31 protein-coding genes (1 of these 31 cut by a window edge) are annotated in these 57671 nt (G+C 74.1%); 17 read left to right on the top strand and 14 right to left on the bottom strand.

What is annotated here, in order from left to right:
• Positions 1-286, top strand: partial view of an alcohol dehydrogenase AdhP gene (gene adhP, locus IEZ12_RS03530; protein ID WP_189270763.1) — the 3' portion only. 731 nt of this gene lie to the left of the window's left edge; only the last 286 of its 1017 coding nucleotides appear in the window; its start codon lies off the left edge, out of view; the stop codon is at positions 284-286.
• Positions 287-327: 41 nt separating this feature from the next.
• Positions 328-750: a universal stress protein gene (locus IEZ12_RS03525; RefSeq protein WP_100586204.1), complete on the top strand. Its 423-nt coding sequence runs from the start codon at positions 328-330 to the stop codon at positions 748-750.
• Between the two features lie 61 nt (positions 751-811).
• Here IEZ12_RS03525 and IEZ12_RS03520 read toward each other — a convergent pair whose 3' ends face one another.
• The 7 genes from IEZ12_RS03520 to IEZ12_RS03490 all read right to left on the bottom strand — a co-directional run bounded on the left by IEZ12_RS03520 (position 812) and on the right by IEZ12_RS03490 (position 17087).
• Positions 812-1321, bottom strand: a complete 510-nt coding sequence (locus tag IEZ12_RS03520) for a peroxiredoxin (RefSeq protein WP_100586205.1) — start codon at positions 1319-1321, stop codon at positions 812-814.
• A complete protein-coding gene (locus tag IEZ12_RS03515; RefSeq protein ID WP_189270762.1) occupies positions 1284-2423 on the bottom strand; it encodes a Rieske 2Fe-2S domain-containing protein in 1140 nt (379 codons plus the stop codon). Before IEZ12_RS03515 ends, IEZ12_RS03520 begins: the two co-directional genes overlap by 38 nt.
• 41 nt (positions 2424-2464) lie before the next feature.
• A complete protein-coding gene (locus IEZ12_RS03510; RefSeq protein WP_189270761.1) occupies positions 2465-3520 on the bottom strand; it encodes an MDR family NADP-dependent oxidoreductase in 1056 nt (351 codons plus the stop codon).
• An 11-nt stretch (positions 3521-3531) separates the two neighbouring features.
• Complete coding sequence (locus tag IEZ12_RS03505; RefSeq protein WP_189270880.1) at positions 3532-5205, bottom strand: phytoene desaturase family protein; 1674 nt, start codon at positions 5203-5205, stop codon at positions 3532-3534.
• A gap of 20 nt (positions 5206-5225) precedes the next feature.
• Entirely contained in the window at positions 5226-6860 is a 1635-nt protein-coding gene (locus tag IEZ12_RS03500; RefSeq protein WP_189270760.1) for a phytoene desaturase family protein, read from the bottom strand.
• Positions 6847-16128, bottom strand: coding sequence for a hybrid non-ribosomal peptide synthetase/type I polyketide synthase (locus tag IEZ12_RS03495; protein WP_189270759.1), 9282 nt, complete (start codon positions 16126-16128; stop codon positions 6847-6849). The genes IEZ12_RS03500 and IEZ12_RS03495 overlap by 14 nt, the downstream gene beginning before the upstream one ends.
• A 62-nt stretch (positions 16129-16190) precedes the next feature.
• Positions 16191-17087, bottom strand: a complete 897-nt coding sequence (locus IEZ12_RS03490; RefSeq protein ID WP_189270758.1) for a sterol desaturase family protein — start codon at positions 17085-17087, stop codon at positions 16191-16193.
• A gap of 184 nt (positions 17088-17271) precedes the next feature.
• Here IEZ12_RS03490 and IEZ12_RS03485 point away from each other — a divergent pair, with 184 nt between their 5' ends.
• The 8 genes from IEZ12_RS03485 to IEZ12_RS03450 all read left to right on the top strand — a co-directional run bounded on the left by IEZ12_RS03485 (position 17272) and on the right by IEZ12_RS03450 (position 40934).
• The gene (locus tag IEZ12_RS03485; RefSeq protein WP_189270757.1) at positions 17272-18429 is read left to right on the top strand and encodes a cytochrome P450; all 1158 of its coding nucleotides are present in this window, start codon (positions 17272-17274) and stop codon (positions 18427-18429) included.
• Between the two features lie 139 nt (positions 18430-18568).
• Positions 18569-21121, top strand: coding sequence for a M64 family metallopeptidase (locus IEZ12_RS03480; RefSeq protein ID WP_189270756.1), 2553 nt, complete (start codon positions 18569-18571; stop codon positions 21119-21121).
• On the top strand, positions 21114-25811 hold the full coding sequence (locus tag IEZ12_RS03475) for a DUF6603 domain-containing protein (RefSeq protein WP_189270755.1): 4698 nt from the start codon (positions 21114-21116) through the stop codon (positions 25809-25811). The genes IEZ12_RS03480 and IEZ12_RS03475 overlap by 8 nt, the downstream gene beginning before the upstream one ends.
• Positions 25812-26653: 842 nt before the next feature.
• Positions 26654-27814, top strand: coding sequence for a Kelch repeat-containing protein (locus IEZ12_RS03470; RefSeq protein WP_189270754.1), 1161 nt, complete (start codon positions 26654-26656; stop codon positions 27812-27814).
• Positions 27811-31041 carry a hypothetical protein gene (locus IEZ12_RS03465; RefSeq protein WP_189270753.1) on the top strand — a complete coding sequence of 1077 codons (3231 nt, stop codon included), beginning with the start codon at positions 27811-27813 and terminating at the stop codon, positions 31039-31041. Before IEZ12_RS03470 ends, IEZ12_RS03465 begins: the two co-directional genes overlap by 4 nt.
• On the top strand, positions 31023-36308 hold the full coding sequence (locus tag IEZ12_RS03460; RefSeq protein WP_189270752.1) for a hypothetical protein: 5286 nt from the start codon (positions 31023-31025) through the stop codon (positions 36306-36308). The genes IEZ12_RS03465 and IEZ12_RS03460 overlap by 19 nt, the downstream gene beginning before the upstream one ends.
• The gene (locus IEZ12_RS03455) at positions 36301-38142 is read left to right on the top strand and encodes a hypothetical protein (RefSeq protein ID WP_189270751.1); all 1842 of its coding nucleotides are present in this window, start codon (positions 36301-36303) and stop codon (positions 38140-38142) included. Before IEZ12_RS03460 ends, IEZ12_RS03455 begins: the two co-directional genes overlap by 8 nt.
• A 77-nt stretch (positions 38143-38219) precedes the next feature.
• Positions 38220-40934 (top strand): AAA family ATPase, encoded by a 2715-nt coding sequence (locus tag IEZ12_RS03450; protein WP_189270750.1) that lies wholly within the window; start codon positions 38220-38222, stop codon positions 40932-40934.
• A gap of 7 nt (positions 40935-40941) precedes the next feature.
• On the opposite strand, the gene IEZ12_RS03445 is transcribed toward IEZ12_RS03450, so the two are convergent.
• Complete coding sequence (locus IEZ12_RS03445; protein ID WP_189270748.1) at positions 40942-41760, bottom strand: alpha/beta fold hydrolase; 819 nt, start codon at positions 41758-41760, stop codon at positions 40942-40944.
• Positions 41761-41941: 181 nt separating this feature from the next.
• Here IEZ12_RS03445 and IEZ12_RS03440 point away from each other — a divergent pair, with 181 nt between their 5' ends.
• The 3 genes from IEZ12_RS03440 to IEZ12_RS03430 all read left to right on the top strand — a co-directional run bounded on the left by IEZ12_RS03440 (position 41942) and on the right by IEZ12_RS03430 (position 46040).
• On the top strand, positions 41942-43567 hold the full coding sequence (locus IEZ12_RS03440; RefSeq protein ID WP_189270746.1) for a tannase/feruloyl esterase family alpha/beta hydrolase: 1626 nt from the start codon (positions 41942-41944) through the stop codon (positions 43565-43567).
• A 70-nt stretch (positions 43568-43637) separates the two neighbouring features.
• Positions 43638-44795: a hypothetical protein gene (locus IEZ12_RS03435; protein ID WP_189270745.1), complete on the top strand. Its 1158-nt coding sequence runs from the start codon at positions 43638-43640 to the stop codon at positions 44793-44795.
• Between the two features lie 9 nt (positions 44796-44804).
• Positions 44805-46040, top strand: coding sequence for an ATP-grasp domain-containing protein (locus IEZ12_RS03430; protein ID WP_189270743.1), 1236 nt, complete (start codon positions 44805-44807; stop codon positions 46038-46040).
• Between the two features lie 14 nt (positions 46041-46054).
• Here the strand turns inward: IEZ12_RS03430 and IEZ12_RS03425 are convergent, their stop codons facing one another.
• Genes IEZ12_RS03425 through IEZ12_RS03410 form a run of 4 tightly spaced genes read right to left on the bottom strand, consistent with a single transcriptional unit; the run spans position 46055 to position 48778 of the window.
• Positions 46055-46234: a hypothetical protein gene (locus IEZ12_RS03425; protein WP_189270741.1), complete on the bottom strand. Its 180-nt coding sequence runs from the start codon at positions 46232-46234 to the stop codon at positions 46055-46057.
• Entirely contained in the window at positions 46231-47271 is a 1041-nt protein-coding gene (locus IEZ12_RS03420) for an alpha/beta fold hydrolase (protein ID WP_189270739.1), read from the bottom strand. The genes IEZ12_RS03425 and IEZ12_RS03420 overlap by 4 nt, the downstream gene beginning before the upstream one ends.
• Before the next feature lie 35 nt (positions 47272-47306).
• The gene (locus IEZ12_RS03415) at positions 47307-48146 is read right to left on the bottom strand and encodes a LuxR family transcriptional regulator (protein ID WP_189270737.1); all 840 of its coding nucleotides are present in this window, start codon (positions 48144-48146) and stop codon (positions 47307-47309) included.
• Between the two features lie 26 nt (positions 48147-48172).
• The gene (locus IEZ12_RS03410; RefSeq protein ID WP_189270735.1) at positions 48173-48778 is read right to left on the bottom strand and encodes a VOC family protein; all 606 of its coding nucleotides are present in this window, start codon (positions 48776-48778) and stop codon (positions 48173-48175) included.
• A gap of 207 nt (positions 48779-48985) precedes the next feature.
• Between IEZ12_RS03410 and IEZ12_RS03405 the strand changes: the two genes are divergently transcribed.
• From IEZ12_RS03405 to IEZ12_RS03390, 4 genes are all read left to right on the top strand, one after another.
• On the top strand, positions 48986-50329 hold the full coding sequence (locus IEZ12_RS03405) for an AfsR/SARP family transcriptional regulator (RefSeq protein ID WP_189270733.1): 1344 nt from the start codon (positions 48986-48988) through the stop codon (positions 50327-50329).
• A gap of 128 nt (positions 50330-50457) precedes the next feature.
• Positions 50458-51027 carry a hypothetical protein gene (locus IEZ12_RS03400; protein ID WP_189270731.1) on the top strand — a complete coding sequence of 190 codons (570 nt, stop codon included), beginning with the start codon at positions 50458-50460 and terminating at the stop codon, positions 51025-51027.
• A gap of 141 nt (positions 51028-51168) precedes the next feature.
• A complete protein-coding gene (locus IEZ12_RS03395) occupies positions 51169-54063 on the top strand; it encodes an AfsR/SARP family transcriptional regulator (RefSeq protein WP_189270730.1) in 2895 nt (964 codons plus the stop codon).
• Positions 54064-54173: 110 nt separating this feature from the next.
• The gene (locus IEZ12_RS03390; RefSeq protein ID WP_189270728.1) at positions 54174-54578 is read left to right on the top strand and encodes a hypothetical protein; all 405 of its coding nucleotides are present in this window, start codon (positions 54174-54176) and stop codon (positions 54576-54578) included.
• A gap of 58 nt (positions 54579-54636) precedes the next feature.
• On the opposite strand, the gene IEZ12_RS03385 is transcribed toward IEZ12_RS03390, so the two are convergent.
• Both IEZ12_RS03385 and IEZ12_RS03380 read right to left on the bottom strand, forming a co-directional pair.
• Entirely contained in the window at positions 54637-55938 is a 1302-nt protein-coding gene (locus IEZ12_RS03385) for an acyltransferase family protein (RefSeq protein WP_189270726.1), read from the bottom strand.
• A gap of 421 nt (positions 55939-56359) precedes the next feature.
• Complete coding sequence (locus tag IEZ12_RS03380; RefSeq protein WP_189270724.1) at positions 56360-56830, bottom strand: NUDIX domain-containing protein; 471 nt, start codon at positions 56828-56830, stop codon at positions 56360-56362.
• Between the last annotated feature and the right edge of the window lie 841 nt (positions 56831-57671).

The following is a 57671-nucleotide window of genomic DNA, read 5'->3' as shown; positions in this document are numbered from 1 at the left end:
TGCCGCGTACGGCGCGCTGCGCCGCGGCGGCACCCTCGTCCTGGTGGCGCTCCCGGCCGACGGGACGCTCGAACTGCCGGTGTTCGACACGGTGTTGAACGGCACCTCGGTGATCGGCTCGATCGTCGGCACCCGCGAGGATCTGGCCGAGGTGTTCCGGCTGCACTCCCTCGGCCGCACCCGGGTGATCCGCGAGACCCGCCGGCTGGACGAGGTGAACGGCTGCTTCGACGAGGTGCTGAGCGGCAAGGTCGCCGCCCGCCTGGTCTTCGACCTGCGCGCCTGAACGCGCCCCGATTCCTTCCCACAGACCCGAAAGGAAACACCATGGACAGGACGGCACAGCGACGGATCGTGGTGGGCGTCGACGGATCGGCGTCCTCCCGGGCGGCCCTGCGGTGGGCGGCCCGCCAGGCGGCCGTGGTCGGCGCCACCGTCGAGGCGATCACCACCTGGGAGTACCCGGCCGCGTTCGGCTGGAGCGTCCCCGTCGTCGACGCGGACATCGCCGCGTCCGCCGCGAAGACCCTCGCCGAGACCGTCGCCCAGGAGGCCGCGGAGCACGGCGTCGAGATCCGCGAACGGGTCGAGTCCGGCAACGCCGCCCAGATCCTCCTGGAGGCCGCCGAAGGCGCCGAACTCCTGGTGCTCGGCAACCGCGGCCACCACGGCTTCGCCAAGGCCCTGCTCGGCTCCGTCAGCCAGCACTGCGTCCAGCACGCGAGCTGCCCGGTGGTCGTCGTCCGGTAGTCCGTAACCACGAGTGCGCCTCCGCCGACCGGCGGAGGCGCACTCGTGTTCCGACGCCGCGTCAGCCCGCGGGCGTCGCCTCGGCGTCGCCGGAGGACAGCGCGGCCAGCTGCTCGATCAGGGTGTCGGTGCTGCGGTAGGTCAGGCCGGCCAGCGCGATGTGGCGCCAGCGGACGATGCCGGCGGCGTCGAGGACGAAGACCGAGCGGCGCAGGCCGATGCCCGGGGCGGTGATGCCCCAGGACCTGGCCAGGGCCTCGCCGGTGTCGGTCAGCAGGGGGAGGTGCAACTCGCGCTTGCGGGCGAAGCGTTCGTGGCTGTCGAGGTCCTGGCCGCTGATGCACCAGACGGCCGCGCCGAGGTCGGTGAAGCGGGCGAGGTCGGAGTTGTAGGAGCAGAGCTGGCGGGTGCAGACCAGGGTGTCGTCGCCCGGGTAGAAGGCCAGCACGAGCGGGCTGCCCTTGGCGTCGGCGAGGCGGTACTCGCGGCGGTGGGCGGTGTCTCCGTCGAACTGGACTCCGGGCAGGGTGAACTCAGGGGCGGGTGTGCCCGGTTCGGGCGGTCTGGCCATGGTCGGGGCCTTCCTCGGGAGGGACGGGGACGTGCGGGACGGTCGGCTGCGGGAGTCGGCCGTTGGTGCGGTCGGGCGGGTAGAACTGCCGGGACCAGCGCCGGAACGGGCCGATCGGGCCGTCGCCGGCGGCGAGCCGCGGGCGGGAAAGATACTGCTTGGTGGACCAGATCGGGAAGTCCGCAGCGGTGAACTCGCAGCTGAACCGGAACATCGGGCCGGCCAGCAGCCGGGTCAGCGAGCGGCTGACGGTGCGGGCCAACGCCGGTGGCAGGACGGACGGTTCGGTCACCAGGAAGCGGCTGGCCTGCCGGAACTGCATCCGGCCGGGCGCGGTCTGGGTGGCCATCACCAGGGAGCACATCTCCAGGCCGAGCGCCGGCGTGTGGATGTCGGTGTGCAGGCAGCTCAGGCCGTAGCCGTCGACCTCGACGTCGACCTGGCGGCGGCCGATCAGGGGGAACTCCTCCTGCACCCGCATCGAGACGTGGAAGGTCACGTCGCCGAACGCGACGGGGGCGGCGAGTTCGCCGCGGGACCAGCCGTGCAGGGTCTGGAAGTGCCCGACGTCCACGGAGTTCTCCATGACGTCCTGGGCGTAGCCGGCCATCTCCCAAGTGGCGTGCCGGGCGGGCAGGTTGCCGAGGACGTGCCAGGCGGGGATCTCCCAGTCGGGTTCCCGGCCGTCGTGGTGGTGCCAGACGAAGACGGCGTCGTTGACCTCGCGCACCGGAAGGTGGGTCAGGGCGGCCTTGGGCGGCGGCGGGGTGCCGTAGCCGGTGCGCACACAGCCGCCGTCCGGGCCGAACGCGAAGCGGTGGAAGGGGCAGACCAGGTCGTTGCCGGCCACCTTCGCCAAACCGAGGTGGGCGCCCAGGTGCGGGCAGTAGGGGCGGACCGCCCGGACGCGGCCGTCGCGCTGCCGGTACAGCACGACGTCCTGGCCGGCGAGTCGCCGGGTCAGCACGGTGCCGCGGGCCAGTTCGGCGGTGAAGGCGAGCGCCGCCCAACCGTCCGGGTAGGGCAGGGCCGGCGGCAGCGCGGCGTCGCTCGGGGTCGGGCCCTGGGTGGTGACCTGTCCGAACTTCCGGGACGGTCGCACGGTTCCTCCTGTGGGTCGCGGTGGCGCTGCGGTCGCCCGGTTCAGAGTTCGACGACGACCTTGCCGCGGTTGGCGGCGCGGCCGTCGCCGTACAGGCTCCGGTAGGCGGTGGGGATGGCGTCGAAGCCGTGGTGGACGGTCTGCCGGTAGCGGATCCCGCCGCTGCGGACCAGGGCGCCGACCTCGGCGCGGAGCGCGGCCCAGTTGGGTTCGGTGAACCACTCGGGCGCGAAGATGCCGCGGATGGTGGTCCGCGGGAACAGGATGTACGGCAGCAGGCGGGGCCCGCTGTGGTCGTTGCCGACCTGGGTGGCCCACTGCCAGCAGACCGCGACCCGGCTGTGGACGTTCAGCAGGGTGAACGCCGCGTCGGTGACGGCGCCGCCCAGGTTGTCGAGGTACCGGTCGATGCCGCCCGGCGCGGCCTTGCGCAGCAGGTCGCCGATCCGTTCGGGGTCGTCGCCGTGCCGGTAGACGACGGGTTCGATGCCCAGGTCGGCGAGGTAGTCGGCCTTCTGCTCGGAGCCGGTGGTGCCGATCACCCGGGCGCCGGCCCGGGCGGCGAGCTGTCCGAACAGCGAGCCGACGGAGCCGGTCGCGCCGCTGACCAGGACGGTGTGGTCCGGTTCGACGGCCATGAACTTGGTCATCGTGCCCCAGGCGGTCATGCCGGAGCCGCCCAGGATGCCCAGGGCGGTGCTGACCGGCAGGACGTCGTCGTAGTGCGCGGGGTCGAGGCGGCGGAACTCCGGGAAGACCATCGGGAAGGTCCCGGTCTGCCACGGCCGTTCCGCGCCGGTGCCGACCAGGTGGGTGCACCAGCCGCCGTAGCCCTGGACCAGGTCGCCGACCGCGAACCGGGCGCGCGGCCCGGCCACCAGCACCTCCATCACGGCGTCGCCGCCCATCAGGTCGCCGAGCGGGGTGTCCAGGGTGATGCCGTGCAGGTAGGGGTCGAGCGAGAGGTAGCGGGTGCGGAACAGCATCTCGTCGTCCGCGAGGTCGACGTCGACGTCCTCGACCACCTTCCGGTACATCCGCTCGACGTCGGGCACCCCTTCGAGGTGCTCCTGGACGACCCACTTGGCGATCTGCACGGGCGCTCTCCTCAACGGATCGACGGATCAACGGATCGACGGTCTTCGGATCGACGGTCCACGGGGACGACGAGATGGGTGGGCAGGGGCGCGCTGCGGTCGATCTCGGCCCGGAACGGCAGGCCGTCGTCACGGCAGACGAACTGCATGACGTGCCGGCCGGCGGCGGCGGCCCGGATCAGCCCGCCGGTGGTCGCCCAGACCCCGGAGAGGTAGAAGTTCCGCAGGCCGGGCAGGACCGGGCCGTTGCGCTTCATCTCCTGCTCCAGCGTCTCGCCGCTGGTCACGAACGGCTGCCAGCCGAGCACGGTGCCGTCGTAGTTGCCGGTGTAGCGGACCTGGGTGAGCGGCGTGGAGACGTCCTTGACGGCGACGGCGGCCTTCAGGCCGGGGTAGCGCTGGTCGAGGAAGTCCACGACGGTGTCCCGGACTTGGCGCTTGGCGGTCTGGTAGGCCTTGCCGCGTCCGGTCGGCAGGGTGTGCAGCTCCTCGCCGCGGCGCATCCGGCTCTGCTGCTCCGGGCCGGTGCTGAGGGCCCGCCAGGGCGCGATGTCGCAGAAGTAGCTGGCGTAGACGACGGTGGTGTCCGGCGGCGAGAGCTCGGGGTAGTGCCGGCTGCGGAACTGGACGTTGATGCTGGGGTGGCGGATGCCGGTCAGGGCGGCGGCCCGGTCCTGGTCGAGCAGGTAGGTGGTGCACGGCTCGCCGTCGGGGAAGGGCCGGCGCAGGCCGAGGAAGACGGTGACGTACCCGGGGAAGACCATGCCCGGCTCCGTGATGGTGCTGGTGTACAACTCCCGGTAGGTGTCGCCGAGGTAGCGCCCCTTGAGGAGGTCCATCACGGTGGTCCGGCCGTCGGCGGCGGAGACCACGACGTCCGCGTACAGCTCGCGTCCGTCGCTGAGCCGGACGCCGATCGCCCGGTCGTCCTCGACCAGCACCTCCGTCACCTTGGCGTTGTAGTGGATCTCGCCGCCGAGCCGCCGGTAGCGCTGTTCGATCGAGTGGGCGAGGCCCAGCGAGCCGCCCTCGGGGACGCCGGCGGAGAGGTCGGCGTGGCAGGCCAGTTGGAAGTAGAACGGCAGCACCGGGAAGGCCGGGTGGCGCTCGTACAGGATGTAGTTGAACGCCTCGCGCAGCAGCGGGTGCCTGAACCGCGCCGAGAAGTCGGTCATCAGGGTGCCGATGGAGCGCCGGACGACGTTGAAGTACGGCAGGAAGCCGGCCAGCATCCGCCAGCGCTCCACCGTGCCCATCAGCCCGACCGGCTTGAGGAAGGGGTAACTCGCCAGGCAGGCGCGGAACTTGCGCAGGCCCGCGCAGAACTCCCGGACGGTGCGGGCGTCCTCGGGGGAGATCTCCAGCAGGTGGGCCTCCAACCGGTCCGGGTCGGAGTAGAAGTACACCTCGCCGTGCTCGGTGCGCACGATGTTGAACACGTCGAAGTGGCGCATCTGCTTGCCCTGCAGCGCGCCGAGTTCGAGCCAGATCTGGTGCATCTCGTTGCCCGGTCCGCAGCCGAGCAGCCAGCTGATGCAGCAGTCGAAGGTGAAGTTGCCGCGGTCCCAGCCGGTGCAGCAGCCGCCGGGGATCTCGTGCATCTCCACGACGGTGCTGCGGTAGCCGTTCATCTGGGCGTAGCAGGCGGTGGACAGGCCGCCCAGCCCGCCGCCGATGACGATCATGGTTTCTCTGCGTGGTCCGGTCATGCCGACGCGCTCCAGCGGGCGAGTTGGGGCAGGTGTCCGAGCTTGCCGGGATGCCAGGGGTCCTGGTCCTCGCTCTCCCAGGCCCGGAATTCCACGCCCAGTTCCTCACAGAGGTACTGGACGGCGAACCGGCCGCTGGACGCCGCGCGGATCAGGCCGCCCAGGCTGGCCCAGTGGCCGGCCATCGAGAAGCCGCTCAGTCCGGGCAGCCGCATCCGGTCCCGGTTGATCAGCCCGGTGATCAGGTCGTCGGCGCCCGAGAACGCCTTCCAGGCGAGGATGCTGCCGTAGCTGTTGCCGGTGTAACGCTCCATGGTGGCCGGCGAGGCGACCTCGATCAGGTCGATGCGCGCGCCCAGGCCCGGGTGGCGCCGTTCCAGGAAGGCCCGGACCACGTCGGCGGCGCGCTGCTTGTGCGCCCGGTACTCCTTGCGGTCCCGGGCGCGCAGGCTCTTCCAGTAGTCGTAGTCGCTGAAGTAGGTGCAGTGGATCACCGACTTGCCGGGCGGGGCGAAGCCGTCCGAGTAGCGCGAGCGCTGCTGCACCACCAGGCTGCGCTGGAGCCCGCCGGGCAGTTCGGCGGCCTGCTCGGCGGGGAGCAGGTAGGTGGTGCAGTGCGGGTCCTCGGGGTCGAGTTCGCCGTCGATGCCGAGGAAGACCGAGACCACGGCGGGGAACAGGGTGCCGGGGCGGTGCAGCTCCTCCTGGTAGAGCCGGTCGATCCGCGGCCCGGTGTACCGGCCCTCCAGCAGGCGGTAGATGGTGGTCCGCCCGTCGCAGGCGGAGACCACGTGGTCGGCGTAGTGCCGCTCGCCGGACTTGAGCTCCACGCCGATCGCCCGGCCGTCCTCGACCAGGATGCGCTCGACCCGGGAGCGGTAGTCGATCCGGCCGCCGAGCGAGGTGTAGCGGTGCTCGACCGACCGCGCCAGGCCCAGCGAACCGCCTTGCGGGAAGCCCGCGTTGAGGTTGCGGGCGGCGGCCATGCTGTACAGGTAGGGCAGCAGTGGGAAGCCGTCCGGGTCCTGGAACAGGATGTTGCGGAACGCCTGGCGCAGCAGCGGGTCCTGGAAGCGGTCGGCGAAGGCGTTGAGCGGGGTCGCCGCCGTCCGCCACAGCAGCCGGAACGCGGGCAGCACCGTCCGCAGGGTGTGGAGCCGCTCGCGGGTGGTCTTCAGGGCGGACGGCTTGAGGAAGGGGTGCAGGTCGAGCGTGGCGAACCGCCTGAGGTCCCGGCAGAAGCCGCGGATCAGCCGGGCGTCGGCGGGGGAGAGGTCGAGGAGGTGGCGCTCCAGCCGGTCGGGGTCGTTGTAGAAGGTGACGGCGCGGCCGTGCTCGTCGACCACCCGGTTGAACAGGTCGAAGTTGGTCACGGTCTTGCCGTCGAGCGCGCCGAGCTCCCGCCAGACGCGGTGGGCGTCGTTGCCCGGCGCGGTGCCGATCAGCCAGTCGATGCAGTAGTCGAACAGGTAGCCCTTGCGGGACCAGGCGGTGCAGCAGCCGCCCGGCAGCACGTGCTTCTCGAAGATCCGGCTGCGCATCCCGCTCATCTGCGCGTAGCAGCCGGTGGCGAGGCCGCCGACACCCGCGCCGATGACGATGACCCGGGGCCCGCCGTCAGACCGCGGCACCGGACGCTCCTCCCGTGAGGATGCCGCGGGTCAGTTCCGCGTTGCGGGCGGCGAAGTCCTGGTCGAGCATCTCGGCGTGGCTGCCGAAGCCGCGGAACACGGTCGTCCGGGTGCTCGAACTGCCGTGCCAGGTGCCCTGGTTGCCGGCCGCGTAGAACGGGACCTTCTCCTGGTCGGAGATGACGCTGATCAGGCCGCGGACCGAGCCGAGGTTCGGGGTGCGGCTGCAGAAGTCGAGGTACTCCCGGGCCTGGCTGAGGGTCTCCTCGGCGACCAGGTCCGAGCCGGTGTGCCGGAGCAGGTGTTCGCGCAGTTCCCGCTCGAACGCGTCGAGGTGTTCGGGTTGGAGGGCGAAGGCCTCGGTGATCCGGTAGGAGTCGACGATGAGCACGTGCGGCACCTGGTGGGAGCGGCGTTCCAGCTCCTTGGCCACCTCGAAGGCGAGGTTGCCGCCGAGCGAGTAGCCGAGCAGGGTGTACGGGCCCTGCTCCGGGAAGGACTCGATCAGGTCGGCGTAGCGCGCCACCTTGTCGTCCCCGGTCAGGTAGTTGAACGCGACGAACCGGTACTCCGGCAGGTGCGCGGCGATCTGCCGGTACACCAGGCCGTGCCCGCCGGCCGGCGGGAAGCAGAACACCGTCCCGCCGGCGGCCTCCTGCGGGTTGAAGGACAGGTACGGCTGGGCGCCGGCGACCTTGCCGGTGATGACGTGCCCCAGGGCGCGGGCCATGCCGCGCAGCGTGGTGGACTCGAACAGCAGGCTGACGGGGATGGAGACGTTGAACTCGGCCCGCAGGTGGTGGATCAGCTCGATCAGCTTGATCGAGCTGCCGCCGGCCTCGAAGAAGTCGTGCTGCAGGCCGACCCGCTCCACGCCGAGCAGGGACTTCCAGTGCTCGGCCATCCGCACCTCGAACAGCGTGGTCGGCGGCTCGGGTTCGCCGTCCCCGGGGTCGAAGGCCGGGGCCGGCAGGGCGGCCGTGTCGACCTTGCCGTTCGGGGTGAGCGGCAGCGCGGACAGCTCGGTGAGGTACGAGGGCGTCATGTACGCGGGCAGCCGGTCGGCGAGCTGCCGGCGCAGCTCGCGCGGGTCCGGGCCCGCCCACGGCTCGGGGACGTAGTAGGCGCACAGCACCCCGCCGCCGTCGTCGACCTGGCGGACCGTCACGGCGCACTGGGCGACGCCGGGCAGCGCGGCCAGCTGGGTCTCGATCTCGCCGGGCTCGATGCGGTGGCCGCGCACCTTGACCTGGTTGTCGGCGCGGCCGAGCAGCCGCACGGTGCCGTCGGCCGCCCAGTGCGCCAGGTCCCCGGTCCGGTACAGCCGCACCCGTCGGCCGCCCAGGGGGCGGACGGTGAAGCGCTCGGCGGTCTGCTCCGGGTCGCCGACGTAGCAGTCGGCGACGCCGGCCCCGCCGACCCACAGCTCGCCCGCCACCCCCGGCGGCACGGGCTCGCCGTGCTCGTCGAGGACGTAGAGCGCGCTGTTCGGGAACGGCCGCCCGATCGGCACCATCCGGCCGGGCTCGATCCCGTCCGCCGGGCCCTCGTACCAGGCGCTGTCGATGGTCGCCTCGGTCAGCCCGTAGGAGTTGACCACCCGGGTGTCCGGGCCGCACAGCGCGTGCAGGCGGCGGTGCTCCTCGACCTTCCAGGCGTCCGAGCCGACGATCAGCAGGCGCATGAAGTCCAGCCGGTGGCCCTCGCGTTCGCAGTGCGCCAACAGGCCGCGGGCCACCGCCGGGACGAACTCGGCGCAGTCGACCCGCTCCTGCACCATCGTCCGGTACAGCCGGGCGGTGTCGAACAGCAGGTCGCGGTCGACCAGCACCAGGTTGCCGCCCGAGCACAGCGCCCGGACCAGGTCGCCGGTGAACACGTCGAAGGACTGGGCGGCCATCTGCAGGTGCACCCGGACCTCGCTGTCCAGGCGGTACGCGGAGCGCCAACCGGCGTACACCGAGGCCAGGTTGCGGTGGCTGACCCGGACCGCCTTGGGACGGCCGGTGCTGCCGGAGGTGTGGATGACGTACGCGGGCGCGTCCAGGTCGACGACGGGTTCGGGGCCGGCGCCGCCGGCGGTCCGGTCGAGTTCGTCGACGGTCAGCGCCTGCGGGGCGAGCCCGGCCAGCTCGGGCCGGTCGCGGTCGGTGAGCAGCAGCACGGCGTCGGCGTTGCCGGTCAGGTAGGCGAGCCGGTCCACCGGGTGCTCGGGGTCGAGCGGCAGGTAGGCGCCGCCGGCCCGGAGCACCGCCAGCAGGGCGACGACCAGCTCGGGCGACTTGTCCAGGCAGAGCGCCACCGCCGCGCCGTCCTTGACGCCGAGTTCGCGCAGCCGCCCGGCGGCCCGGCGGCTGAGGAGGTCGAGCTCGCCGTAGGACAGCCGCCGGACGCCGCCGTCGGCCGCGGGGAGGGTCACGGCGACGGCCTCGGGCCGCTCGGCGGCGACCTGGGCGATCAGCCGGTGCACCGGCGCCTCGACGGGCTCGGTGCGCGCCGCGCCGCTCCATTCGTCGAGCAGGCGCTGCTGCTCGCCGGCGTCGAGCAGCGGCAGCCGGTCGGCGGCCTGCTCGGCGGGGGCCCTGGTCAGCGCGTCCAGCAGGTTGCGGTAGTGCCCGGCCATCCGGGCCATCGTCGCGGGCTCGAACAGGTCGGTGTTGTACTTGAACACGCAGTGGTAGGTGCCGTCCGCCCGGTCCTGGTAGGCGGACAGCGTGATGTCGAACTGCCCTTCCTCCTCCGGGAGTTCGATGTAGTCCAGGTGGTAGCCGTACTTGTCGGTGGCGACCTTGTGGGTGAGCAGGATGAACATCGCCTGGAAGACCGCCGAGCGGCTCGGGTCGCGCTGCAGCCCGAGCTGCTCGACCAGCAGCACGAACGGGTACTCCTGGTTGTCCAGGCCGCCCAGCACCGTCTCCCGGACCCGGCCCAGCAGTTCGGCGACCGACGGCCGGTCGGCCAGGTCGAGGTGCAGCGGCAGCGGGTTGACGAAGTAGCCGTAGACCGAGCCGAACTCCTCGCGGGTGCGGCCGGTGACCGGGCTGCCCACGATGATGTCGTCCTGCCCGGAGTAGCGGTGCAGCAGCAGGTAGTACGCGCTGAGCAGCACCATGAACACCGTGACGTCGTGCTCGCGGGCCAACTCCTGGACGCGGGCGCTGAGTTCGTCGTCCAGCCGGAAGAACTCGGACGCCCCGTTGTGGGTCTGCACGGACGGGCGGGGCTTGTCGGTCGGCAGGCCCAGCACGGGCGTCTCGGCCGGCAGGTGGGTGCGCCAGTACTCCAGCATGCGCTTCGCGTCCGGCCCCGCCAGCAGGCCGTTCTGCCAGTTCAGGAAGTCCAGGTAGCGCGAGGGCACCGGCGGCAGCTCGACCGGGCGGCCGTGCCGCCGCCCCTCGTAGAGCGTGAACAGCTCGTCGATGAAGGTGAAGGTGGAGATCGCGTCGGAGACGATGTGGTGCACCGCCTTCATCAGCACCCAGCGGTCCGGCCCGCGCTTGAACAGCCGCAGCCGCACCAGCGGGTCCCGTTCCAGGTCGTACGGCTTGCGGTACTCCTGGACGATCATGTCGTGGATGTCGTCCCACTCCCGGTCCTGGACGTCGAACAGGCCGGTGTCCGGGCGCGCCTCGGGGTGGATGACCTGGACGGCCCGGCCGTCCTCCAGCAGGAAGTTGGCCCGCAGGGCGGGGTGGCGCTCCAGCAGCACCCGGAAGGCGTCGAACATCAGCTCCGGGTCGAGCTCGGTGCGGATCTCGACGGCGCCGCCGATGTTGTAGGCGAAGGCGTCCGGGTTGAGGTGCTTGAGGAACCACAGCGCCTTCTGGTTGTGCGTCAGCGGGTACCGCGACTCGTCGGTGTGCAGCTCCACCTCCGCCCGCTCCTGATCGCCGCCGTCGTCGGCCGCCGACTCCAGCAGGGCGGTGTACAGCCGCTCGATCAGCTGCTCCAGCGGATCACCGCTGAGCAGCGTCACCACCGGGAGCGCGACGCCCAGTTCGGCGTGGACCCGGGCGCGCAGCTCCATCGCCAGCAGCGAGTCCAGGCCGAGGCTGTTCAGGCCCGCCGCCGGGTCGATCCGCTCCGGCTTCGCCCGCAGCACGGCCGCGACCAGCTCGGTGAAGCGCCCGGCCAGCAGCGTCCGGCGGGCCTCGGGGGCGGCGGCCCGGAACGCGGCCGGGAAGCCGCCCGCCGGGGCGGCCTGCGGGACGTCGGCGGCGGCCGCCAACTCGGCCACCAGCGGCGGCGGCGAGGCGTACCAGGCCTGGAACACCGGCCAGTCGACGACCGTGGCGACCAGCAGCTGCGCCCGGTCCTGGCCGATGATCCGCTCCAGCACGGCCATGCCCGCGGCCGGCGGCAGCGAGCTCATCCCGCGCGCCTCGCGGTAGTGGCCGACCAGGCCCAGCTCCTCGATCATGCCGGTCGCCCACGGGCCCCAGTCGATGCTCAGCGCGGGTAGGCCGCGGGCCCGCCGGTGGTGCGCCAGTGCGTCCAGGAAGGCGTTGCCCGCCGCGTAGTTGGTCTGCCCGGCGGTGGTCAGCAGCGAGGCGATCGAGGCGAACAGCACGAAGTGGTCCAGCGGCTCCTCGCGCAGCTGCCGGTGCAGCACGTGCGCGCCGACCACCTTCGGCTCCCACGCGGCGTCGAACACCTCCCGGTCCAGCTCCGGCACCAGCGCGTCCCTGACCTGCCCGGCGAGGTGGAACACGCCACGTACGGGCGGGAGTTGACGGCTGCGGTAATCCGCCAGCCAGTCCGCCAGGGCGGCCTCGTCGGTGATGTCCAGCGGCACCGGCACGGGGTGGGCGCCGAGCTCCTCCAGCTCCCGCAGGAACGCCACCCGCCGGCCGGCCGGGGTGTCCGGGTCCACCTCGGCCCACTGCTCGCGCGCGGGCAACGCGGTGCGGCCGACCAGGATCAGGCGGCGCGCGCCGCGCTTGACCAGCGTCCGGCACAGCAGCCGGCCGAGCGCGCCGAACGCGCCCGTCACCAGGTAGCTGCCGTCGGCGCGCAGCCGCAGCGGCAGCGGCCGGGTGAGGTCGGCGGGCCGGCGCAGCCGGCAGGTGCGGCGCCGCTCGCCGCGCAGCGCGATCTCCTCGGCGTCGGCGACGGCCAGCTCGCGCAGCACCGCGGCGGCCTCGGCGGGGTGGTCGGCCAACGGCCCCAGATCGATCAACTTGCCGCGCTGCGCGACCAGTTCCTGCTGCCAGAGGACCCGCCCGATGCCCCAGGCGGGCGCGCCCAGCGGCTCCACCGGGTCGTCCTCGACGACGGCCTGCGCGCCCCGGGTGACGATGTGCAGCCGCCCGTTCGGCCGGGCCTCGGGCAGCACCTGGGCGAGGGCGATCAGCGACCAGCCGCCCAGCGTGCCGCAGTCGGCCAACTGCTCGCGGCGCACCGCGTCGAGCGACGGCAGGTCCAGGTTCCACAGGTGCAGCACGGTGTCGAAGCCGTCGTCGAGGTCGGCGAACAGTCGGCGCAGGTCGGCCGCGTCCTCGGGCCGGACCGTCGAGGCGTCCACGCCGTGCCAGTACTCCTCGCCCGGGCGGACCAGGTGGCAGTGGCCGCCGCGCCCGCGCACCTGCGCGGCCAGCTCCTCGGCCAGGCCGTGCGCGTCGGCGAGCACCACCAGCCGGTCCGGGGGAGTGCCGCTTTCGGTCGACTCCTGGTCGATCCAGGTGGGTTCGGCCAGCCAGCCGTCGATGGCGGTCAGGCCCACGGAGGCCGCGGCGCCCTCGACGCCGGCCGCCCGGAACCCGGTGACCCGGCCGAGCAGGACGCCGTCCTCGGCGTGCAGGGCGAGGTCGCCGATCAGCTCGTCGCCGTCCTCCCGGGTGACGGTCGCGTGCACCCAGAACGGCCGGTCGCCGACCCGGTCGAGGCTCACCTCGCCGATCGACAGCGGCAGCCGGATGCCGTTCGCCGGGCGCTGCTCGGCGAGCAGCTGCGGCGTCAGCAGGGCCTGGAAGCAGGCGTCGAGCAGCGTCGGGTGGACGTGCGCGGCGTCGGCGTCCACCGGGCGTGGCTCGGCCGGGTGGATCCGCGCCAGCGCCTCCCCGGGGCCGATCCAGACCTCCTCGATGCGCCGGAACGCCGGGCCGTACCCGTAGCCCAGCTCGGCGAGCTCCCGGTAGCAGTCGCCCCCGGCGAGCCGCCGCCGCGCCCGCGCCCGGACCGCTTCGAAGTCCGGCGCGGGCCCGGCGCCGCGGCGCTGGTCGGTGCGGACCACGCCGGACGCGTGGACGGTGCGCTCGGCGCCGACCGAGGCGACCGAGAAGGTCACGCCGTCGGAGTCGAAGCCCAGTTGGACGGTCGACGGCTGGGACTCGGAGAGGAACAGCGCCTTGGACAGCTCGATGTCGGCCAGCACCGTCCGGTCCGCGCCGGTCTGCAGCCGCACCGCCTGCGCGGCCATCTCCAGGTAGCCGGCGGCCGGGAACACCGCGGAGTCCTGGATCCGGTGGTCGGCCAGGTACGGCAGCCGCTCCAGGTCGAGCTGGACCTCCCAGGTGGGCCGGACGTTCGCGGTGCGCCGCCCCAGCAGCGGGTGGTCGAGCCGCCCGAGCCGGACCTGCTCGACCGGCGCGGGCTCCACCCAGTACCGGTCCCGCTTCCACGGGTAGCCCGGCAGCGGCACCGGGGCGCCGCCCGGGTGCAGCGCCGCCCAGTCCAACTCGACGCCCAGGTTGTGCAGTTCGGCCAGCGACCGGGCGAATCGTTCCGGCTCGTCCTCCTCGCGGCGGATCGAGGGCACCGTCCAGCCCGTCGCCTCCCGGCCGTCCAGGCACTCACGGATCGCGTGGCCGAGCACGGGGTGCGGGCCGATCTCCAGGAACACCTGGTGGCCGTCGTCGACCAGCAGGTCCACGGCGGCGCGGAACCGCACCGCCTCGCGGACGTTCCGCCACCAGTAGCCGGCGTCCAGCTCGGTGCCGTGCGCGCGCCCCTCACGGGCCGTCAGGTACAGCGGCACCTCGGCCGGACGGGGCTTCAAGTCCGCCAGCGCGGCCAGCAGTTCGTCCCGGATCGGGTCCATCCGCACGCTGTGGTACGGCACCTGCACCGGCAGGAACCGGGCGAAGACCTGCTCCCGCTCCAGTTCGGCGGCGAGCTGCGCGAGGACGTCCCCGTCGCCGGAGAGCGTGACGGAGGAGGGGCTGTTCACGGCGGCCACCGACACCCGGTCCTGGCAGGACCGGATCCGCCGGGCGGCCTCCACCTCGGTCAGGCCGACCGCCAACATCGTTCCGCTGCCGGCCAGCCGGTGCTGCAGGCGGCTGCGGTGCAGCATCACGCCGACCGCCTCGGCGAGGTCGTGCACCCCGGCCTCGTGGAAGGCGGCGGCCTCGCCGGTGGAGTGCCCGACCACGGCGTCCGGGCGCAGGCCGTAGCTGCGCCAGAGCGCGGCCAGGCCGACCTGCACGGCGAAGTTGGCAGGCTGGGCGAGCCAGGTCTCGGCCATCCGCGAGTCGGCCTCGTCGCGGTGCATCTCCGCCAGCAGCGACCAGCCGGCCTGTCGGCGGATCTCGGCGTCGCAGCGCTCGACCGCCTCGCGGTACACCGGCTCCGACTCGAACAGGCCCCGGCCCATGCCCCACCACTGCGGGCCCATGCCGGTGAACACCCACACCAGCCGGCGCTGCGCGCGCTCCAGCCGGCGGCCGGTCAGCACCCGGGGGTGCGGCTCGCCGCGCCGATGGGCGGCCAGCGCCTCGTCCAGCGACTCCCGGGAGTCGGGCGAGTACACCACCGAGAGCCGGTGCTCGTGGTGCTCGCGGCGCCGGGCCAGGGTGTGGCCGAGGTCGGCCAGCGCCACCGGAGCGCCGTCCGCGCCCGCCAGTTCCTGCCGGATGCCGTCGACCAGCTCGGGCAGCCCGGCCGGGTCGCGGGTGCTCAACGGCAGGACGGTGCGGGCCGGTTCGCGCGCGGGCGGGGCGGCGGCCGGGCACACCGGCGCCTCCTCCAGCAGCACGTGCGCGTTGGTGCCGCCGAAGCCGAAGGAGTTCACGCCGGCCCGGGCCGGGCCCTCGTGCGCGGGCCACTCCACCGCCCGGGTCGGGACCTCGAACGGCAGCGCGGCCCAGTCGATCGCGTCGGTGGGCCGCTCCAGGTTGATGTGCGGCGGGATCCGGCGGTGCTTCAGCGCGAGCACCGTCTTGACCAGCCCGGCGATGCCCGCGGCCGCCTCGGTGTGCCCGATGTTGGTCTTGACCGAGCCGACGTAGCAGCGGTCGCCGGGTTTGCGGCCCTCGGCGAGGACCCGCCCCAGCGCCTGCGCCTCGATCGGGTCGCCGACCGGGGTGGAGGTGCCGTGCGCCTCGACGTACTGCAGGCTGCCCGGCTCGATGCCGGCCTCGGCGCAGACCCGGCGGACCAGGGTGACCTGGGCGTCCGGGTTGGGCACCGTGATGCCGTCGGTGCGGCCGTCCTGGTTGACGCCGCTGCCGAGCACCACCGCGTGGATCGGGTCGCCGTCGCGCAGCGCGTCCGAGAGCCGCTTGAGCGCCACCACGCCGACGCCCTCCGCCCGGACGTAGCCGTCGGCCGTCGCGTCGAAGGCGCGCGAGCGGCCCTCGGCGGACAGGAAGCCGCCCTTGGTCTCGGCGATGGTGTACTGCGGCGCCAGGTGCAGCAGGGTGCCGCCGGCCAGCGCGAGATCGGTCTCGCCGCGCAGCAGGCTCTGCCGGGCCAGGTGCAGCGCCACCAGGGAGGAGCTGCAGGCGGTGTCGATGGAGACGCTGGGGCCGCGGAAGTCGAAGCAGTGCGAGATGCGGTTCGACACCATCGTCATCATGGTGCCGGTCGCGGTGTGCGCGGCCAGCGTGTCGAAGCTCAGGTCGGCGAACTGCAGGATCTTGTAGTCCAGGGTGAACGCGCCGACGTACACGCCCACTTCGCGTCCGGCGAGCCGGCTCGGCAGCTGGCCGCCGTCCTCCAGCGCCTCCCAGGCGACCTCCAGCAGTTTGCGCTGCTGCGGGTCCATGTGTTCGGCCTCGCGCGGGCTGATGCCGAAGAACTCGGGGTCGAACTCGTCGACCCCGTCGATGTAGCCGCCGCGTCCGCCGATCAGGCGGCCCGGTTTCGCTCTGTCCCGGCTGCCCAGGGTGGCGGTGTCGTAGCGGTCGGCCGGGGTCGGGACGATGCAGTCCCGCCCCTCGATCAGGTTGCGCCAGAAGCCCCGGTGGTCGCGGACTCCGCCGGGAAACCGGCAGCCGATGCCGATGATCGCGATCCGGTCCTGGTAGTCGTTGGGCGAGTCCGTCATGGTCCGTTCCGTGTGTCGTGGCGCCCCGGGACGGGACGGGTGGGCGGGTGGCGGGGATCGGTTCAGCCGGACGATCCGGTGGTGGCGTCGGCGGCGGTGCGCCAGGGGTGCAGCAGACTGGCGAGCACGTCGGCGGTGGGCGGGAAACTGTCGGGGTCGCTCAGCCCGACCGCCGCCGGGACCTGCCCCGGGCGCCAGGTGAAGCTGCCGAACAGGTGGTCCCAGATCGCGAGGTCCGCGCCGTAGTGGCCGGATTCGGCGAGGTCGGTGCTGTGGTGCAGCCGGTGCTGTTCCGGACTGCCGAGAAGGTGGTTCAGCCGGCCGATTCGGACGTCGATGTTGGCGTGCACGAAATATCCCTGGGCGACCACGAAGAGCGTGGCGCAGAACACCGATTCCCGGGAGAAACCGAGCCAGGCCAGCGCGAGCTGGACGACGGCCTGCCCCAGCAGGACGTCGAGCAGGTGATTGACGCCGTTGTTGGCGACGTTCACCTTGTCCAGTCCGTGGTGGACGCCGTGCAGCCGCCAGAGCCACGGCTGGTGGTGGGACCAGCGGTGGAAGAGGTACTTCGCCAGCGAGCCGGCGAGCAGTGCGAGCGGGATCTCGGCCTGCAGGGGGAGCGCCGGATGCGGCGGCGCCACCCGGGCGACCAGGGCCGTGACCAGCAGTTGGCCGATCGCCCCGCCCACCATCGTCAGGACGAAGTAGACGCCGTAGCAGCGCAGTTCGCGCCCGCCGGGGTGCCAGTCGCGCCGGTGGGGGATCAGCCGTTCCAGGGCCCAGAGGTAGCCGATGACGCCGACCTGGTGGAGGACGAGAACGCGGCCGATGTCCGCGTGCGCGACGAGGGCGCCCGCGGCTGCCGCGGGTACCGAGAGGAGCAGGGCCGGATAGGCGGCGTACCGCAGAACAGTGCGAAGGCCGGCCCTCGGACCGGCCGATCTTTCCGGGATCAACGCACGGCCCTCCGGATGAATCGTCACCGAACTGAACGGGAATCGATGCTAACCACAGGGATCGCGGACTCGACGGAACCGACATGGCGCGGCATGAAAGAAATCTGATGGTCAGTCAGGTAGCGTAATCGGGAATTCCTGCCCCGCTCCGGGCGCCGGAGCCCGCCGCCCACGTGGAGGTGCCATGCCCGCCCCGCTGCCGCCGCTGCACGTCCTGGACCTGCCCGCCGCCGCGCCGCCGCACTGGTGCACCCTGCGGGACGGCACCTCCGCCTGGGTGGTGACCAGGTACCACGACGTGCGGCAGGTGCTGACCGACCCGCGGTTCGTCCGCGCCGAGGACGGTGCGCCCGACCCCGCCGCCGCGCCCGTCTCCGCCGACCCGGCGTCGCTCTACAACCAGAACGGATCCGACCACCAGCGGCTGCGGCACACCGTGCAGGGCGCGTTCACGCCCCGGGCCGTGGCCCGCTGGCGGCCCTGGGTGGAGACGGTGGCCGGGCGGCTGCTGGACGAGCTGGCGGCGGCCGCGCCGCCGGTCGACGCGGTCGCCGAGCTCACCGGCGTGCTGCCGTTCGCCGTGGCGGAGCGCCTGATGGGCCTGGACGGCCTGGACCACCGGCAGCTGCGCCGGTGGGCCGCCTGCCTGACCGCCGACGGCTCCGGCTCGGACGGCCAAGTGGTCGCCGACCGGCGGGAGTTCGCCGAGTTCGCGGCCGGGCTGCTGGCCGAGCGCCGCCGCCGGCCGGGCGAGGACGTGGTCAGCCGCCTGGTGCAGGCCGCCGACGCGGCCGGCGGCATCCCCGAGGAGCAGCTGACCTTCCTGGTCGGCGGACTGGCGGCCAGCGGCAGCGACAGCGTCGCGGCCGTGCTCGCCAACTCCCTGCTGTACCTGCTCGGCGAGCGGCCCGAGAGCTGGCCCCGGCTCGCCGGGGAGGAGCAGGCGCGGCAGGCCACCGAGTGGCTGCTGCACCACATCCAGCTGGGCGACGACGAGTTCACCACCCGGCAGGCCGTGGCGGCCACCGAGATCGCCGGCGTACCCGTCCCGGCCGGCTCGACCGTCGCCGTCTGCCTCGGCAGCGCCAACCGGGACCCGGCGGTCTTCCCGGACGGCCTCACCGGAGACCTGTTCGCCCCCCTCCCGTCCCCCACCCTGGCCTTCGGCGCCGGCCCGCACTACTGCCTGGGCACCTGGCTGGCCCGCACCCAGATCGAGGTCGCCCTGCGGGGTCTCGCCACCCGCCTGCCCGCCCTGCGCCTCGCCGACCCGTCCGCCCCCGTCGACTGGCGACTGGGCGCCACCACCCGCAGCCCGCGCACCCTGCGGGTGCTCTGGTGATTTTCCCAACTGCGTTCCGTGACAGGTTGTCTGACGAACGGTCGGGCACGAACACTCGTTAGTGGAATTGACGTGGCGTTTCCGGCGGATTCGCCGAGCCGGTCAGTATGGTGGCGGAGGATTCGACAGGAGGTCCTCCGTGGCCGTCCCCACTCCCGACTTGCTGCTGTTCCCGCACTGCGACCTGCACCTCGCGCTGACCGGGGCGCCGCCGCTCACCGTCACGCTGGCCACCCGCGAGGTGGCGGTGCCGATGGCGAACGGATACACCGTCACCGCTGTCCCGCCGGGCCAGTGCGTGTTCGAATTCTTCGCCCCGTTCAAGGACAAGGGCCACCGATTCGACGGCCTGCCGACGTACGACAACACGACCGGGCGGATCACGGCCACCACGCCGGGGGTCTTCCTCTTCCAGGCGCACGTCGGGACGCAGTACCTGGTCGGCCGGCTCCAGGTGCACCGGTCGGTGGTCGGCTGGTGGTTCGGGAACGACTCGATCACCACCGCGCTCGACACCACCGTCGCGCACGCCCAGCCGTCGCTGTACGCGAAGTTCAGCGACGACGCCGGCGCGGGGACGGACCTGATCGGCGACATCACCGGCCACGGGTACGTCCAGCTGGTGCCCGCCGACGCCCGGCAGCTCGCCGTGTCGCCGACCGGCCGCCTTCGCGGCGTGCTGCCCACCCAGCCCGGCGCCCCGTGGGTGCTGTCCGGACTGTTCCCCGGCCTCGGCGGCGCGCAGCTGCTGAACGTGTGGGTGGTCGACTACGCCGCCCAGCACGCGCTGACCTCCGAGGCCGGCGGCAGCGATCCGGCGACCCTCGCCGACAAGCACAACGTGCTGTTCCTCGCCGAGGGCTTCCGCGAACAGGACCGGGCGAAGTTCGACGCGCTGGTCACCCGGGCCATCCACGAGATGTTCGAGAAGCCCGCGCACGAGCCCTACGGCATGCTGCGCGGAGGCTTCAACGTCTTCAAGTCCTTCACCGCCTCCCAGCAGCACACCGTCACCTGCGGCTACCGGGTCGCGGCCGGCGAGGAGCGGATCGAGGCGGGCCAGGCGAAGGGCACCGGCTTCCCGATCCCGTCCAACCAGGTCGGCGGCGGCCCGGTCTACACCCTGGAGGAACTGGTCCGCCGGGTCGGGCTGCCGATGCGCGGCGACCAGCGCACCAACCTGGTGGCGACCTGGCAGGCCCAGGACCTCGACATCGACCCGGCCAAGATCACCGACGGCCTGGTCAACGCGTGGAAGCAGCACCAGTCGGTCGGGATCCTGCACGCCCGCGACACCTTCTTCGGCCTCCGCCTGGGCCAGCGGCTCGCCGACCGGTTCTCCGGCAACGGCCCGGTGGCCAAACCCGCCGCCGACACCGTGGGCGACCCGGGCGTCAAGGCCTTCGTCGCCCGGCTGTACGAGTTCTACCGGACCAGGTCGACCCGGAACCTCGTCCTCGACCCGCGCCGGCACCCGCCCGAGCTGTACATGGACCCCTCGGAGCTCAACCCCGCCACCACGCTGATGCGGTACGTCGGCAGCCTGAAGGTCACCGGCTCACCGGCCGCCGTCGGCGCCGTGTGGCAGCCCGACGACCAGAAGTTCCAGCCCAGCCGGGGCCTGGTCGCCCTGATCGCCAACGACGGCATGGACGGCGGCACCAACTTCAACGTCCGGACGGTGACCGCCCAGACCGTCAACACCGTGCAGGGCGTCGCCTATGTCTACGCCAACGCCACCGACAAGCGGGAGCTGCGCCGCGACCCGCCCGCCGACACCGAGGTGAACTTCGACGAGGTCATCGACACCGTCTCCCACGAGTTCGGCCACAGCTTCAACCTGCTCGACGAGTACGAGGAGTTCCGCGGCGACGGCGGGCCCGACGAGGAGAGACCCGACGACCCGGTCGGGGACAACGTGTCGAGGCTCGGCTTCCTGCGGGTCGGCCCGGCCCCCGACGACCGCCACATCGACCCCGGCAAGGTCAAGTGGTTCCAACTGCCCCGGATCAGCACCGCCGCCGCCCTGCTCGCCAACTCGGTGAACGTCACCAGCCCGGCCGCCGGCATCAAACTCACCATCGGCACCCGGAACACCGCGGAGTGGCAGCAGGTCCAGAAACTCGCCGCCGAGGTGCGACTGCGCAACTTCGGCATCGCACCGGGCGGCCAGCAGCTCCCGCTGGACAGCACCCCCGCCCACTACCTGGAAGGGCTGAGCGTCGCCCAGGTGCTGCCGGGAGAAGGCGCGATCGTCCTCACCAAGGCCGGGACCACCACGTTCCCCACCTTCCAGAAGGGCTCGATCGTCTTCGTCCCGCTGAAGGACAAGCAGCACCAGCCGCTCATGGTGGTCGAACCCGAGGTGCTCGCCTTCCTCCGGGCCAACCACAACCCGCTCAACCAGGACACCAATCACAACGACACCAACCCCGAGGAGGACAACCCGGTCGACATCCCGGACTTCAGCCCGCCCTGCAAGTCCGCCCGCACCATCGGGATCTACGAAGGCGCCGACACCTTCGCCGGCGCCCACTACCGGCCCACCGGCCGCTGCAAGATGCGCATGGAGACGGACTTCTGCCACGTCTGCGCCTGGCTGATCGTCAACCGGGTCGATCCCACCTTCCACGCGCTCCTCGACCGGAAGTTCTACCCGGAGTCCAAGGCGGAGAAGAAGAAGCATGAGTGAGCCGGGCACCTTCGAACGGATCCTCGCCGAGATCGGCCAGGCACTGCTGCCGCTGCGCGACGGACTCGCCACCCCCGCCGCGTTCAGCGCGCTGCTGCGCCGCCTCGGCTGGACGGCGACGACGATCCCGCAGCCCTTCGTCGACCTCCGGGCCGCCGTCGAGACGCTCTACGACAGCCTGCACACCCTGCTCGGCGACGGCGGGCTGAACGTCGACGGCACGGTCGGCGACGGCGGGGCCTCCGCCGCGGTCTCCTTCTCCCCGGACGACGTCAAGCGGGCCCTCGGCGCCGTCCAGGCACTCATCAAGGGCATCCAGGCGATCGCCGGCGCACCGCCCGCGTCCATTCCCGACACGCTGCGCGCGGACGGCTTCCTCACCCTCTTCCCCGGCCAACTCCTCGACCACCTGGTCATCACCTACCTGCAGCGCTACCACCCCAACCTCGGCTTCGTGCTGCGCAGCCTCGGCGTGGTGAAGGCCGGGTACGCCCCGCCCACCGGGAACCGCCCGCCGTACGTGCACCTCGCGCTCGACCTCGGCGACCTGCCCCGGACGCTCGCCGACCCGGCGCAAGTGCTGAAGGACGCCTTCGGCTGGGGCACCGACGCCTTCGACCAGCCCGCGCTGCTCTCCCAGCTCGACAACCTGCTGCGCAGCATCGGGGCCAACGTCGACACCGAGCGGCTCGCGCCGACCACCGCGCTGGCCGTCCAGGGCGCCACGCCCGACCCGCTCGGGCCGCGGCCGCGGACGCTCGCCGCCGTGCTGTTCCAACGCGTCCAGCCCTCCGCCGAGATGGCCGCCGCGATTCGGCTGCTGCCGCTGCCCGCCACCGCCGACGGAGGCCCGCCGGGGCTCGCCCTGCTGCCCTCGTTCACCGGCCGCCAGGGCTTCCGGTTCGAGCTCGGGCCGGACATCGCCGTCACCATCCGCGGCGACCTGGACCTGCAGGGCGGCGTCGCGCTGCTGGTGCGCCCCGGCCGGGGCGTCGACATGGTCCTCGGGTTCGAGTCGTCCTCCGCGCCGGTCCACGCCAAGGGCTCGATCGACGTCCAGGTGGAGCGCTTCGGGCCGACCGACCAGCCGCGGGTGCTGTTCGGCGAGGCTGACGGCACCCGGCTCCAGGTGCGCCGGATCTCCGGCGCCGGCGGGGTCCGGCTGGTCCGGGACGCCGTCGACTTCTTCGCCGAATTCGGCCTGGAGGGGCTGGAGTTCGTCCTCTCCCCGGCCGGCGCGGACGGCTTCGTCGGTGCCGTGCTGCCCGCCGACGGGTTCACCCTCGGCGCCGACCTCACCGTCGGCCTCTCCTACCGGCAGGGCTTCTACTTCCGCGGCACCTCCAACCTGGAGATCCAGCTCCCCGCGCACCTGGAGCTCGGCCCACTGGAGATCCAGGGCCTGACCATCTCCGCCTCGCCCGACGCGAACGGGCTGCCGATCGGCCTCGGCGTCTCCTTCCGCGCCCAACTCGGCCCGATCACGGCCGTGGTGGAGCAGGTCGGGCTCAACGCCGAGCTGGCGTTCCGCTCCGACGGCAGCGGCAACCTCGGCCCGGTCGACCTCTCCTTCGGCTTCCGGCCTCCCAAGGGCGTGGGCCTCTCGGTGGACGCCGGGGCGGTCAAGGGCGGCGGGTTCCTGTCCTTCGACCCGGACCGCGGCGAGTACGCGGGCGCCCTCGACCTGGAGTTCGCCGGACTGGTCGAGCTCAAGGCGGTCGGCCTGATCAGCACCCGGATGCCCGACGGCACGGACGGCTTCTCGCTGCTCGTCGTCATCACCACCGACTTCGGCGCCACCGGCATCCAACTCGGCTACGGATTCACCCTGTTGGCCGTCGGCGGCCTGATCGGGCTGAACCGCTCGATGAACCTGCAGGCCCTGGTGGAGGGCGTGCGGACGGGCGCCGTCCAGTCGGTGATGTTCCCCAAGGACGTCATCGCCAACGCCCCGCGGATCCTCTCCGACCTGGCCCGCTACTTCCCGCCCGAGCAGGGCCGGTTCCTGATCGGGCCGATGGCGAAGATCGGCTGGGGGACGCCCACGCTGGTCAGCGTCTCGCTCGGCGTCGTCATCGAGATCCCGCCCGGGGACATCGCTGTCCTCGGCGTGCTCCAGTGCCTGCTGCCCAGCGCGGACCTGCCGCTGCTGGCCCTGCAGGTCGCCTTCGTGGGCGCACTGGAGGTCGACAAGTCGAGGCTGTGGTTCTTCGCCACGCTGTTCGACTCGCACGTCCTGACGATGACCATCGACGGCGGGATGGGCCTGCTCGTCGCCTGGGGCGACGCACCGGACTTCGTGCTCACCGTCGGCGGCTTCCACCCGTCCTTCAAGCCGCCGCCGCTGCCCTTCCCGGTGCCCGCCCGGCTCACCGTGGACATCCTCAACCGGCCCGGCCAACTCATCCGGGTCTCCGGCTACTTCGCCGTCACCAGCAACACCGTGCAGTTCGGCGCGGCCGCCGAACTCCGGCTGGGATTCGGCGGATTCGGCGTCGAGGGCCACCTCTCCTTCGACGCGCTGTTCCGGTTCTCGCCGTTCGCGTTCACCATCGCGATCTCCGCCGGGGTCACCCTGAAGGCCTTCGGCGTCGGCGTCTTCGGCATCGACCTGAACTTCGCCCTGGAAGGCCCCGCCCCCTGGCGGGCGCACGGCCGCGGCTCCATCTCGCTGCTGTTCTTCGAGATCTCCGCCGACTTCGACATCACCTGGGGCGAGGAGCACAACACCACACTGCCCCCGGTCGCCGTACTCCCGCTGCTGGCAGGCGAGTTCGACAAGATCGAGAGCTGGCAGACCCAGCTGCCCTCGGGCGGCGTCAACCCGCTCGTCACCCTGCGGCACCTGCCCGACACCGACCAGCTGGTGCTGCACCCGCTCGGCACCCTGTTCGTCCGCCAGCGCGCCGTCCCGCTGGACGTCCGACTCGACCGGATCGGCGCCCAACGGCCCAGCGACGGACGGCGGTTCGGCATCACGCCCGCGCCGGACAGCGGCCTGGCCCGGGTCTCCGTCACCGGCGAGAAGTTCGCCATGGCGCAGTTCCAGGACATGGACGACGCCGCCAAGCTCTCCCGCCCGGCGTACGAGAACCAGGACTCCGGACTGGAACTCACGGCGGCCGCCGGCACCCTGCTCTCCCCCCGGGTGGTCCGCCGCAGCGCCCGCTACGAACTGCACGTCATCGACAGCGGGGTGCCCGCGACGGCCGCCGCCGCCCGCCGGGTGGTCCCGATGGCGGCCCGCTCCGCCGTCGACGCGCCGAAGCGTTTCCACGACGTCAGCCCCGCCGTGTTCAACCAGCTGCTGCAGGGCAGCAGCACCAGCCGCTCGCCGATCTCGCAGCGCGAGACCCGGCTGCGCCGGCCGTTCCCGGTCGACGAGACGGTACAGCTCACCGACCGGCGCTTCGTCGTCGCGAACATCCGCAACAACGTCCAGGCGCACCCGCCGGCCGGCGGCCTCGCCGCGGCGACCTTCCGCAGCCGGGCCACCGCCGAGGACGCCCTCGCCGACTGGATCGCCCAGGACGGCGCCCTGGCAGGCCAGTTGCACGTCATCCCGGAGGAGGAAGCGGTCGGCTCGCCCGCCGCGCCGGGCGGCTGGGCCTCCGTCGGCAGCCTCCCGACGCCCGCCCGCGACATCGAGGCGGTCCGGCTGGCCAACGGCAAGGTGCTGATCGCCGGCGGCGCCGACGCCACCGGCACGGCCCTGGCCGCCGCCGCCCTGTTCGACCCCGTCGCCGCCGCCTGGACGGCCGCCCCGTCGCCCGCCACGGCCCGCCGCCGCCACAGCACCACCAGGCTCGGCGACGGCCGGGTGGTGCTCACCGGCGGCCGCGGCGCCGACGGCGGGACGCTCGGCACGACCGAGATCTACGACCCCGCCCCCGGCACCTGGTCGTCCGCCGGCGCCCTCACCACGGCCCGCCACGGACACACCGCCACCGCCCTGCCCGACGGCCGGCTCCTGGTGGCCGGCGGCACCGACGCCGACGGCCGGGCACTCGGCACCGTCGAACTGCTGGACCCGACCACGGGCGCCTGGTCCGCCACCGGCCCGGCGATGACCGACGCCCGCACCGGCCACCGGGCCGTCCTGCTCACCGACGGCCGCGTCCTGGTGGTCGGCGGGGCCCTGCCCACCGGCGGACCGGACGCCGCGACGGCGTACTGCGAGCTGTACGACCCCGTCGCCAGGACCTGGACCCCGACCGGCAGCCTGCTCACCGCCCGCAAGGGCCACCGGGCCACCCTGCTGTCCGACGGCCGCGTCCTGGTCACCGGCGGCGATCCGGCGCCCGGCCCGGACCGCTACGACCCGCGCAGCCTCGCCACCGCCGAGGTCTGGGACCGGGCCACCGGCGCCTGGACCGCCCTCGGCCCGCTCCCCGGCGGCGGTCGGCGCGGCCACCACTGCCTCGCCCTGCGCTCCGGCCAGGTCCTGCTCATCGGCGGCACCGGCACACCGTCCCTCGACACCGGCTTCCGCCACACCGCTCTCCTCGACCCCACCCTCACCACCTGGACCACCACCGGCCCCCTCGCCACCGGCCGCACCGACTTCGCCGCCGTCGAACTCGCCGACGGCCGCGTCCTGGCCACCGGCGGCACCACCCGCTCCGGCCCGGCCGCCCCGGGCCCCGACCCCGTCGAACTGGCGGCCGCCGACGAGGCGTACGTGCCGTGACGGGGGAGGGGGTCGAGACCATGGCAGGTTCCGGGGGCCGGTGCGGGGCGGGTGCACCCGCGCGGACGGGCCGTCACCACCGGTGCGCGCGGCCCGCGACGACGGGGCGACCGGTGACCTCGGCCGGTGCGGGGCCGGTCGCACCGCCGGGCGCCGCGCCTTCGCCGTCTCCGGCGACCGGCGGCCCCTCGGCCCGGGCCTGCGCAGCGCGGCGGTCGCCGGTGGGTTCGGCTCTGCCGCCCCGAGGGCCGGTGGGCCTGGACCGGCCGTCACCGTTGGGGCGGGCGGCTCATGACGACGGGAGGCTCCCGGGCCATGACCGGTGCTACAACCGGATGCGGGGCCGATCGCGCCCGTGCGCACCGTGCGGGCTCCGGCGGCCTGTCGGCGTTGGGTCTGCGGCCTGCGCAGCGCGGTGGTCGCCGACGAGCCCGGCCCTCCGGCTGTGGCCGGACGGACCGTCATGTTCGGTGCGGGCGACCGATGATGACGGCCGGCTCGGCGGACCGACCGGTGCTGCGTCCCGGGCCTGCGCAGCGCGGCGCGCTGCGCCGCCGTGGGAGTGGTGGCGGTGGAACGGGCCGCCGCCACCGGGGTGTCGCGATCGCGGCCGGTTCCACGGCCGCGCGCGCCCGGCCACGTCGCCCGGGCCCCGACGAGTGGCGCCGCCCGGGCCCAGACCTCGGAACGCGGCGGTCGGCCGGGCCGGCCCGCGAGCGGTGGTGACGGGAAGTCCGGTGCGACGAACCGGTTTTACCGCCCCGGCCTCCGCAGCGCGATGGCCGCCGACCCGCTCGGTGCCGTCCGAGACCCGCCTCCCCTGACGACGGAAGGTTCGATTCATGAGCAGTCCCACTGTGGCGGCCGCGGCGAAGTGGACCGCCGCCCACGATCTGGCCGCGGCCGCGGCCTGGTTCGGGCAGCACGACGGGCCGGTCGTGCTCAAGGGCACCGGGAAGGTGCTGGTCGTCGGCGGGGCCGATGCGACCGGGGCCGCCGTCGGGCGGGCCGCCGTCTACGATCCGACGGCCGACACCTGGACGGGGACGGCCACCCAGCCGTCGCCGCGGCGGTTGCACTCGGTGACGGCGATGGCCGACGGCAAGGTACTGGTGGCCGGTGGTATCGGCGGTTCCACCGCGCCCGGTCTGGCCTCGGCGGAGGTCTACGATGCGGTGGCCAACACCTGGACGCCGGTCGGGACCATGAGCCAGGCCCGCTGGGGGCACAGCGCCGTGCTGCTGCCGAGCGGCAAGGTGCTGGTCGCCGGCGGCAGCGCCGTCCGGGCCGGGTCCAGCGTCCGGGCGCTGCGGTCGGCCGAGCTGTACGACCCGGGGACGGGCGGGTGGACCAAGGCGGCCGACCTGACGGATGCCCGCTCCGGGCATGTCGCGGTGGTGCTGAAGGACGGCAAGGTGCTGGCGGTCGGCGGCACCGCGTCCGTCGGGACCGACCAGGATCCGGCGCTGGCGTTCTGCGAGGTGTACGACCCGGCGACGGACAGTTGGAGTCCGACCGGCAGTCTGCTGCGCCCGCGCGCCCTGCACCAGGCGACGGCGCTGTCGGACACCACGGTGCTGGTGACCGGCGGCCGCGCCCCGGGAGCGGGTGACGATGGCGTCTTCGACCCGTTCAGCCGGCGGACGGCGGAGAAGTACGACCTGGCCACCGGCGTCTGGACGGCCGCCAAGGACATGCCGGCCGGACGCGCCCAGCACCGGGCGGTCGCGCTCGGCCCGGGCGCGGTGCTGGTGGTCGGCGGCACCGGCAGCGACGCCGACGAGGCCGGCTACCGGAGCGTCGTCCAGTACGACGCGGCCGCCGACACCTGGACCGCCCGGCCGGGTCTGCTCACCGGCCGGTGGGGTTTCGCCGCCGCGATGCTGTCCGACGGCCGGGTGCTGGCGGCCGGCGGCGCGGCCCGCACGGGCCTGGCGGCCGCCGACCCGACCGTCACCGAACTCACCGCCGCCGCCGAGCTGTTCGACGGGGGCGGCGCATGACCGCGAACGGCTACTCGTTCCTGCCCTGGCTGCGTTCCGGCCTGTCCACCCGGATCACCCAGGACCCGGGGACGTCGGCCCGCGCCACCATCCCCGTCAAGCTGCTGCTGAGCGGCGAGGCGCTGGACGGCACGCCGCTGAGCCGACCCGTCGAGCGGGCGGTGCAGTTGTACGGGCCGGGCGACGTCGTCGGCGTCGAGGCGCGGGCGGTCTCCCGGCGGGAGCCGCTGCCGGGCACCACCAACATCGAGCCCAACTACCTGGCGCACATCGAGTTCTACGACGAGGACTTCCCCTGGCGGTACAGCCCGGCGGTGCCCGACGGCTCCACCGACCGCCTCGCGCCCTGGCTGGCGCTGGTGGTGCTGGCCGCCCGGAGCGACCCGTCGGGTGCGCCCGCCGAGTTCGCGGAGGGCGCCGGCGGCACGCCGCTGCCGTTCGTCACCGTCACGGACCCGAACGCCCTGCCGCCGGCCGAGCAGCTCGGCGCGTGGGCGCACGTCCACGTCAACGGGTCGCTGGACGACGCGGTGGCCAGGGAGCTCGGCGGGGCCGGCGACCCGGTGCTGGGGGCGCTCGCCGAGGTGCTGCGGACCGACCCGGACCGGGCCTGCTCCCGGCTGGTGTGCCCGCGGCACCTCCAGCAGGACCGGGCGTACGAGGCTTTCCTGGTACCGGCGTTCGAGACCGGGCGGCTCGCCGGGCTGGGCTTCGACCCGGCGCTGTCGCCGGGCGCGCTGTACTCCAGCTGGGGCCCGGCCTATCCGGGCCGCAAGGGCGTGGGCCAACTGCCCTACTACCAGCGCTGGGCGTTCACCACCGGCGCCACCGGCGACTTCGAGTACCTGGTCCGACTGCTGCAGCCGCGCCGCCCGGACCCGCAGGTCGGCCGGCGGGACATGGACGTGCACCGCTCGGCGGGGCCGGGCCTGCCGCCGATCACCACCCCGGCGGCGATCGGCGGGGTGCTGAAGCTCGGCGGCGCGCTCCAGCTGCCCGACCAGCCGATCGACGCCTGGGAGAACTGGGACAACTGGTACGACCGGCCGCCGCCCGCCGCGCCCTACCCGCACCCCTTCGAACAGGCGATGGCCGACCTGGTCAACCTCGCCGAGGCGTACCGGAGCACCACCCCGGCGGCCGCGCACGCCGCCCTGCCCGTCGCCCAGGCGCAGTCCCTGTCGGCCGGCGTCGACCCGGTCATCACCCCGCCGCTGTACGGCCGTTGGCACGCCCTCACCGCGCACCTGCTGATCGACGACGCCGGGCAGACGCTGCCCTCGCCCGCCAACCGCAACTGGGTGCACCGGCTGAACCTGGACCCGCGCCACCGGGTCGCCGCGAACTTCGGCACCCGGGTCGTCCAGGCCCGGCAGGACGAGTTCATGGACGCCGCCTGGGCACAGATCGGCGACGTCCTGCAGGCCAACGCGAAGATCCGCGCCGCCCAGTTGGCCCGCGAGGTCGGGCACCGCCTCCAGGTCAAGCACCTGACGCCGCCGGCCGCACCGGCGGGGGTGGCGCCGCCGCCGCCCACCGGCAAGTACCTGACGCTGACGGCGCCCGCGCACCCCCGGGTCACCTCGGCCGCGGCCGGGCCGGCCGCCCGGTCCGCCGCGGCGGACACCCCCGCGGAGCAGTTGGCGGTGGGCTTCCAGGTGGCGGCCAGTCAGGTCGCGGCGGCGCCGCTGTCCGCCACGATGCGCCGCCTGGTCCGCCCGGGCGCCCGGCTGATGCGTTCGCTGACCTTCCCGCCGGACCAGCCTCCCGAGGCGCTGGTGCCGCGGATGGACGCCGAGACCGGGGCCGTCACGGCGGCCGCGCCGAAGGTCAAACCGGCCGCCCTGGTGACCCCGGACCAGCTCGACCACGAGCTGCACCCCGGGGTGGGCCTGCGGGCGGCGGCCGACCCGGTCGACGCGCTGCCGCACAGCGCGGACTTCGTCCTCAAGGACATCGGCGACCCCGTCCCGCCGACCACCGGCGGCGACGTCGACAGCCCGGAGGCCCAGCGGTACAAGGCGGCGCTGCGCGAGCTCTACGGAGGCTGGGACGCGGCCGCCGCCGTCGGGCAGGCCCCCGCCCGGGAGCGGCTGGGCGTGGCCGCGACGACGGACGCGGTGCTGCAGGGGCTGCGCCCGGACACCACCGTGCCGCGGTGCCTGCTCGGTTCGGTCGACGTGCCGGACCGGCTGCGCCCGTTCGCGGAGAGCTTCACCGAGGCGATGGCCTACCCGGTGATCGACCTGCCGATGTACCAGTCGCTGATCGACCTGTCGACGGAGGTCTTCGCGCCCAACCTGGGCCTGGTGCCGGCGAATTCGATCACCCTGCTGGCCAACAACCGGCGCTTCATCGAGTCCTTCCTGGTCGGCCTGAACCACGAGATGGCCCGGGAGATGCTCTGGCGGGAGTACCCGACGGACCAGCGCGGCACCCCGTTCCGCCAGTTCTGGGACCCGCGGGCCAGTCTCCCGGTGCCCGGCGAGACCCCCGAGCAGCGCCGCGAACGGCTGTACGACATCAGGCCGATCCACCGCTGGGGGCCCGCCGCGCTGCTCGGCGAGAACGACAACCGGCAGCAGCCGGGCGCCGCGCAGAAGGACGACCTGGTGCTGGTCGTCCGCGGCGAGCTGCTGAAGAAGTACCCGAACACCGCCGTGTACGCGCAGCGCGCGGCCTGGCCGCTGGACGCGAACGGCAACCCGGTCACCACCGGGGAGCGCATCCCCGCGCCGCTGCCCGACGAGGACCACCCGACGCCCGACCTGGTCCGGATGCCGCTGTACGAGGCCAAGGTCGAACCCGACATCTACCTGCTGGGCTTCGACCTGGACGCCGCCGAGGCCCGCGGCAATCCGCCCGGCGACCCCGGCTGGTTCTTCGTCCTGAAGGAGCGCCCCGGCGAGCCCCGGTTCGGCGTCGACGAACCGCAGCCCGGCCCGCTGCCGCCGGTCGAGGTGTGGAACGACCTCACCTGGCAGCACGTCGACCCGGACCACCTCGGCTTCGTCGAGTTCACCGACGCCACCCACGTCCCGCTGGTGCCGCTGGACAGCACCGAGGACGACCCGCAGACGCAGCAGCAGCACGCCGAGGACGAGGCGCTGCCGCTCTGGTACTCGCGGCTGAGCTCCGCCGACATCGCGTACATCCTCTTCCAGGCGCCGGTCATGGTCGCCGTCCACGCACAGGAGATGCTCCCGGTATGGCCGACAACGCCCTGAGCGACGACTTCCCGGTCCTGTTGGGCCCGGTCCGGGTCGAGACCCGGTTCACGGCGACCGAACTGCTGGTCCGGGTCTTCCCCGACGAGTGGTCGGTGGACAGTTTCGAACCCCGGCCCACCGAGGCCGAACTCGGCGCGCTCGACGCCTACTTCACGGCGCTGTGGCGCACCGGCGGCTCCGCCGTCGGCGACCGGGCGGCCTGGCAGGAGCTGGTCGGCCGGATCGCCGCCGGCCGGGCGACCTGGCTGCTGCGCAGCATCCGGCCGGCCGACCCGGGCGACCGGCCGATGCCGGTCCCGGCCGGCGCCACCGTGCTGGTGGTGTTCAGCGACACCGCGCTGCCCGCCGCCGACCGGCAGCCGACCGTCGACCACTGGACGGCCGTCTGGCGCGCCCACGGCGACCGCGCGAAGCTCCGGGCGGCCGACAGCGCGCTGCTGGCCGCCGTCGGCGCGACCAGGGCGGCCGCGATCACCGCCCGCCGGCCCGCCGGCATCGAGGCCGCGCCGGTGCAGAGCGGCGACGCCGTCCTGGTGGCCTTCCTGGTGGTGCCCCGGCCGCCCGCCGCCGGCATCGCCCCGAAGTCCTGGACGGTCGCCGCCCGGGCCGGCCTGCTGCCCGACGCGTTCCGGCTGCTGGGCTGGGCCGGCGGGAACAAGGTCCTCGACCTCGTCGGCAACCCCGTCCCCGCGACGCTGCCGGTCAGCCCCGACCCGGGCAACACCGACCCGATGACGGTCGACGAGAGCACCGGAGTGCTGACCGTCCCCGACGAACTGCGCTGGCTGACCGACTTCGACCGGGCCGTCACCGTCGGCATGGGCTTCCGGATCCCGCTGACCGCCGACCTGGCGGGCGGCCTCGACCGGCTGGTGGTGCTCGGCCTGCGCGGGCAGTCCACCCCGGCGCAGTCCGCCGCCGACCTGACCGGCCTGCTGACCCGTCAACTGCGCAGCCCCGCCGGGCTCGGCCTGCTGCCCCAGGGCACCCCTACCAACAACAGCACCCAGGCGCCCGCCGGACTCGACCCCGCGCAGGAGGCCGACGCGGGCCTGCGCTCCGCCGCCGGCCTGCGGGCCGCCGCCGCCGGAACGGACTGGACCGGCCGCACCGACGGGCAGAGCTTCGCCGAACTGCTCGGCATCGACCCCGCCGACCTGGCCGGCATGCCGGGTGCCGACGGCACCGACCAGCGCGACGCCCGCGCCGCCGACACCGCCCTGTGGCCCGCCACCTGGGGCTACCACCTGCAGACCGCGCTGCACCCGGTGTTCTCCCGGGCCGTCGTCGAGCAGACCCGCGAGTTCTACCTGCGGCACGTCTCCGGCCGCGGCCCCGTCCCGACCGTGCGGATCGGCCGCCAGCCCTACGGGATCCTGCCGACCACCGCGTTCTCCCGGCTCGCCTGGCCGGACACCGACCCCGTCGCGCCGCACCGCCGCGGCCTGTACACCGTGCTGCAGGCCGCCGCCGCCGACTGGCAGGCCGCCACCGCGAAGGTCGCCCACCTAGGCGCGCCCGCCGCCGACGCGCACCAGCACCTGCTGGACATCCTCGCGGTGCACCCCACCTCCGCCGAGTACTACCAGCGGTACGCGCAGAGCGTCGAGGACGTCTTCAACCGGGAGAACCTCGGCGCGCTCGGCTCGACCGTGCTGCCCGGCCTGGAACGGCTGAACCAGCCCGGCCCGATCCGCGCCCTGCTGACCCGCTTCGGTTACCCGGACACCGGCGCCGCCCAGGACCCGGACCTGGTCCGCCGGCTGTTCGTCGACACCCAGCACCCGCTGCTCGCCCCGCCCGTCGACGACCGCCCGCTCTCGGAGACCGCCCCGATCCGGCCCTACACCGCCGACGGCGCCAACTACCTGAAGTGGCTGGCCTCGCACGCCCGCACCGACCTGGAGACCGTCCGCACCGAGGCCAGCTTCCCTGAGGACGACCTGCCGTCGGCGCTGCTGTACCTGCTGGCCCGGCACGCGCTGCTGCTCGGCTGGGCCGACGCCGCCACCGAACTCGCCATCGCCGCCGGGATCGCGAGCCCCGCCGAGAGCGCCGCCACCGACCCGGCGTTCATCCACGTCAGGATCCCGGCGCAGGGCCAGACCCTGCCCAGCGAGAGCCGCTTCCGCCGGCTGTACTCGCCCGCGCCGGAGATCACCCAGGACCCGACCCGCCTGGTCGTCGACCACATCCCCCGGGTCCTCGGCACCGCCCCCGGCACCGCCCGGCTCGCCGAACAGGCCGACGCCCTCGACCTGTTGGCCGACCTGCCCACCGCCCGACTGGAACGCGTCCTCGCCGAACACCTGGACTGCGCCACCTACCGGCTCGACGCCTGGCGGCTCGGCCTGGCCAACGAACGCCTCGCCGAGCTGCGCTACGGCCCCGACGGCACCGCCCCCGCCGTCCGCGGCGTGCACCTGGGCGCCTACGGCTGGCTGGAGGACGTCCGCCGCCGCGACACCGGCACGCTCAGCGAAGTCACCCTGACCGGGCCGCTCGCCCAGGTCTTCCAGGGCGCCGAGCCGCTGATGCACGACACGCTCAACGGCGGCCACCTGCATGCCCCGTCGCCCGGCCAGGCCCGCACCGCGGCCGTCCTGCGGGCCGGCTACCTCGCCAACGGCTCGCCGCAGAACCCCGGTTCGTTCGCCGTCGACCTCAGCTCCGGGCGGGTCCGGATCGCCCTCGGCCTGCTCGACGGCATGCGCCAGGGGCAGTCGCTCGGCGCACTGCTCGGCTACCGGCTGGAACGCGACCTGCACGACAGCCACGAACAGGCCGAGGTCGACTTCCTGATCTCCGCGCTGCGCCTGAAGTTCCCGCTGCGGGCCGGCCGGATCGCCGACACCGTCCCCGGCCAGGACGACCGGCCGGAGCCCGCAAACCCGCTGACGATCGATCAGGTCGAGGCCCACAACGTGGTCGACGGCCTCGCCCTGGTCCGCCACCTGACCCGGGGCGACGTCCCGCAGACCTATCCGTACGGCCTGGACGGCCTGCCCGCCGTCGACGCCACCCAGCAGGCCGTCGTCGACCGGGCCGTGCAGAACCTGCTCGACGTCCACGACGCGCTCGCCGACCTCGCCGTCGCCGAGAGCACCCACCAGGCGCTGCTCGGCAACCCCGAACGGGCCTCCGCGACCCTCGACGCGTACGCCAAGGAGGGCCTGCCGCCCGAACCCGCCGTGGTCGGCACCCCGCGCAGCGGCACCACCCTGACGCACCGGCTCGGCCTGCGGCTGACACCCGGCCTGAAACCCGACAACGGCGCGCCGCCGCTCGCCCACCAGACCCCGCGCGCGCAGGCCGAACCCGCCGTCAACGCCTGGCTGCCCACCGTCCTCCCGGCCGCCACCGGCGTCGTCGCCAACGTCACCTGGACGGACCCGCTCACCGGGCTGGCCCGCCACCGCGTCGTCAGCCAGTTCGACCTCGGCCTGCAGCCGATCGACCTGCTGTGGGCGGTGCGCCCGGCGGGCGGGAGCACCATGACCGACCTCGACGACCGGATCGTCGGAGCGGTGATCGCCACCGACAGCCCGCGGCCCGACGTCGAGCTGACCATCCACTACACGGACCGGGTGGCCGGGCAGCTCACCTTCTTCGAACTCTCGCCGCTGATCGCCGCGTTGCGCTCGCTGCTGACCACCGCCCGGCCGCTGCGGCCCACCGACCTGGTGCCCGCCGCCGGCCCGGCGCCCGCCGACCGGGCCGCCGACCGGGCCGTCTCGCTGCCCCGGGAACGGCCGGCCGCCGTCCGGGCCTCGCTGGACGTGCTGCGCACGAGCGTCGAGAGCTACCTCGGCACGCTGGCGCCGCTCTTCCCGGCCGGCGCTCCGCCGCAGCGGGCGCAGATCCTCGCCGCCGTCGACACCCTGCTCGCCGGGTACGCCGCACTGGTCACCAAGGCCGGCGGCTTCGGCATGGTCCGCAGCGGCTGGGGCGAACTCGCGATGTGGCGGCGCGGCGTGTTCACCGACGTGCTGGCCGCCGTGGCCGACGCGGCGGCCCGGATGACCAGGGCGCTGGCCAACGCCGACGTGCTGCTCGCCACGTACGACGCGCTGCCGGTCGCGACCTCCGCCGCCGAGCGGTTCCGGCTGCTGCAGCAGGCGGAACGGCTGATCGCCACCAGGCCGACCTCCCCGCTGCCCGCCCAGCCGTCCGCGCTGCGGGCGATCGTGGCGAGCCGCCGCCAGGCCTTCGCCGGCAAGCTGCAGTCGCTGCGGGCGGAGGCCAGGACCGTCCGCACCACGCTCAGCGGGCTGCTGGCGGAGGTCGCCGGCAAGCTCCCGCTGACCGACTTCGACCCGACCGACCTCAGCCTCCAGCCGTTCCAGGACCGGGTGGTGCTGTTCTGCCGCGACCTGCTGGACCGCGCGGGCGCGCTGCACACCGAGGTGCTCGCCCGGCTGGCCGGCGCGGACCGGGCGCTCGCCGGGTACGACGCGGCGGTCCCCGGACCCGACCGGGTCGCGGCGGGGCTCGACGCGCTCAAGGCGCTGCTCGGCCAGGACGCCCTCGCCGTACCGGAGTTCACGCCCGATCCGCAGCTCGCCGCGGACTGGGCGAACGCCCTCGCGGGCAGCGGCGCACTCGTCCAGCACCTCACCCGGCCGCCGTTCGGCCGGGACTTCCCGATCGACGACTGGGTGCACGGCGTCGCCCGGGTCCGCGAGAAGCCCCGGCTGTGGGAGCAGGTCGTCGAGCTGAGCGACGCGCTGCGCGGGCCCGGCGGCATCCTCGGCAGTGTGCTCGGGTCCGCCGAACCGCAGCTGACGCCGATCCAGCTGCCGCTGCGGCCGGGCGACCACTGGCTGGCCATGGAGTTCGCCCCCGGAACGAGCATCACCGAGGACAAGGTGCTGTTCACCGCCCACTACGCGCCCGACCCGCCGATCCCCACCGCCACCCGGGTCGGCCTGCTGCTCGACGAGTGGACGGAGGTGATTCCCGCCGAGCGCGAGACCACCGGGATCGCCCTGCACTACGACGGGCCGGACTCCCAACCGCCGCAGGCCATGCTGCTGGTGGTGCCGCCGGTCCGCACCGGCGCCTGGAACACCGACGACCTGGTCGCCGCGATCGGCGAGACCCTCGACCTGGCGAAGTCCCGCGGCGTCGAACCCGAGCACCTCGACAACACCGCCTACGCCCAACTGCTGCCCGCCACCGTGATGTCCGCGACCCGGCAGCCGATCACGATCTCCACCGACCTGGCGATCGCCAACCAGCGCTGGAAGGCCGCCCATGCCTGAGCCCCGCATCGCCGACCTGCCCAAGGCGCTGGCCGGCCGGTCGAACCCGGCCGTCGGCATCTGGAACCGGCTGGAGGGCCGGCCCCGCACCACCGACTTCCAGCGCGCCCTGCGGGCCGAAGTGCGGGACGCCCTCTGGCTGTTGACCCGGCAGTGGCAGCTCGGCGAGTTCCGTGCCACCGACGCCGGCTCGCCCGTCACCGCGACGTACTCGATCGCCGGCACCCGGCCCAGCCGGTTCCGCCCGTCCGGCGGCGCCGTCGAGCCGCTGCCGGGCGACCGGCCGCTGGAGGCGCTGGCCGAGCGGCGGCCGCCCGCGTTCACGGCGGGGAGCGACCCGATCGCCTTCGACCTGCGGCTGGCGATCGGCCGGCGGTGGCTCAAACTGCTGGCCCGCGACCCGGTGCTGGCCAACATCGCGTTCGACTTCCGCGGCCAGTACGTCCGGATGTACCCGATCGCGCTGCCCGACCCGACCACCGACGCGGACGCCGCGCGGGTCTCCGACCCGGAGACCTGGGCGACCCTGCAGGCCGTCGCCGGCCGCCGGATGGACGGCTACCTGCTGTACCGGCACGTCAAGGACGGCGGCCGCGCCTCCGACGGCATCAACGACATCCTGCACCTGCACTACCCGGCGCTGGACGCCCTCGGCGCCCGCCTGGTCGCCTGGTTCGACGACCTGATCGACCGGCCCGGCGCCGACGCCACCTGGGACCCGCGCCGCCTGGAGCACCGCTTCTCGGTGGCCGGCACCGCCCCGGACGGCACCGAGAAGGTGCTCACCGCGCAGGAGTTCCCCGGCGGCCGACTGGACTGGCACGCCTTCTCGGTGGACCCGGACCACCCGGTCGGCGGCGCCGAGCCGCCGCTCCCGCCGATCAACCGCACGGTGTTCCCCGCGCAGCTGCGGTACGCGGGCATGCCGCTGCCGCGCTGGTGGGCGGTGGAGGACGGCGGCACCAACTTCGCCGCCGTGTCGCCCGACAGCACCGACCTGGCCCGGCTGATCTTCCTGGAGTTCGCGCTGGTCTACAGCAACGACTGGTACCAACTCCCGTGCGAACTGCCGGTCGGCACCCTGGCGTCGATCCAGGGCCTCGCCGTCACCGACGTGTTCGGGCAGCGGCTGTGGATCACCCCGGCGGGCGCCGGCCCGGACCAGGACTGGCAGCGCTGGTCGATGTACACCCTCGACACCCTCGACAGCGGCCCCGACACGCCCGCGGACACCAGCCTGTACCTGCCCGCCAGCGTGCCGAAGGTCGCCGACGGCCCCGCGCTGGAGGAGGTGTCGCTGATCCGCGACGAGAACGCCGACCTGGTCTGGGGCATCGAACTGACCGTCCCCCGCCCCACCGGCGAGGGCCGCCGGGGCAGCGAGGTCGCCGCCGAGATCCGGGCCCGGCACCTGCGGCTGCACCCGCCCGTCCCGCCGGACGCGCCGCTCGCGCCGATCGCCTACGAGGCGATGAACTCCGTCCCCGAGAACTGGATCCCGTTCATCCCGGTGCACGTCCCCGGCGACAACCGCACCGTCCAGCTGCAGCGCGCGGCGATGCCGAACGTGGTCGACGGGCTGCCGCCGGTGCAGCCGAGGACCTCGCTGCTGCGCGAAGGGCTGGACGCGACGCCCCCGCACGGATACTTCGTCAACCAGGAGGAAGTCCCGCAGACCGGCACCCGGCTCTCCGTCGCCTACCACCGGACCCGGTGGCGCAGTGGCCGGGTCTGCGTCTGGCTCGGCGCCCAGCGCGGCGTCGGCCGTGGCGAGGGCGCCAGCGGGCTGGCGTTCGACCTGCTGGTGGACACCCCGCAGGCGCCCGCGAACTGACGTCGTATCGGCAGTTCGGGCGGTGTTCGTAGGATGGTCATGGCTCCTCCGGGAGGGGATTCACACCGGAGGGGACCATGGCGGACCAGGCGAAGCGTCAACTGCTCGGGCGGGAGCGGGAGTCGGGGGAGTTGGAGCGGCTGCTGCGCGAGGTGCGCGGCGGGCGCAGCCGGGTGTTGGTGGTGCGGGGGGAGGCGGGGATCGGGAAGTCGGCGCTGCTGGATCAACTGGCGGCGCTGGCCGGGCAGTTGCAGGTGGTGCGGGCGGCGGGGGTGGAGGCCGAGGCGGAGTTCGCGTACTCGGCGCTGCAGCGGCTGTGCGCGCCGCTGCTGGACCGGCTGGAGCGGCTGCCCGAGGTGCAGCGGGACGCGCTGCGGGTGGCGTTCGGGCTGAGCGGCGGGGCGGCGCCCGAGATGCTGCTGGTCGGGATGGCGGTGCTGGGGCTGTTCGCGGAGGCGGCGGCCGACGCCCCGCTGGTGTGCCTGGTCGACGACGCGCAGTGGCTGGACCTGATGTCGCAGCGGATCCTGGCGTTCGTCGGGCGGCGGCTGGACTCCGAGTCGGTGGCGCTGGTGTTCGCCGAGCGGGCCGTGGACGGGGCGGGCGACGAGGGCTTCGCCGGACTGCCGGACCTCGCGCTGCGCGGGCTGGGCGACGCCGAGGCCCGGGCGCTGCTCGACAGCGTGCTGCCCGGGCCGGTCGACGCCCGGGTGCGGGACCGGATCGTCGCCGAGACCGGCGGAAACCCGCTGGCGCTGCTGGAGTTGCCCCGGGGCCTGTCGCCCGCCGAGCTGGCGTTCGGCTTCGGCGGGCCCGGGGCCGGGCCGCTGGCGACCCGGGTCGAGGACGGCTTCCGGCGCCGCGTGCAGGCGCTGCCCGCCGACACCCGCGCCCTGCTGCTGGTCGCCGCGGTCGAACCGGTCGGCGACGGGCCGCTGCTGTGGGACGCGCTGCGGTTCCTCGGCGTCGGGCCGGAGGCGGCGGCGCCGGCCGGGGAGCTGATCACGGTGGGGGCCGCGGTGCGGTTCCGGCACCCGCTGGTGCGCTCCGCCGTCTGGCGGGGCGCGGACGCGACCGCGTTGCGGGCCGCGCACCGGGCGCTGGCCGAGGCCACCGACGGCGGGCGCGACCCCGACCGGCGGGCCTGGCACCGGGCGCATGCCGCGCTCGGGCCGGACGAGGAGGTCGCCGTCGAACTGGAGTGCTCCGCGGACCGGGCGCTGGCCCGCGGCGGGCGGGCCGCCGCCGCGTCCTTCCTGGAACGGGCCGCCGCGCTCACCCCCGACCCGAAGGGACGGGCGCGGCGCGCGCTGGCCGCCGCGGACGCGTACCTCACGGCCGGGCTGACGGCCCGGGTGCCCGACCTGCTCGCCGCCGCCGAACTCGGCGCGCTGGACCCGCTCCAGCAGGCCCACGTGCACCGGCTGCGGGCCAGGGTGGCGGCCCTGGCCGGCCCGGAACTCGGTGTGGTGCGGCCGCTGCTGGACGCGGCGGACCGGCTCGGCGCGCTCGACCCGGCCGCCGCGCGGGAGACCGCCCTGATGGCGTTCGGCGCCGCGATCTGGGCCGGCCGGCACGACGACGGGGCACTGCGGCAGGTCGCCGGGGCGGCACGCGCGCTGCCGCCCGGCGACGAGCCGGCGGGCATCCTGCTGCGCGCCCTCGCCGCGTGGACCACGGACGGGCCCGCCGCCGTGCACTCGCTGCTGGCGCGGGCGCTGCGCGCCGTCCCCGACATCGACGATCCGGCCCTGCTGTGGGCGGCCGCGAACGCCGCCGCCGAGCTGGGCGACCTCGCGGCCTGGCTGGACGTCACCGAGCGGGCGGTCCGCTCCGCCCGGACGACGGGCGCGCTGTCGATCCTCTCGACGGCGCTGCCGCACCGGGCGGCCGCGCTGGGCTTCGCCGGGCGGCTCGCCGAGACCCGCGAACTGCTGGCCGGGGCGACCGCCGTCGAGAACGGCGCCGGCCTGGCGATGCGCCTGGCCGCGACGGCCGGCATCGGCGCGTACCAGGGCCGGGAACGGCCGGCCCTGGCCGCGATCGGGGCGGCCGAACGGGAGGGCGAGCGGTGCGGCCTCGGCCGGCTCACCGCGACCGCGGCGTGGGCGCGGGCCGTGCTCCACAACGGCCTCGGCAACTACCCGTTGGCGCTGGAGGCGGCGCTGCGGGGCGCGGAGTACCAGGACCTGGCCGTGCACCACTGGACGTGCGGCGAACTCGTCGAGGCGGCCGTCCGGGCCGGGGACCCGGCCGCGGCGGCCGGGGCGCGGGAGCGGCTGGCCGATTGGGGTCGGGCCGGTACACCGTGGGCGCTCGGCGCGCGGGCAGTCGCCGAGGCGCTGGCCGGGCCGCCCGAGCAGGCCGAGGACCGCTACCGGGAGGCCGTCGGGCACTTCGGGGCGGGCGGGCTCGGCGTGTTCGAGGCCCGGGCCCGGCTGCTGTTCGGCGAATGGCTGCGCCGCCAGAACCGGCGGGCCCTGGCCCGCGACGAACTGCGCGCCGCGTACGAGGAGTTCGCGCGGATGGGCCAGGAGGCGTTCGCCGAACGGGCCCGGCGCGAGCTGCTCGCCACCGGTGAGACGGTGCGCAAACGGGCCGTCGGCGGGCCGGAACTGACGCCGCAGGAGGCGCAGATCGCCCGCCTCGCCGCCGCCGGGCACCCGAATGCGGAGATCGGCGCGCAGCTGTTCCTCAGCCCGCGGACGGTGGAGTGGCACCTGCGGAAGGTGTTCGGCAAGCTGGGGATCACCAACCGGCGGGAGATCGAGGGGGCGCTGGCTTCGAGTTGACTGAGCGTCAGCTCATGCTCGCCTTTTCGATGACGCCGGCCACCAGGTCGGGGTGGGGGACCGCGACGGAGTGGGACGCGGCGACCTCGGTGGTGCGGGCGTGGGCGCGTTCGGCCATGAAGCGCTGGGCGGCGGCCGGGATGTTCAGGTCCTGGGTGGTGACGATGTCCCAGCTGGGGACGGTCTGCCAGGCGGCGGCGATGGCCGGTTCGGTCAGCGCGGCCTGGGCGATCGGGCGCTGGGTGGCGGCCGCCAGTGCGGCCTTCTCGGCGGGGACGTCGGCGGCGAACTGCGCGCGGAACTTTCCCTGTCGGATGTACAGGTCGGTGCCGGTGCTGCCGTCGGGGAGCGGGTACGGCGCCGGGTCGAGGGCGCCGGCCAGGGTGGATCCGGGGAACTGTCCGGTCAGTTGCAGCGCGGACTCGCCCGGTGCGGGCAGGTACGCGGCGACGTAGACCAGTGCCTTGACGCGCGGTTCGCCGACGGCGGCGGCGCTGATGACCGAGCCGCCGTAGGAGTGGCCGACCAGCACGACGGGGCCGTCGATGTGGTCGATGACGCTGCGCAGCGCGGCGGCGTCGGAGGCCGGGCCGCGCAGCGGGTTCGCGGCGGCGACGACCGGGTAACCGTCGTGGCGCAGGCGGGCGATGACGCCGTTCCAGCTGGACGCGTCGGCGAACGCGCCGTGCTCCAGGACGACGGTCGGCTTCGGTCCGCGGTCGGCCGCCGCAGGGCCGGCTGTCGCTCCGGTGAGGGCGAGGACGCCCGCGGCTGCGGCGAGGGCCGCGGCGAGCCGCCGTCCGCGGCCGTTCTGGGTGATCGACATGGCGACGCTCCTGGCTTCGGTCTTCGGTCTTCGGGGGTTCGGGCGTTCACTGTCTCCCGCGCGCCGGGCGTCCGCATCGGTCGGATGACTGCATGGCCACAGAACGTCGGATGACTGATGTGTCCCAGTCGGCGGGGCGGCGACAGTGGTCGCGCGATTCCCGAAATTCGAGGAGAGACACATGAATCGACGGCTTCTGAGGCTCGCGGCGGCAGGATTCTCGCTGGCGGCGGCCGCAGCCGTCAACGCACCGGCGAGCGCCTCGGCCGGTCCGGCGGGCGGCGCGACGCTGACCGCCTCCGGTTCCGTACCGTTCGCCTGTACCCCGTTCCAGCCCTCGGCGCCGGAGGGTGCCTCGGTGGAGTCGGTGACGGCGACGGCCGTGCCGGCGGGCGCGTTCCAGGTGCCCGGCAGTCCGCCGCTGGGCGGCGGCCAGGTCCCCGACGTGCCGGCGCACTGCGAGGTGACGGTCACGCTGACCCACCCGGGGGCGAACGACCACGCCAAGGTGCAGGTGTGGCTGCCCGAGTCCGGGTGGAACGGGCGCTTCCAGGCGGCCGGCGGCGCCGCGTACGCCGCTGGGAACATCGGCTCGGTGGCCGTGGCCGTCAAGCAGGGCTACGCGGCCGCCACCACCGACGCGGGCGTGGACACCAGTGGCCTGGACAGCAGTTGGGCGCTGAACGGGCAGGGCGGGATCAACGCCGCGCTGCTGGAGAACTTCGCCTCGCGTTCGGTCCACGAGATGGCGCTGGTCGGTAAGCAGGTCGTCGACGGCGTCTACGGCCACACCGCGTTCCGCTCGTACTTCAACGGCTGCTCCACCGGCGGCCGCCAGGGCTACCTGGAGGCCCAGAAGTACCCGACCGACTTCGACGGCATCAACGCGGCCTCGCCCGCCGTCAACTGGAACCAGTTCGAGGTGGCCACGCTGTGGCCGCAGGTGGTGATGAGCGAGCAGCACACCTACCCCACCGCCTGCGAGTTCAACGCGTTCAACAAGGCCGCGCTGAAGGCCTGCGACAAGCTCGACGGCATCGCGGACGGGCTGATCAGCGACCCGAACCGGTGCGACTTCGACCCGCGGCGGCTGATCGGTGCCAAGGTGGTGTGCGACGGCAAGGAGTACACGATCGGCGCCGCCGACGCCGAGGTGGTCCGCAGGATCTGGGACGGCCCGCGCGACGGCAACGGCAGGCGGCTCTGGTACGGGCTGCCGGTCGGCGCCGACTTCGGCCCCCTCGCGGCCAGCACCACCACGGACGGCGTCACCACCGGCGCGCCGTTCATCGTCCCCGCCGAATGGGTCGCCAACTTCGTCAAGAAGCAGCCCGGGTTCAGCTCGGCGAACCTGACGTACCCGCAGTTCGAGGAGATCTTCCGCACGGCCCGCACCGAGTTCGACCCGGTCATCGGCACCCGCGACGCGGACCTCTCCGCGTTCCGCGACGCCGACGGCAAGCTGCTCACCTGGCACGGCGACGCCGACCCGGTGATCCCCACCGCGGGCACGGTCGACTACCGCAAGCGCGTCGAGGCCCGGATGGGCGGCAGCGCGAAGGTCGACGACTTCTACCGGGTCTTCCTGGCCCCCGGCGTCGCGCACTGCTCGCTGAACGGCGCCGACGACCTGGCCGCGCTGACCGCCTGGGTCGAGCAGGGCAGGGCCCCGGGCGTGCTGCACGCCACCCTGCCCACTGCCGACGGGCGGAACGTCGCCCGCGAGGTGTGCCGGTACCCGATGGTCTCCCGCTACGCCTACGGCGACCCGAACGCCGCGAGCAGCTTCCGCTGCGTCAAGCCCTGACCTGACCGGGCGGGCCGGTGCTGCGGCCACCCGCCCGCCCCCGACTCCCCACTGCGGACAAGGAGTGGAAGTGGACAGAAGCGATCTCTTCAACGGCTCCGTGGACTCCGGACCCCGGGCGCCCGTCCGATCCTCGTCGCCCCTTCGGGACTACGTCCTGCACCGGCTCCCGCAGGACCTCTCCGAGGTGGCGAGCGGCGGCCTGACGTACCGGCAACTGGCCGACAGACAGCGCGAGTTGCTGGCCTCGGTCGGTCCGCTCGGGGACGATCCGGGGGTGGCCCGGATCACCCAGCTCGACCTGCTGTTCATGCTCGGCGGGTTCGTTCCCGCCGGGCCGCAGGCCGCGCCGCGCGAGCTGACGGAGCTGATCTCCGCGCAGTGCGCGCGGTTCCGGTCGCTGGACCCGTACCTGAGCTACGAGCTGCTGATCGACGTGAACTGCGAGGAGTACCGGCGCAGCGGTGACATCCGGGTGTTCTCGCCCGGGCAACTCGGCGCCATGGAACGGGACTTCTACCTCGGCCACCACCTGTCCGAGCCGTGGATCAGGTCCGCCGCGTACGGCCTGCGGACGCTGGTCACCGCGCCGGACGCGGTGAAGCCGGCGGCGGTGCTGGACGACGCCGCCCGCTGCGTCGCGGAGTTCACCTCGCACATGGCGAGCTACCGTCGGCTGTCCGGGGAGGCGTTCGGCCGGTTCCGGCACTTCCACCTGGGCCACCCCGGCGGTCCGCGCGGTGCGAGCGGGGCGTTCATGCCCAGCGTGCAGCTGCTCGAACTGGTCCTGCTGCCGCCGACCACGGAGTACGGCAGCTACCTGGACCTGGCGATGTCCTACTTCCCGTCCTGGGCCCGGCCGGTCCTCGCCCAGTGGCGCAGCGCCTCCAGCCTGGGCGTGAACGTGCGGCAGTCGGTGCGGGACGGCAGGCTTGCGCTCGACGACGACGGGATCGACCGGCTGGTCCGACTCGTCGACAGGTTCGTCGACTTCCGCATGGTGCACCTGGGCATCACCCGGCGCATGCTGCCGGAGGCGTTCGAGGACCGGGCCGGGCTGACCCGCCGGGAGATCGGCGCGCAGGCCGGCGAGCGCGACGTCCTGAACGCCGAGCACCCCGGCACCTCGGGCTTCAGCGTGCGCCACGTCCTCACGAACGGCGTCCACCGGCTGCTCGAACTCCGCCGGGACGTCCTTTCGCTCAAGGCTGTTCCGACCAACCGGTGAGGAGACGACATGTCAGCGTTCCGGGTGGCCGTCGTCGATGCGTTCGGCGCGGCCCACGGCCACGTCGATGCCTTCGACGCGGTGGGCGGCGAGGTCGTCCAGGTGCAGAGCACGCCTGAACTCCCGTTCGGCGTCGACCCGGTGGACGAGGCGAGGTTCGGCCGGGTGCTGGTCCACGACGGCGATGTCGACGCCCTGGCCGCGAGGCTGGCCGCGCTGCGGCCCGTCGCGGTGCTGCCGGGCCGCGAGACCGGGGTGGAGCTCGCCGACGCGCTCTCCGAGCGGCTCGAACTGCCCACCAACGGCACCCGGTTGAGTGCCGCGCGCCGCGACAAGTACGTGCAGATCGAGACGCTCAGGGCGCACGGAGTGCCCGCCATGCGCCAGCTCCGCACCGCCGACGAGGCAGAACTGCGCGCCTGGCACGAGCAGTTGGCCGGCGTGGCGGTGGTCAAGCCGCTGCGCGGCTACTGGGGCGACGGGGTGTCGTTCTGCGACACCCCGGAGGAGTCGGTCGCGGCGCTGCGGCGGCTGCGCAGCCGGGGGACGGTCCACGGCGAGCCGATCGAGGAGGTGGTGGCGCAGGAGTACCTGGTCGGCGCCGAGTACATCCTGAACACCGTCAGCAGCGCGGGAGTCCACCAGCTGACCGACGCCTGGCGGACCGACCGGATCACCGCCAACGGGGTGCGGGACCTGGTGGTGGCCCAGGTGCTGATGCGCTGCGACGAGCAGCCCGTCCCCGAACTCGCCGCGTACGGCCGCCGGGTGCTGGACGCGCTCGGCATCCGGCACGGCGCGGCCCACCTGGAGATCAAGCTGACGCCGGACGGCCCGCGGCTGGTCGAGGCGGGCGCCCGGATGTCCGGACTCCCGTACTACACGGCCGAGTTGCTGGGCGAGGGCCAGCTGGAGTGGATCGTCGACGCCTACGCCCGCCCGGAGCGGTTCCGGGCCCGGGCCGGCCGGGGCTACCGGCGGCGGCACGCGTTCGCCTGGGCGGCCCTGGTCGCCCCCGCCGCCGGACGGCTGGTCCGCTACCGGGCGCTCGACCGGGTCCGCGAGCTGGAGAGCTTCCGCGACCTCACCGTGCTGGTCGAACCCGGCAGCCCGATCGTCCCGACCACCTACGACCGGGGCTACCCGGCCACCCTGACGCTGAAGCACCCGGTGGACGCGGTGCTCCAGCGCGACCTCAACACGGTGCGGTACCTCGACGGCGCCGGGATGTACGAGATCGAGTGACGGGCCGCCGGGTCTCACAGGCCCAGGTCCGCCGCCAGGCAGGCGAACCGGACCGCGAGGGCGTCGGGGTCGTACCCGGCCGCCGGCCGATCCGTGGGCGGGCGCTCCTCGACCATGTCGGCGAAGGCGATCCGCTGCGGGAGCGCGCCGAACCGGGCCCGGCGGGCCTCCGCCGCCGGCTCCCGGCCGGTCACTGGCGCACCGCCAGGCGCTCGGCGTCCAGCACCGCTTGGGCGAACGCCGCCGGGGCCTCCTGCGGCGCGTTGTGGCCGATGCCGGGCAGCACCCGGTGCTCGTACGGGCCGGTGAAGAACCGCCGGTACCCGCTGCCGTCGGTGGAGGCCAGGAACGGGTCGAGGGCCGGGTCCAGGGCGATGGTCGGCACCGCGATGGCCGGCCGGGCGGCGAGCCGCTGCTCGTACGGGTCGTAGCGGCGTTCGCCGTCGGCCAGGCCCAGGCGCCAGCGGTAGTTGTGGATCACGATGGCGGCGTAGTCGGGGTTCTCGAAGGCCGCGGCGGTGCGTTCGAAGGTGGCGTCGTCGAAGTCCCAGGTGGGGGAGACCTCGTCCCAGACCAGTCGGCACAGGTCGTGCCGGTTCTGCCTGGTCTCCATGGCGACGCGGCCGCGGTCGGTGGCGAAGTAGTACTGGTACCACCAGGTGTGCTCGGCCTTCGGCGGCAGCGGGTTGCGCTGGGAAGCGACGTCGGTGATCAGGTAGCCGCTCACCGACACCAGGGCCCTGACCCGCTCCGGCCACAGCGCCGCGATGATGTCGGCGGTCCGCGAGCCCCAGTCGAAGCCGGCCAGCACCGCCTGACGGATCCGCAGGGCGTCCATCAGGGCGACGATGTCCAGCGCGATCGCGGACTGCTGCGCGTTGCGGGGCGTGGTCGGCGACAGGAACGCGGTGGTGCCGTGGCCGCGCAGGTACGGCACGATCACCCGGTGGCCGGCGTCCGCCAGCAGCGGGGCCACGTCCACGAAGCTGTGGATGTCGTACGGCCAGCCGTGCAGCAGGACGACCACTGGCCCGTGCTTCGGTCCGAGCTCGGCGTAGCCGATGTCGAGCACGCCGGCCCGGACGCGCTTCAGGTCGGTGAACCCGGTGTGGGCGCCGGGGGCGATGCTCGGGACGGTCGTCGTCGGTGTGGCGGCCGACGCGTCGGTCGGCAGGGCGGTGGCGCCGAGGCCGAGGCCGACCGCCGTGGTGAAGGTGCGCCTGCTGATCATGTCGTGTTCCCTTTCCGGAGAAGTGTGGGGAGGCGTCATCCCGCGGTGCGGCTGAGCGCGTCGCGCAGGGCCGCCCGGCTGGTGACGCCCAGCTTGGGGAAGACGCGGTAGAGGTGCGAGCTGACGGTGCGCGGCGACAGGTGCATCCGCACGCCGATCTGCTTGTTCGTCAGGCCGCCGGCCGCCAGGTCGGCGACGCGGCGTTCCTGCCAGGTCAGCGCACCCGGCTCCGCGGCGAAGGCGCGGCGCGCCGCCCGGGCGGCGAGCAGTTCGGCCGGTGTCGGCGCGTCCCCGTCGGGGCGGGCGGCGAGCGGCAGTTCGGGCAGGGCGGCGGCGTCGAAACGCGACGGGAGGTCGTCACGGACCGCGACCAGCAGCTGAACCGGGCGGCCGGTCAGACGCCGGCCGACGAAACCGCAGACGTCGGCGCTGGCGTCGTCCAACCACTGCCCGTCGTCGAGGACCAGCAGCAGGGGCCGCTGCTCGGTGGCCAGCGCCAGCAGGCGCAGCACGGCGATGCCGAGCGTCATCACCGACGGCGGGTCGTCCCGCGGCCCGCCGAAGACGGCCTCGAACACCGCCCTGGTCCCGTCGTCCAGGCGGGCGGCGTCGGCGAGCAGCGGGTGCAGCAGTTGGTGCAGCCCCGCCCAGGGCAGGGCGGACTCCACCTCGACGCCGGCCGCCCGGACGACGGTCCGGCCCTCCTGTTCGGCGAGCGCGGCGGCGTGCCGCAGCAGCGCGCTCCGGCCGGCGCCCGCCTCCCCGCGCAGCAGCAGGGCCCCGCCCGCGGCGGACCGGACGAACGCCGCGAGCTCCGCCTGCTCGTCCTCGCGGCCGATCGTCGTCGCGCCGCCGCACTGTCCCCACCCGGTCATGGCCGCCCCGTTCCCGTTCGTCGTCGTCAGCTGTCCAGGCCGGCCGCGCGGGCCATGTGCGCGGCGTACCACGCGGGCCAGTCGGCGTCGGCGTGGCCGAGCTCCTCCTCGTACGTGCCGTGGGCGGCCGCCGCGTCGCGCAGCGCCGACTCGAGGGCGGCGGTGGAGCGGTGGACCACGTGGCTGATCCGGCCGGGGCCCCGCACGGTGACCTCCTGCAGGACGAAGACGTTGCCGTCCGGGTCGGCGAACGAGGCGAACGAGCCGTACGAGCGCCGCTCCGGGTGCGGGCCGGCGACCCGACCGGCGGTGCCGGCGTGGTGGAAGACGCCGCCGGCGTCGTGGAACACCTCGCCGACCTCGACCCCGGCCGCCACCAGCTCGGCGCGGGCCGCGACCACGTCGTCCACGATCAGGTGCACGCCGCGCTCGGAGCCCGGTGCGGCGTCGGTCACGCCGCTGCCGATGATGAGCGAGGCCGCCGAGCCCGGCGGGGTGAAGTGCACGAGCCGGAAGCCGCCGGGGCCGGAGAAGTCGATGTCCTCGCGGAAGCCGATCCGGGCGTAGAACTCCTTGGCCCGGTCCACGTCCGAGACCGGGAGGACCAGAACCTCAAGCTTGAAATCCACCATCGTGGGCTCCTCTGTCGTTCGGGAAGCCGCCCTTCGACCTCCACCGCCGACGATCCCCGGATCGCGGGCCGGTCGAGCCCGTGCCGAACACTGGCCCGGACACGGGCCCGGGGCCCGGGGGCGCCGTCCAGGCCCGGGGCGGGGCCGTCCAGGCCGGGGGTCGGAGGCCGTTCCGGCCCGGGGATCGGCGGGACGGGGAGCGATAACATGACGGAACGTCAACATGATCACCGCGGGGAGGACGCGCTGGAGCTGCACTTCACCACTCTCGGCCCCCTGAAGGCCCGGCGCGCGGGCCAGGAGCTGCGCATCAACCGGGCCCGGGACCGGGCGGTGCTCGCCGTGCTCCTCGCGCACGCGGGACGGCCGGTGACGGTGAGTGAGATCATCGACGGGGTCTGGGGCGAGGAGGGGGACGAGGCGCCCGACCGGGCCGGGGCGCTCCCGGGCAACATGTACCGGCTGCGCACCGCGCTGGGCGGCGACGGGAGCGTCCTGCGGCACGTCGGCAAGGGGTACTGCCTGGACGTCGATCCGGCCCGCATCGACCGGACGGTCTTCCTGTCCGCGCTCGCCGACGCCGCCACCGCCCGCCTGAACTGGCAGCCCCAGCGCGCCCGCGAGCTGCTGGCCGACGCGCTCGGCCTCTGGCACGGGCCGACGGCGCTGGACGGCGTCCCCGGCCCGTTCGCCGAGCACGAACGCCGGATGCTGGCCGGGCGGCGCGAGGAGGCACTGCGCGAACTCGACGCGCCGGGGCCGGTCGAGCTCAGGGCCGGCGCCGCCCGGCCGGTGCTGCGCCCCTTCCAACTGCCGCCCGACCCGGGCGACTTCACCGGGCGCGACGGTCAACTCGCCCGGATCGCCGAGCTGTTGGCCGCCCCGGAGCGGACCGGGCCGCCGATCGTCACCGTCACCGGCCCGCCCGGCGCCGGGAAGAGCGCGCTGGCGGTCCGCGCCGCCCACCTCGCGGGCCCCGCCCACCCCGACGGGCAGCTGTACGCCGACCTGCACGGCGTGGACGACCGGGCCGCCGCCGACTTCCTGGCGCCGTTCCTGCGCGCCCTGGGCGTCGAGGAACAGGCCGTGCCGGCGGGCGCCGCCGAGCGCCGCGCCCTGTACCTCCGGCTGCTCGCCGACCGCCGGATCCTGGTCGTGCTCGACGGCGCCGCCGACGTCGACGGCATCCGGCCGCTGCTGCCCGCCGGGCCCGGAAGCGCCGCCCTGGTCGTCCTCAACGGCCATTCGGGGGAGGGGAGTTCGAGCACCGTCCCGGTCGGGCCGCTGACCCCGGAGGAGGCGCTGGAACTGCTCGGCCGGGTGCTCGGCCGGGACCGGTCGGACCGCGAACCGGAGGCCGCCCGGGCGCTGGCCGCCGCCTGCGGCCACCTGCCCCGCGCGCTGCGGGACGCCGCCGACCGGCTGGTGCGCCGCCCCGCCTGGCCGATCTCCGCGGTGCTCCCCGCGGCCGCGCGCCCCGCGGCCGCGCCCCCCGCGGCTGCGCGCCCCGGGCCCGTGCTCCCCACGGCGGGGCCGTCCGACGAGGCGTAAACGCCACCGTTCATCGGGCGTCAATCCGCGCCGCCCAGAATCCGGACTGCGACGTGATCATCGCCCGGAGACGCAGGTCACGGGCCTCGCCACCCGTCGTGGACAGCACCATCGAGAGGACCGAGAAGTTGAGCCGCACCACCGTACGAGCCACCCGGGGCCCGGTCGCGCTCGCCGCCCTGGCGCTGGCGGCAGCGAGCGTGCTGACCGCCCAGGGCACCGCCCACGCCGCCTACGACCGGGCGACCGTCAGCATCTGGGACGGCGAACAGCTGCCGAACACCGACGCGCACATCGACAACAAGGGCCAGTTCGGCACGGCGCGGCTCATCATGCAGAGCGACGGCAACCTCGTCGCCTACTACGCGCCGGACAACGACTTCTCCCGCCAGCAGCCGACCTGGGCGACCGGTACCGTCGGCTGCGGCGCCAAGGCCGTCATCCGCACCGACGGCAACCTGGTCGTCCTCGACGCGGGCGGCGGCCTGTGCTGGGAGAGCGGCACCGCCGGGCACCCGCACGCGCGGGTGACGCTCTGGCGCAACGCGGACGTGCTGATCACCGACACCTGCAACCGCACCCTGTTCGAGCGGCAGCCCGGCATCACGTACGTCCCCGGCCAGACCCACGGCGGCATCGTCAGCCCCAGCTCGGTCGAGAGCCCCTACGTCGTGCTGCCGCCGCCGACCGGCTGCTGAGCACCGGCAGCGCCCTTCCCGACCGGCCGGTCGCACCACGCCGCACCACGCACCACCCCGGGCCGCCCCCGACCTCACGGGGCGCGGCCGCGTCCGGCTCCGTCCGGCGGCCCGGGGGCAACGAACCCAGGGAGACCTGACATGGAGACAGCCGCCGCCCCGCAGGGCCTGCGCTTCCGACTCCTCGGCCCGCTCGCCGGGTGGGCGGGCGAACAGCGGCTGGAGCTCGGCCGCCGCCAGCAGCAGGCGTTCCTCGCCATGCTGCTCGCCGCTCCCGGGCGGGCGCTGACCGTCGAACGGCTCGGGAGCGGGGTCTTCGACGAGGACAACCCGCCGGGCAACCCCAGGTCCGCCCTCGCCACCCACGCCTACCGGGTGCGCAGGGAGCTCAGGAACCACGCCGCCGGGCACCTGCTGGTCACCGTCGACGGCGGCTACCGCCTCGACGTGCCCGCCGAGGCGGTCGACGCCGTCGCCTTCGACCGGCTGGTCGCCCGCGCCGGCGAGGCCCTCGCCGCCGGTGAACGCACCGGCGCGCGCGACCTGCTGGCCCGGGCGCTGGACCTGCACCGGGGCGAGCCGCTGGCCGGCCTGCCCGGCCCGCACGCCGCCGAGCTGCGGCGGCACCTGACGGAGCGCCGGCTGGACGCGCTGGAGACCAGGCTCGGCCTGGACGTCGAACTCGGCAGCGGCCCGTCCTGCCTGGTCGAGCTCGACCAGGCGGTCTTCGCGCACCCCTACCGGGAGCGGTTCCGCGCCCTGCTGATGCTGGAGTACCACCTGTCCGACCGGCCCGAGGAGGCCCGGGCGGTGTACGAGGACGCCCGGCGGTTCTACCTCGCCGAGGGCCTGACCTGCGCGGAACTCGACGCCCTGGACCGGCGGATCCGCCGCGCCGACCCGTCCCTCGCCACCGCCGCCCGGCCCGTCGCCGACCGGCGGCCCACCGGCCCGGCGCCCACCGCCGTTCCCGAGCAACTGCCCGCAGGGCTCCCGGACTTCACCGGCCGTCGGGCCGACGTCGCCCGGCTGACCGAGGCACTCTCCCACCCGGACCCGGGCGCCGTCGTCATCTCGGCGATCAACGGCCTCGGCGGCGTCGGCAAGACCAGCCTGGCCGTGCACGTCGGACACGCCCTGCGCGGGCACTTCCCCGACGGCCGGCTGCACGTCGACCTGCGCGGCGCGCAGGCCGTCCCGCTCGACCCGGCCGAGGCGCTCGCCGCCTTCCTCACCGCGCTGGGCGTGGCCGACCGCGACATCCCCGCCGACCTCGCGGAGCGCGCCGCGCTCTACCGCACCACGGTGACGGGCCGCCGGCTGCTGATCCTGCTGGACAACGCGGCCGGCCCCGAACAGGTCGCCCCGCTGCTGCCGGGCTCCCGGACCTGCGCGGTGCTGGTCACCAGCCGCGCCTGGCTCAGCACCCTGCCGGGCGCCCGCCACCTGCCGCTCGACGCGATGGCAGACGACGAGGCGCTCGACCTGCTCGCCGCCGTCGTCGGCCGGGCCCGGACCGACGCCGAACCCGGGGCGGCGGCCGCGATCGTCACCGCCTGCGGCCGGCTGCCGCTGGCCGTGCGAGTGGCGGGCTCCCGGCTGGCCGCCGACCCCGGGCAGTCGCTCGCCGACCTGGCCGCCAGCCTCGCCGACGAACGCACCCGCCTCGGCGAACTCGCCCACGAGCAGGCCGCGGTGGAGCCCGTCCTCGCCCTCTCCTACGCCCGGCTCACCGAGGAGCAGGCCCGCGCCCTGCGGCTGCTCGCCCTGCCCGACGCCCCCGAGCTCGGCCCCGCGGACGCCGCCGCCCTGCTCGACCGCGGCCCCGAGCAGACCCGCGACCTGCTGGAGACGCTGGTCGACCTCAACCTGCTGCAGTCGCCCGCCGCCGACCGGTACGGTTTCCACGACCTGCTGAAGGTGTTCGCCCGGCAGCGCGGCGCCGAACAGGACGCCCCCGCGTCGGTGACCGCCGCGTTCGCCCGGCTGTTGGACTTCTGCGCTGCGGCTGCCCGCGAGGCCGAGAACGCGGCGCACCGCGACCCGGACGGTCACGGCTTCTCCAGCATCGAGGAGGCCACCGCCTGGCTGCGGGAGCGGACCGCGCTGCACCGCGCGGTGATCCAACGGGCCTGCCGGGACGACGGGTTGTCACTGGCCCGGACGGTCGACCTGCTGGACAAGATGAGCTCGATCCTGTTCGGCCGCGGCTACGTGACGACCGTCGCCGACCTGGCCGGGCAGGTCGCCGCCGCGGCCAAGGCCCGCGGCGAGCGGGACGCCGAGGCACTGGCCCGCTCGGTGCGCGGCGGCATGCTCTGGCACGCCAACTCCTACGCGGAGGCGGGCGAGGAACTGCGCGGCTGCCTGGCACTGTGCGACGGCCCGGACCGGCTCACGCTGCGGGCCGACACCCTGAAACTGCTCGGCGCGAACGCCCGCGCGCTGCGGGACTTCGAGCAGGCCGTCGGCTGCCTGGAGGAGGCGGCGGAACTCTTCCGCCGCCAGGGGGACGAGAGCGCCGAAGGGCTCGTCCTCGGCGAACTGGCCTTCAACCACGCCCACTGCGGGCGCCTGGAGCAGGCCCGCGCCGCCGCCGAGCGGTGCGTCGAACTGACGGGCCGCCAGGTGTCGATCCCGGAGTCCATCGGCCGGTACTACCTGGCCAGGGTGCTGCACCTGTGCGGCGACCTCGGCCCCGCGCTGGAGCAGGCCGAGCACGTGGTGGAGCGGTTCCGTTCCTTCGGCATGCTGGCCTTCGAGGCGGCCACCGGCAGCCTGATCGCCCGCATCCACTTGTCGGCCGGCCGTGACCGGGCCACCGTCCGGGCAGCCGAGGAAGCGCTGCCGAAGGCCCGCCAGGTCGGCGGCCTGCTGGAGGGCGGGCTGCTGCGGGCCCTCGGGGAGGCGCTGACCCGGCTGGGCCACTTCGACCGGGCCCGGGTCTGCCTCCAGCAGGCGCTGGGCCACTACCGGCAGCTGGAGCTGGCCGGCGACGCGGCGGAGGTCGAAGAACTGCTTCGCGGCCTGTCCTGAGACCGCCCCCGTCTCGGCATGCCCATGCTCATCGGATGTCCATCGCGGTCGACGAACCTCTCCCACGTGCCCGGCACCCCGGCCGGGCCGTCCGACAGAGGGGAACGACCATGCACATCAAGGGACTTCGGAAGGCCACGCTGGCCCTGGCGACGATGGCGACGGCCGGCGGCATCGCACTGACGGGCGCCGGATCAGCCTCGGCGTCGGTCGGTGGCGGTTGCGCGGGGCCGGGATACCAGCAGGTCTGCATCAGTGACGGGTGGACCCAGATCAACACCTCGGTCACCACCAACTTCGCCAGCAACAACTGCACCGAGCAGATCATCATCTGGGACTACACCACCAACACCCAGGCCATCTCCACCTCCTTCCCGTGCCACTCGGGCCAGTACACCTTCACCTGGGCCCTCGCCAACCCGACCTACGGCCACGACTACAAGGCCGAGGCCCGCTTCTACTGGCAGCCCGGCACCGGCTACACCTACCAGACCAGCCCCGACCTGCACTTCTGAGTTCGAGAGCCCGATCTGACGCTTCCCTCCCCCGGATGCCGCCCCCGCCCCACCGCGCTCACCACCGGCGGTGGGGCGGAGCCGTTGCACGACGGCCCGAGCGAAGCACCAGGGCGAAGCCGCAGGCGAAGGCGGCGAGCGCGAGGGCGGCCGGGCGCCCGGCCGGGGCGAAACCGTTGACGGCCAGCCGGGCGAGGGCGGGGAGGGCGACGGCGAGGCCGCCGAGCAGAAGGGCGGGGGACCGGTTCGTGCCCGGTGTCGATCGTGCGGTCAGGGTGAGCAGCGGGCGCTGCACCCGTTGCAGGGCGCCGACCAGGGCGACGAGGAGTGCGGTCAGGACGGCGAACCAGGCCGGCCTGAGCGCGAACCACTGCCAGGAACCGACGGACGGCTGCGGAGCGAGCCCCACCTGGTAGAGGGTGACGGCGACCAGGAGCACCGGGACGGGGTGCCACAGGTAGACCGTCATCGCGGCCCGGTTGAGGCCGGCGAGGCGGTCCCGTCGAGTGGCGGCGGGGGCGAGCAGGCGACGCCCGGCGGGCTCGGCCGCCAGCAGCAGGCCGCACTGGGCGGCGGCGAAGGCGAGCAGGGCGATCGACGGGGGAGTGGTGTTGCCGGCGTGCAGACCCGCCCCGATCATGTCCACCGGGAACGGGCCCCAGGTCAGCAGACCCACGAGCAGGAGCGCCCCCGCGAGCGCGAGCCCGAGCGGGCGCCGCCCCCGGGTGAGGCTGCCGTCGTGCCAGGCGAACCCCCACTGGTGCATGGCGCCCCAGACCAGCAGGTAATTGGCGAACCCGACCAGCGGCAGCCGCGGACCCAGGACCGCGACGTCCACCAGGGCCGCGCAGGTCGCCATCGCGGCGGGCACGGCGAACCCCCAGCGGGCGTGCGCGGCATGCAGCGCGGGAGTCAGTGCGATCAGCAGCAGGTAGACCGGCAGGAACCACAGGTGCAGCGCCAAGTACCAACCGGCCTGCGCGAGTTCAACCGGGTCCGCGCCGAGCGCCCAGGCCGCGGCGGCGGCCAGGGCGACCGTGCCGACGTACACTGCGGTCGGCCACAGCAGCCGCAAGGTGCGGCGCCGCACCCAGCCCGCCCATCCCTCGCCGCGGTCCCGATGCCCCGTCCACGAGACGGCATTGGCGTACCCGCCGACCAGGAAGACCACCGGCATCACCTGGAACAGCAGGGTGACCCAACGCCCCCAGCCGACGACATCCAGGGCGTCCTGCCCCGAGACCCGCCCGTTGCGGTAGGTCACGTCGGTCAGCAGCCAGTGACCCAGAACGACGGCGCAGATCGCGGCCACCCGCAGGAGATCTGCGTAGTGGTTGCGGTCGGGGGAGCGGAGGGGCATGAGGTGTCGGATCGGGAGTTTCTGGCCTGTATCTCCCATTATCCGGGGCTGCCCAACAGGGCGGGGGGAACTGAGCGACAAGCCCCAATCTGTCCGCAAGGTCGCGATCAATGGCAAGTCATTGCCCGCGTCGCGATCTTGCGGTTGAGTGCCTTCCGTTCCGCGCACTTCCCAGTAGGCGCGAAGGTCTTGCAACGCCTACTCGGAGCGGGCCGACCTCGCATCTCTGAGGGGTTCGCGCCCACGTCGACCACCACCACCGCCCGCCCTGCCCGGAACCGTTCGCTCCCCACGACGGATGGCAAGGCCGCCGCCCGCCTGATGAACGTACTCAACGGCTGAACCCCGTGAAACCACAAAGGCCCCGCCCCTTCCTCCCTCTTCGGGTGGCCGGGGTGGGGCCTTTGTTGTTTGGCTTCCGTCAGCCGAGATAAGGGGTTGCTCGATTCTCCAGGAAGTGGTGGAGCCGGAGTTGCTGGGTGTGGTGCATCGGTAGGTCTCCGATGTCTTCGGGTGCCACGAACCGGAGATCGGTCGACTCATCGGAGATCCGGAGTGTCCCGCCCGTGATGCGCGCGGTGAAACAGACATTGAACTGCTGTCGTACCTCACCGTCCGAGTAGGAGATCACGTGTCGTGGGTCGGTGTACGTTCCGACGAGTCCGGTGATCTCCACGTCAAGGCCGGTCTCCTCGCGGACTTCCCGGACGGCCGCCCCCGGAAGCGACTCGCCGAGATCCATCGTGCCGCCCGGCAGTGCGTACAGGCCGTTGTCGGTACGCCGCTGAAGCAGGATGCGCCCTTCACCATCGGTCACCACTGCGGACGCCGCCACCACCAGGCGGTTCGGCTCCGGCGCGTCGGGATCGTCGTAGAACTCGGTGCGTACCACGTGATCAGTTCTCCTCAACCGGCAGGGCCGCGTTCCACACTGCATCGAAGCTTGCAGCGTAGGTGTCGAACAGCCTGCCTGCACCGGTCCGCCGCAGGTGCCAAACCGCTGACAGACGTGCTGGCGCAGACAGTTCGACACCTGGCTACCACTGATCCGGCGGACGTCGCGGATGCCATTCGTGCGGCACTGTTCCCGAAGCCCGCCGGACAGGGCCACAGGCCGGGGCGCGGCCGTTAGCGAATTCACTTGGCATGCAAGTGAAAGCAGTACCGGTCCATGCCTACCCGCGCCTCTGACCAGTCCCGTCCGCATGAGCAGTAGCGGACGGGGCCGGGTCGTCAGCCCCGCTCGTCCTGGTCTGTCATGAAGCTACCCATGCCGAACTCGGTCCGGACCAGCTTCCGCCGCCGAAGTTCCGTGAACACCTTCGCCCACCACCCGCAAGCCGATATGCGGCGCACCCCGCCCGGGAATGGCCGACGGGGCCCCGTGCAGCCGTGACCCGTTCCACCGCCACGACCACCAAAACCGCGAATGTGAGACGTGGCCCCGGCTGGCTCCGGCGTGCGTCCGGTGCCGCAGGGCAGCCGAAGCGCCATGAAGCCCCGTCCGGTCTGATCCGGGCGGGGCTTCTTTCTGTTCCGATCAGGCACTCTCACCACTTGCCAAGGGTGTAGGGGGTCCACCCCCGCGCCCCTGTTCTCGTGCTCACCTGCGTTCGCGCCCGCCCGGGTTCGTACGGGGTCTTCCCGCGCGCTCCCGGGGCAGGTCAGCCGTCGAGTTCCGCCGAAGGCAGGGTCGCGCCGGGGACGTCCGTCGGGGCGAGCAGGTCCTGCTC

It is taken from the genome of Kitasatospora griseola (assembly GCF_014648555.1).
GTDB lineage: Bacteria > Actinomycetota > Actinomycetes > Streptomycetales > Streptomycetaceae > Kitasatospora > Kitasatospora griseola.
The sequence above is the reverse complement of the archived record's forward strand: the minus strand, read 5'-3'. Positions and strand labels throughout refer to the sequence as shown.

Bases quoted from the DNA above. Each gene is read 5' to 3' on its own strand.
- IEZ12_RS03525 (WP_100586204.1), top strand. From the start codon at position 328: ATGGACAGGACGGCACAGCGACGGATCGTGGTGGGCGTCGACGGATCG.
- IEZ12_RS03520 (WP_100586205.1), bottom strand. From the start codon at position 1,321: ATGGCCAGACCGCCCGAACCGGGCACACCCGCCCCTGAGTTCACCCTG.
- IEZ12_RS03505 (WP_189270880.1), bottom strand. From the start codon at position 5,205: ATGATCGTCATCGGCGGCGGGCTGGGCGGCCTGTCCACCGCCTGCTAC.
- IEZ12_RS03495 (WP_189270759.1), bottom strand. From the start codon at position 16,128: ATGACGGACTCGCCCAACGACTACCAGGACCGGATCGCGATCATCGGC.
- IEZ12_RS03485 (WP_189270757.1), top strand. From the start codon at position 17,272: ATGCCCGCCCCGCTGCCGCCGCTGCACGTCCTGGACCTGCCCGCCGCC.
- IEZ12_RS03475 (WP_189270755.1), top strand. From the start codon at position 21,114: ATGAGTGAGCCGGGCACCTTCGAACGGATCCTCGCCGAGATCGGCCAG.
- IEZ12_RS03470 (WP_189270754.1), top strand. From the start codon at position 26,654: ATGAGCAGTCCCACTGTGGCGGCCGCGGCGAAGTGGACCGCCGCCCAC.
- IEZ12_RS03465 (WP_189270753.1), top strand. From the start codon at position 27,811: ATGACCGCGAACGGCTACTCGTTCCTGCCCTGGCTGCGTTCCGGCCTG.
- IEZ12_RS03460 (WP_189270752.1), top strand. From the start codon at position 31,023: ATGGCCGACAACGCCCTGAGCGACGACTTCCCGGTCCTGTTGGGCCCG.
- IEZ12_RS03455 (WP_189270751.1), top strand. From the start codon at position 36,301: ATGCCTGAGCCCCGCATCGCCGACCTGCCCAAGGCGCTGGCCGGCCGG.
- IEZ12_RS03450 (WP_189270750.1), top strand. From the start codon at position 38,220: ATGGCGGACCAGGCGAAGCGTCAACTGCTCGGGCGGGAGCGGGAGTCG.
- IEZ12_RS03445 (WP_189270748.1), bottom strand. From the start codon at position 41,760: ATGTCGATCACCCAGAACGGCCGCGGACGGCGGCTCGCCGCGGCCCTC.
- IEZ12_RS03440 (WP_189270746.1), top strand. From the start codon at position 41,942: ATGAATCGACGGCTTCTGAGGCTCGCGGCGGCAGGATTCTCGCTGGCG.
- IEZ12_RS03430 (WP_189270743.1), top strand. From the start codon at position 44,805: ATGTCAGCGTTCCGGGTGGCCGTCGTCGATGCGTTCGGCGCGGCCCAC.
- IEZ12_RS03420 (WP_189270739.1), bottom strand. From the start codon at position 47,271: ATGATCAGCAGGCGCACCTTCACCACGGCGGTCGGCCTCGGCCTCGGC.
- IEZ12_RS03415 (WP_189270737.1), bottom strand. From the start codon at position 48,146: ATGACCGGGTGGGGACAGTGCGGCGGCGCGACGACGATCGGCCGCGAG.
- IEZ12_RS03410 (WP_189270735.1), bottom strand. From the start codon at position 48,778: ATGGTGGATTTCAAGCTTGAGGTTCTGGTCCTCCCGGTCTCGGACGTG.
- IEZ12_RS03405 (WP_189270733.1), top strand. From the start codon at position 48,986: ATGACGGAACGTCAACATGATCACCGCGGGGAGGACGCGCTGGAGCTG.
- IEZ12_RS03395 (WP_189270730.1), top strand. From the start codon at position 51,169: ATGGAGACAGCCGCCGCCCCGCAGGGCCTGCGCTTCCGACTCCTCGGC.
- IEZ12_RS03390 (WP_189270728.1), top strand. From the start codon at position 54,174: ATGCACATCAAGGGACTTCGGAAGGCCACGCTGGCCCTGGCGACGATG.
- IEZ12_RS03385 (WP_189270726.1), bottom strand. From the start codon at position 55,938: ATGCCCCTCCGCTCCCCCGACCGCAACCACTACGCAGATCTCCTGCGG.